Origin of the sequence: Klebsiella sp. C239 (assembly GCF_048822715.1) — a bacterium.
GTDB classification, from domain to species: domain Bacteria; phylum Pseudomonadota; class Gammaproteobacteria; order Enterobacterales; family Enterobacteriaceae; genus Klebsiella; species Klebsiella quasipneumoniae.
The window spans coordinates 1-56895 of the sequence record NZ_JBMEZK010000014.1 but is presented as its reverse complement, the minus strand read 5'-3'; the positions used below and the strand labels follow the sequence as shown (position 1 = coordinate 56895).

The window sequence follows — 56895 nt, the reverse complement described above, 5'->3', positions numbered from 1 at the left end:
ACCCCACATGATGCGGTATTTAAAACTTTTCTGTCGCGGGCTGAGACAGCGCGCGATTTTATCGAGATCCACCTGCCACCGTCGTTTACAGCGATCTGCAAACTGGATACCCTGCGTCTGGAATCCGGCAGCTTTCTTGAAGACGATCTCAGGCCCTACTACAGCGATATTCTCTATTCGCTGGAAACCACCCGCGGTAAAGGGTATGTCCATGTTCTGATCGAGCACCAGAGCGCCCCCGATAAACTGATGGCCTTTCGCTTAATGCGCTATGCCGTCGCCGCCATGCAGCGCCATCTGGAGAGCGGCCATAAAACGCTGCCTCTGGTTATTCCGGTCCTCTTCTATCAGGGACGACGCAGCCCCTATCCCTGGTCTATGAGCTGGCTGGATAATTTCGCCGATCCCGAGACCGCCCGCCAGCTCTATAGCGGGGCGTTTCCGCTGGTCGATATCACGGTGATCCCCGACGACGACATTATGCAGCACCGCAGCATGGCGGCCCTGACGCTGGTGCAAAAACACATCCGCCAGCGCGATATGGCGCAATTGCTGGATAAGTTGACCCAACTCTTAATGCTGGAGCAGATGAGCGGACAACAAATCACCGTATTGGTAAACTATATGGCTCAGGCAGGGGATGCCGAGGATACTCGGGCACTCTTATACGGGCTGGCACAGCGCGTGCCGCAGCATGGAGGATTACTGATGACGCTGGCGGAAACATGGCTCGCAGAAGGTATGGAAAAAGGCATCAGGAAAGGCGTACAGCAAGGTATAAAGGAAGGCAAACATCAGGCCTTGCTGCAGGTTGCCGAAGCGATGCGCAAACGCGGGATTGATGACGAAGCGATTATGGAAATGACCGGTCTGTCTGAAGACGAGCTGCAGCGGCTTCGCTATTGACACTTTCTCCACCCGGATATAGCCGGGTGGAGCATCGCGCCAGGTTAACGCGAGATAATCAGGTGGATGCCGAAGCCCGCAAACAGCGTGCCGGCGATACCGTCGATCCACTTCGCCATCCGCTGATAGCCGCGGCGCATCCCCGGCAGGGCGAACAGGCTGGCAACCACCAAAAACCAGGCCAGCGTCTCCATGATAATTAGCAGAAAAATGCCCCAGCGCGCGCCGGCGCCAACGCTGTCACCGACGAACAGCGAGAACACCGATCCGAAGTAGATAATCGCTTTCGGGTTCGCCAGATTGGTCAGCAATCCCTTCAGGAAGCTGCGTCCGCTGCGGGCCAGTTCAACCTGCGGTTCTGCCGGGGACACCGCCTCTTTTTTCAACGCGCCGCGCAACATCTGATAGCCCATCCAGCACAGGTACAAGCCACCGCCGATCATAATGATGTTGTGCAGCCATGCCATTCTGGCGAGGATCAGGTTCAGGCCGAGCAGCGCAACCCCCGCCCAGATCATCACGCCGCAGGTGATCCCCAGTACGCCCATCATCGCCTCTCTGCGCGAGCGGCTGATGGCCGTTTGTGAGACAAAGAAAAAATCCGGCCCCGGACTCATTAGCGCAATGATATGCACCAGCGCCACGGTGAGGAAAAGCATCAGCATAGTTAACTCGCAGGAAAATAATGAAGAGGATAACTATTCTGGCACTTTTATAGCCAGCTGACTACTCATCGTCGCCATCGACATGCGACCGGATCAGCGCCATAAACGGCTTGCCGAAACGCTCGAGTTTACGTGTCCCTACGCCGTTGACGCTGAGCATTTCGCCAGCGGTTAGCGGCGACTGCTCCGCCATCTCAATCAGCGTCGCGTCGTTGAAGACCACGTACGGGGGAATGTTTTCTTCATCGGCAATCGCTTTACGTAACTTGCGCAGCTTGGCAAACAGCTTACGATCGTAATTACCGCCGAAGGATTTCTGCATCGCCTTCGGCTTCAGCGCCACGATACGCGGTACGGCAAGCTGCAGCGGAACGTCGCCGCGCAGCACCGGGCGTGCGGCTTCGGTCAGCTGCAGCGCGGAGTGCTGGGCGATATTCTGCGTCACCAGCCCAAGGTGAATCAGTTGGCGGATCACGCTCACCCAGTGCTCGTGACTCTGTTCCCGGCCGATACCGTATACCGGGAGCTTATCGTGGCCCATCTCGCGGATGCGCTGATTGTTGGCGCCACGCAGGACTTCCACCACGTAACCCATCCCGAAGCGCTGATTAACCCGATAAATAGTGGAGAGCGCCTTGCGGGCGTCCATTAAGCCATCGTACTGCTTCGGCGGATCAAGACAGATATCGCAGTTACCGCACGGCTCCTGGCGTCCTTCGCCAAAGTAGTTCAGCAGCACCAGACGACGACAGGTCTGGGCTTCAGCAAACGCCCCCATCGCGTTCAGCTTATGCCGTTCGATATCCTGCAGCGGTCCGGCGGGCTTCTCTTCCAGACAGCGGCGCAGCCACGCCATGTCCGCCGGATCGTAAAACAGCATCGCTTCCGCCGGCAGGCCGTCACGCCCGGCGCGGCCGGTCTCCTGATAGTAGGATTCAATATTGCGCGGGATATCAAAATGCACCACAAAGCGGACGTTCGGCTTGTTGATGCCCATCCCAAAGGCCACTGTCGCCACCACAATCTGCAGATCGTCGCGCTGGAATTTCTCCTGCACGTCGGCGCGCACGTCGTTTTCCAGGCCGGCATGGTAAGCCGCCGCGCTGATGCCGCGGCTCTGCAGACGCGCGGCGGTATCTTCCACTTTCGAACGGCTGTTGCAGTAGATAATGCCCGATTTGCCTCGCTGATCCTGGACGTAGCGCATCAGCTGGTCGAGCGGCTTGAATTTCTCCATCAGCATATAGCGGATGTTCGGCCGGTCGAAGCTGCTGACCTGAATCAGCGGATCGTTAAGTCCCAGCAGACGGACGATATCGCGGCGGGTGGTGTCATCGGCGGTGGCGGTCAACGCCATAAACGGGATCTGCGGCATCCGCTGACGCAGCTGGCCCAGCGCGGCATATTCCGGGCGGAAGTCATGGCCCCACTGAGAGATGCAGTGCGCTTCGTCCACCGCCAGCATCGCCAGATTCCAGTTCGCCAGATGCTCAAGGAAGTTGTCGAGCATCAACCGTTCCGGGGCGATATACAGCAGACGAACCTGCCCGCTGCGGCAGCCGGCCATCACGTCCTGCTGCTGTTCGCGGCTCTGCGTCGAGTTCAGACAGGCCGCCGCCACGCCGTTGGCCAGCAGCTGATCGACCTGATCTTTCATCAGCGAGATCAGCGGCGAGACCACGACCGTCAGGCCGCCCATGACCAGCGCCGGTACCTGATAACACAGCGACTTGCCGCCACCGGTCGGCATAACCACCAGGCAGTCACGGCCCTCGAGCGCCGTCTCGATAATCGTCTCCTGGCCAGGACGGAACTGCTGGTAGCCGAAGGTCTCTTGTAAAACCTGCTTAGCCAGCGATTCCTGATTTAATACTTCCGCCTGTGCCACGTTGACCCCATTTGCCTGAAAAGAAAACAGGCGCTATTTTCAGCGCCTGCGAGCCAGAGTGCAACGATTAAAACAGATCGTTAAGCATTAGCCCGACGCCGACGCGCGTTTGATTAAAGTTGTAGTCGATAAGCGATTCGCCGTAGCCGCTGTAGATCTGGGTGTAAGCGCGAACATGTTTGGTGATGGGATAGCTCACCCCAAGTTCCGCCCCGCCGTAGCCAGTATTCCAGTTGTATTGCCCCTGCGCGCTAAGGATCGCCTCGCCCAGCTGGTAACCCACCTTCAGGCGGTAATAGCCCATATATTTGGTGATATCCGGGTTATCATCGGTGCTGCCCACCACATACCAGGGTTTCACTTCCACCAGCCAGTTGCCATTTTGCGCCATCAGGCGGGCATAAAGCCGGTTCCAGCTGCGCGAGGTGGGATCGGAACGGCCATTCGAGTCGTGGTTATATCCCATTTCGATATCGCGCAACGTCCAGCCGGCAAACTGATAGTCGGTCGCAAAACCAAGAAACAGCTGGGGTTCGTAGTTGGTTTCGCGAAACGGCGCCGACTCTTTGCTGTTGGAGAGCTGCCACCAGGATTTCTGGGTATAGGACGCGCCGAGCAGCGAATTATCCCCCAGGATGCCGCGCCACAGCGGGAAGGCGAGGCTCAGCTGAAACTTCACTTCATCTTTACGGGCATTTTCGGCCCAGTCATAGCTGCGAATCGCCTCTTTATTGAGATCGCTGGTCCACGTGTAGAGCAGATAGTTGCTTTCATAAGGGTAGAGCAGAAAAGGATTATCATGATCCTGTAGCAGGTTGGCGATAATACTGCCGCGCACTGCTGGTTTGTCGTGTACCGACGCATCCTGCGCCATAGCACCAGCCGGTAGCGCGCACAGCGCCGCCAGGCAGGCCAAAGAGATACGCATGCTGGTCTCCTGATAAATAGTTTTTATTTTTGTTTAACCTGAAGACATTCTACCTGTTTATTAATCCCCTGCCCCCTAATCCACTCCGAAAGTGGAAATCAATATTTTAGAAGCATAAAATCAACATTTTATTAACGAATGGAACCGGTGTTATGTCCGAACTTACTGCCGAAGCAGCTCTGAAACTGGTGGGGGAGATTTTCGTCTATCACATGCCGTTTAACCGCGCCCTCGGCCTCGAACTGGAGCGCTATGAAAAAGCGTTTGCCCAGCTCAGCTTTAATAATCAGCCGATGATGGTCGGCAACTGGGCGCAAAGCATTCTGCATGGCGGAGTGATCGCCTCCGCGCTGGACGTCGCCGCAGGGCTGGTCTGCGTTGGCAGCACCCTTACCCGCCATGACACTATCAACGAAGAAGAGCTGCGCCAGCGGCTTTCCCGCATGGGAACCATCGACCTGCGCGTGGACTACCTGCGTCCGGGCCGCGGCGAACGTTTTACCGCGACCAGCACCCTGCTGCGCGCCGGCAATAAAGTGGCGGTAGCCCGTGTGGAACTGCATAACGAAGCGCAGGTATATATTGCCAGCGCAACAGCGACCTATATGGTGGGTTGATTGGCCAAAATCGAGTAACATCACTCTCTTTGGCAATGGATTTTACCGATGGATGCGAAACAGACGCGGTTGGGGATTATTCTGGCCCTCGCCGCCTACTTTATCTGGGGTATCGCGCCGGCGTACTTCAAACTTATCTACTATGTTCCCGCCGATGAAATTCTGACCCATCGCGTGATCTGGTCTTTCTTCTTCATGGTGGCGCTCATCAGCGTCAGCCGCCAGTGGCCGCAGGTGAAAAAGCTGCTGAAGACGCCGCGCAAGATCTTCCTGCTGGCGCTCTCTGCGGTGCTGGTCGGCGGCAACTGGCTGCTGTTCATCTGGGCGGTGAATAACCACCATATGCTGGAAGCCAGTCTCGGCTACTTTATCAACCCGCTGGTGAACATTCTGTTAGGGATGATTTTCCTTGGCGAACGTTTCCGTCGCCTGCAGTGGCTGGCGATGATCCTCGCCTTTTGCGGCGTGCTGGTACAGCTCTGGACCTTTGGTTCGCTGCCGATTATCGGCCTTGGGCTGGCCTTCAGCTTTGCCTTTTATGGCCTGGTGCGCAAGAAAATCGCTGTCGATGCGCAGACCGGCATGCTGGTGGAAACGCTGTGGCTGTTGCCGGTGGCGGCGATTTGGCTGTTCGGCATCACCGACAGCCCCACCAGCCATATGGGGCAGAACCCCTGGTCGCTCAATCTGCTGCTGATGGCGGCGGGCGTGGTGACCACCATCCCTCTGCTGTGCTTCACCGGGGCGGCAACGCGTCTGCGGCTCTCCACGCTGGGCTTTTTCCAGTACATCGGCCCAACGCTGATGTTCCTGCTGGCGGTGACGTTCTACGGCGAAGTGCCGGGCAAGGATAAAATGGTCACCTTTGGCTTTATCTGGGTGGCGCTGGCGATATTCGTGATGGATGCGGTGTATACGCAAAGACGGGGGCGTCGGAGCCAGTAGATTGCCGGATAGCGTCTATGCCCTATCCGGCTTACAAAAGTCCAGCACCCAGGCCGGATAAGCGAAGCGCATCCGGCACAACAACTACAGCCAGTTTTTACGCTTGAAGTAGAGATACGGCGCCAGGCCGGCCAGCATCATAAAGACGATCGCCCCCGGGTAGCCGAAGCTCCAGTGCAGCTCCGGCATAAATTCAAAGTTCATTCCGTAGCTGGAGGCCACCAGAGTTGGCGGCAGGAACACCACCGACACCACCGAGAAGATCTTAATGATGCGGTTCTGTTCGATATTGATAAAGCCCATCGCCGCCTGCATCAGGAAGTTCACCTTCTGGAACAGCGATTCGTTGTGCGGCAGCAGGGATTCGATATCGCGCAGGATCTCCCGCGCCTGCTCCAGCTGGCCCGCGGGCAGGCGCGCCTTACGCACGAGGAAGTTCAGCGCGCGCTGGGTATCCATCAAACAGAGGCGGACCTTCCAGCCGATATCTTCCAGTTCCGCCAGCGTCGACAGCGCTTCGTCGTACTCATCGCCCTGGTGGCCTTCCATAATCACGCGGCTCAGCTTTTCCAGGTCGCTGTAGATGTTTTCTATCTCATCCGCCAGCTGTTCGATTTTGGTCTCGAACAGATCTAACAACAGCTCGTAAGCGTTGCCGTCCACCAGCGTCTGGTTACGCACGCGCATGCGGTAGAGGCGAAAAGCCGGCAGTTCACGCTCGCGCAGCGTAAACAGGCGCCCTTCGCGGATAGTAAACGCCACGGTAGAGTTACCCGCGTGATCGTCGGCATCTTCGAAAAAGAAGAAGGAGTGGATATGTAACCCGTCTTCATCTTCAAAGAAACGTGCGGAGGCTTCGATATCTTCCAGTTCCGGGCGCGTCGCCAGGTTCTGACCCAGTTCCGTCTGCACGCGGCTTCGCTCGTCATCGTCAGGCTCGACCAGATCGACCCACACCGAGCTGGCGAGGTGCTTGATCTCATCGGCTTCCAGGCGCGTTAAACGATTGTTTTCCAGTTGAAATGCGCTCAGCATGACCGGGACTCCCAATGCAAAAAAATTATCGGACAGTTCGGTGGGCACACAGAAACAAATTGGGTTTCAGACCATTAAGCCTGACTCAGCGCGACGGGAATGGGGCAGGTCGCTGACAACCGCTAAGGCTATCAGCATAAGAGGATAGCCTTAGGAGTTGTTCCTGAATGACAGGAAGTTGAGCCAGCATCTACTGGGTGTGTCCAAGGCGAATGTCCTCTTAGCGTAATCGTGCGCGCATGTTACGCCAGCGCAAAATCGGCGTCAACACGCAACGGAACGCGAAAGCGCAAATCAGGCGCCTTAACGTATAAAGGTAGCAGAATATTACAAAATAATGATATTTTTCTTAAAGTTACACTTCCTCGAGCCGGGCGTAAGCCGCTACCAGCCATTTGATCCCCTGACCCTGAAAAGCCACCTGCAGCCGGCTGTGCTCGCCGCTGCCTTCGAGGTTGACGATGGTGCCTTCGCCAAACTTCGGATGTCGTACGCGCTGGCCTAATTTGTAGCCGGTATCGCTCTCGGCAATCGGCGCGCCCAGTCGCTGATGGTTTACCGGGCGGCTTACCGTGGCCCGCAGACGCACCTCTTCTACGCACTCCTGCGGCAGTTCTCCAATAAAGCGCGACGGGCGATGGTAAACCTCTTTGCCGTACAGACGGCGGGTTTCCGCGTAGGTCAGCGTCAGCTTCTGCATGGCGCGCGTCACGCCAACGTAGGCCAGACGACGCTCTTCTTCCAGGCGGCCGCCTTCATCAAGGGCCATCTGGCTCGGGAACATCCCCTCTTCGACGCCGACGATGAACACCTGCGGGAACTCCAGCCCTTTCGCCGAGTGCAGGGTCATCAGTTGAACCGCATCCTGCCAGGTGTCCGCCTGCCCTTCGCCCGCTTCCAGCGCGGCGTGGGAGAGGAACGCCTGCAGCGGCATCAGATCTTCATCTTCTTCGTTGTAGCTGAACTGGCGCGTCGCCGTCACCAGCTCCTCTAAGTTTTCAATACGGGTCTGGCCCTTCTCGCCTTTCTCCTGCTCGTACATCGCGCGCAGCCCGGAGTCTTTAATCACCCGATCGGTCTGGACGTGCAGCGGCATATCGGTGGTCTCCTGCGCCAGCGCGTCAATCAGCTCCATAAAGCGCTGCAAGGCGCTGGCGGCGCGACCGGCCAGCGCTTTATCTTTCAGCAGCTCGCGGCTGGCCTGCCACAGCGTCAGCTGACGATCGCGCGACGTCTGGCGCACCACGTCCAGCGTGCGGTCGCCGATGCCGCGGGTCGGCGTATTGACTACGCGCTCAAACGCCGCATCGTCGTTACGGTTGGCGATCAGACGCAGGTACGAGAGCGCATCTTTGATTTCCTGGCGCTCGAAGAAGCGCATGCCGCCATAGATGCGGTACGGCATGCTGGCCTGCAGAAGCGCCTCTTCCAGCACGCGCGACTGGGCGTTGCTGCGATAAAGGATGGCGCACTGCTCCAGCGCCCCGCCGTTCTCCTGCCAGGTTTTTATCCGGTTCACCACGAAGCGTGCTTCGTCGAGATCGTTGAAAGCGCAGTACAGCGAGATCGGCTCGCCGTCGGCGCCGTCGGTCCAAAGCTTCTTGCCCAGGCGACCGTTGTTGTTTTCAATCAGGGCGTTGGCGGCGCTGAGGATGTTGCTGGTCGAGCGATAGTTCTGCTCAAGGCGGATGGTTTCCGCACCGGGAAAATCGTTAAGGAAGCGCTGAATGTTCTCGACCTGCGCGCCGCGCCAGCCGTAAATCGACTGATCGTCATCGCCGACGATCATCACCTTGCCGGTATCGCCCGCCAGCAGGCGGATCCAGGCGTATTGAATGTTGTTGGTATCCTGGAATTCGTCGACGAGGATATTGGTGAAACGCTCGCGGTAGTGCTGGAGGATATGCGGCTTATTCAGCCACAGCTCGTGGGCGCGCAGCAGCAGTTCGGCGAAGTCCACCAGCCCGGCGCGATCGCAGGCTTCCTGATAGGCCTGATAGACCTTCTGCCAGGTCTGCTCGACCGGGTTGCCGTAGCTCTGAATATGATGCGGACGCAGCCCTTCATCTTTCTGGCTGTTGATGTACCACATCGCCTGACGCGGCGGCCACTGCTTCTCATCGAGGTTCATCGCTTTAATCAGACGCTTCAGCAGGCGCAACTGGTCTTCGCTATCAAGGATTTGGAAATCCTGCGGCAGGTTGGCGTCCAGATGGTGCGCGCGCAGCAGGCGGTGGGCCAGGCCGTGGAAGGTGCCCACCCACATGCCGCCCTGGGTGGTGCCCATCAGCTGGCCGATACGATGGCGCATCTCTGCCGCCGCTTTGTTGGTAAAGGTCACCGCCATAATAGAATACGGCGAGCAGTTCTCCACGCTCAGCAGCCAGGCGATACGGTGCACCAGAACGCGCGTCTTACCACTGCCCGCCCCTGCCAGCACCAGCATGTTGGTGCGCGAGGCCGCTACGGCTTCACGCTGTTTGTCATTGAGGCTGTCGAGCAGGTAAGAAACATCCATTGGCACCGCCGGAAGAGAAGGGGTTCCACGAACCCCTGTTAATATATACAGAGTGACTGGTGATTATATCAGCGAGGTCAGAGATGCCAACCGTGAAATTTCAATATGCGGCAGCAGGCGGCTGTCCGCGGTGTGCATCAGGTCCGCGCCTTGCGGTTTGATCCAGCATGCCTGCATGCCACAGCGCAGCGATCCGGCGACGTCAGTGGTCAGGTCATCGCCGACGTGCAGAATATGCCCGAGCGGTAAGTTCAGGCGCTCCGCCGCCAGATGGTACATGTCGGCAAACGGCTTGGAGCGGCCATCCGGCCCGGCGCGCAGCACAAAGCGGAAATAGTCGCTCAGGCCGAACAGCTCTGGTCGGGCGTTGCCGTTGGTAATCGCCACCAGCGGCCACTTCTCCGCCAGCTTCGCCAGCGTATCGTGGGTCTCCTGCGGGACATCGACGCGGCTACGCCAGTGGGCGAAGTGTTCCATCGCCGCATCGGCCCCCGCTTTCGCCGCGTCGGCGGAGAGGCCGGCGTTACGCATGCCTAACTCCAGCGCACGGTGGCGCCAGACGGTCACGTCGTGATAGATCTCAGGCTCGGATGCCAGCAGCGTCTGGCGCAGCTGATTAAGCTCATGGGCGTCGAACTGGCTGAGCGACGGATGGTAGCTGCGCACAAAAGCCAGCGACTCGTGCATCGTCCGGTCAATTACCGGGCGGTTATCATAAAGGGTATCGTCCAGGTCAAACGTCAGCGCGGAAATCTGGCCCAGAGGTCGGTAAAAACGCATTATTTCCCCCGTTTTGCGCGCGGATGCGCGGCATCGTACACCGAGGCAAGGTGTTGAAAGTCGAGATGGGTATAAATTTGGGTGGTGGAGAGGTTAGCATGACCCAACAGCTCCTGCACACCGCGCAGATCGCCGCTGGACTCCAGCATATGAGTGGCAAAGGAGTGGCGAAGCTTGTGCGGATGCACATGGCTGTTCAGCCCCTGCTTAATGCCCCACTCGGCGAACCGCTTCTGTACGTTGCGCGCCGAAATGCGCTTGCCCAGTTTCGACAAAAACAGCGCGTCGTCGTCGGTACCGAACAGGCCGCGTAAATCCAGCCAGTGCTCAATCCACATCACGGCGTTGCGACCGATCGGCAAACGGCGCTCTTTGCTGCCTTTGCCCATCACCCAGACCTCGCCGCTTTCGAGATCGAGATGTTTGATATCAAGGTTGACCAGCTCGGACAAACGCAGCCCCGCGCCGTACATCACCTCCAGCATCGCCCGGTCGCGCACCGCCAGCGGATCGTTGAGATCGATATCCAGCAGCCGATTGACGTCATCGACATCGATATTTTTCGGCAGGTGACGGGGAATTTTCGGCGCGGCGATCCCTTTCGCCGGGTTGGCGCTGAGCTCGCCCTGGCCGACCAGCCAGTCGAAGAAACTGCGCAGCGCCGACAGGCGAAGCGCCAGGCTCGCCGGGCCTAACCCCGCGCGGCGACTGCGCACCGCAAAGCTTCGCACCTGAGCGGCATCGCACTGCGACCAGCTTTTCAGACCCGCCTCATCCGCCAGGGCGATCAGCGCGTCCAGCTGTCGCTGGTAATTCAGTAACGTGATCGGGCTGAGCTGGCGTTCAACGCCCAGGTGGCGCAGAAAGCGGGAGACGGCGGAGAAGAGAGGAGAATCGGTCATACGCGTTCAATCCAGCGCTCCAGCAGGCCGGGCAGCATCTGGGCAATCTCCTGCAGCAGCTGCGTCCCCTGTCCTGGCTGATAATGCTGCGCATCGCGGCTGCTAAAGAGCATCACGCCGGGGGCATTATCGCCGCCCAGCAGCGACATCGCCACTGACCCAATGGCTTTCGCCTCCGGCAGCACCACCAGCAGCTCTGGACCGTTGAGCGGCCCAAGGTAGTGGCGCGCCTGGCCCAGACGTTGAATACGGATCGGCTCAAACGCCTGCCGGCTTAACGCCAGATGGGTAAACTTCGAAGGCGCGCCGAGGCGCCAGCTGTCAGGGAACAGGCGCACCGTGGCGCCCGCCAGCCCCAGCTCGCGCGCCCAGCGGTGAAGGCGGTTGAGCATATCGTCGAGGCTCTCCGCCGCCGCCAGCCGCGTTTGCAGCTGCAGCAGGCGCTGGAACAGGCTTTCATTGGCGACCGCCTGCTCCATCAGCAGCGACATATTCTCTTCCAGCACATGAATATGGTTACGCGCCCGCATCATATGCCACTCCACCAGCGAAATCGTACCGCGTACCGGATGCGGGACGCGGAGGTGTTCAACCTGGGCGGCATTACGAATAAAAAATTCAGGATGTTGCAACAGATAGTCCACCACGGCGCGATCGTTCAATGCGCTGGCGACCTCCTGTTGTTCTTCCCCGATTGGTTTCATAAATGAATAAATCCATCATAGACATGGGCCGCCGGGCCGGTCATAAACAGCGGCTGGCCCGGGCCTTTCCAGGCGATATCAAGACGACCGCCGGGTAATTCCACACGTACCGTTTCAGCGAGCAGCCCCTGCTGGATCCCCACCGCCACCGCGGCGCAGGCGCCGCTGCCGCAGGCCTGAGTTTCCCCGGCGCCGCGTTCGTAGACGCGCAGACGGATATGGGACCGGCCGACCACCTGCATAAAGCCGATATTGGCGCGTTCCGGGAAACGCTCATGGCTTTCCATTACCGGGCCGAGGGTTTCCACCGCCGCCGTATCCACATCATCCACCTGGATAACGCAGTGCGGGTTCCCCATGGATACCACGCCACACAATACTGTCTGTTCGGCGGCACGCATGATATAGGTCTTTTCCACTTTGTTGGCGCGGAACGGCACCTGGGAGGGCTCGAAGTTGGGCTCGCCCATGTTCACCCGCACCAGATCGTCTTCCGTTACGCTTAATACCATACGGCCGTTGGCCGTACTCACGCGGATGTCACGTTTATTGGTCAGGCCTTTCAGCCGGACGAAGCGTGCGAAACAGCGCGCGCCGTTGCCGCACTGCGACACTTCGCTGCCGTCGGCATTAAAGATCCGGTAATGGAAATCCAGATCCGGATCGTAGGGCGGCTCCACCACTAACAGCTGATCGAACCCGACGCCATGGTGGCGATCCGCCAGGCGGCGAATCAGCTCCGGCGAGAAAAAAACATTCTGCGTTACCGCGTCAACGACCATAAAATCGTTGCCAAGGCCATGCATTTTAGAGAACTGCATCATCTACTCCAGTTGCGCGGAACAGAACGTTATCGTTAGTAATTGACCTGGCTCGGACCACCGGTATCGCCACGATCGTTACGATCCGGCGTTGAGCTCTGAATGCCCGGGTTAACCGGTTTGGTCGGCGGCGGCGCAGTTTTGTCAGCCGGCGGGAAATAGAGAGGCCCTTTCAGACCGCAGCCGGTCAGGCTGAAGATCGCAAACAAAACGGCAAGCGTAGGAAAAACGTTTTTCATTGATAGTTGCCCGTGATTCATTCTTTCTGCTTTCTATCATCGCAGGAGAAGGCGTAAAAGCAAGCCTTTAGCATCTGACTGCGCGCGCTTTTGTTTCGCGCTATACTGCCGCCAATCTCAAAAATGCGGGACAGAATCATGAATGACAGTGAATTTCATCGCCTTGCCGACAGCCTGTGGATGACCATCGAAGAACGCCTGGACGACTGGGACGGCGATAGCGACATCGACTGCGAAATCAACGGCGGCGTGCTGACCATCAGCTTCGAAAACGGCAGCAAAATCATTATTAACCGTCAGGAGCCGCTGCACCAGGTATGGCTGGCCACCAAACAGGGCGGCTACCATTTCGATCTCAAAGGCGACGAGTGGATCTGCGATCGCAGCGGCGAGACCTTCTGGGATCTGCTGGAGCAGGCGGCAAGTCAGCAGGCCGGTGAGACGGTGAGATTCCGTTAATGACGCGTTTCCCGGATGGCGGCGCATCGCGCCTTATCCGGGCTACCCGACGGCTCAGGTAGTCCCCAGGCCCGTACCGCCGGACGACGAACGCAGGCACGGAGCCGCGACGCCTGACCCGGCCTGGGAAAGCGCGCCCCGATAAGCGTTACGAGTAGCGCTGCTGCAGCACCGGCGAGGCGGTAACGTCCTGGCTGGTGGGTATCGCGGCGGCAATCGCCTGAGTGCGGAAAGGGATCACCTGGGTGCGCCCGTCCACCTCGACAATCTGATAGAACTGCGGCAGGTTGAAGTTGATAAAGCTGGAGCCGTAGGTAAAACGATCGTGCGATGACGAATAGAAGCGGCTGACGTCGCGCACCAGCTCCTCTTTGCTGCCCTCGCAGTGGTGATACACCTCAGCGCGGTTGCTCTCATCGAGAATATAGATGTTAAAGCCGCTGTCGTTGTTATCCGCGTCTTCAAAGAAGAACTGAATAATCCCTTCGCTGGCGAAGCCGTCCACCACCGCAGGCAGCTTAACGTGATTGGTTTCCACCTGCACCGACAGGCCGTGGAGCTTGTTGTGCGAGATAGCGCCGTAGAATTCAATGGCGTTTTCCAGCTTCTGCACCGAAACATTGAGACGCTCGAAGAACAGCCCCCAGGTCTGGCCGGAGACGCGCAGCGCTTTAAAGCGCCCGGTATCCTGGCGGGTACTGGAGAGACGCAGTTCGATGCACTCGGAGATCATCTGCTGTACGCGGGTACGGATCAGGCCGCGCAGATGTTGGCTATAGCAGAACACCTCCACGCTGTCCGGCGGCGCGGCGTCCTGATGCATTTTACCGAGGATCGTTTTCAGCGCTTCGATCATCGCCTGCTCGCCGTTGAAATGCAGGGTACGCACTTCGTTCCACGAGTTGCGATACAGCAGGTCGACGCTGCCGATCAGGCATTTTTGCTCTTCGCCGAAGCTGAAAACATCAAGCTTACGGAAATCAAAGTGCACAACCTGATTGCGGAAGGCCGCCGTCGGGTCATATTCGAGGTTGACGATAATCGCCAGGTGGCGAATTTCGCATGGGCTGTATAGCGCTTTTGGCGTCGGCGCCGGCAGGCGCAGCGGGAAGTGGTGCGACACGTCGGCCACCATCTCCTGCAGCTTCGCCAGATCGACGATGCCGTTGCCCTTAATAAACAGGCGGGTGCGTGAGGTCAGCAGGCCGTTAAACCAGGCCCAGGCCACCAGCTTATTAAGATAACGGTTATATTCCAGCGGCTGATGGCTGATGATCGATTCCATATCCGGCGCGCGGTTGTACAGATACCAACCGGTACGGTTGGCGCGACCCGGCGGCACGTGGATAAAGGTCAGATTCGGTTCCGACAGGTCCGGCGAAATTTGCGGGTTCACCAGCGTCACTTTGCCCGGCAGCGCTTCAAAAGCCGCATACAGCTTACGCGTCAGCACGCCAATATCCTGCGGACTGGCGGAGACGCTGAGGTTATTGCGCCGCGCGAAGCGGATCAGATTACGATAGCTCTGCATCATCGCATCGAGCAGTTCGTTGTGCGCCTTGCGCACTTCATCAATTTTCCAGTTCGCGCGGTTGTCGAGCATCATCAGACGCTTTTCATCCCAGCCCCACGCGTTGACCAGCTGGCTGACGACTTCGCGACGCCAGCCGACGCAGGCGCGTTCGCGGCTGAGTTTTTCACACACTTTCAGATAGAAGCAGCGGCGCACCAGGTCGAGACGGGTTTCATCTTCGATGGCCTGCAGGTAGGTGGTGACGCGCTCCAGCATCATGCAGTACGGGTCGAGGCCGAAGGAGACGATCTCGCCATCGTGCAGGCGCTGTTTGATATCTTTCGCCAGCAGGCGGTTATTGGGGTATTCCCAGGAATAGGCTTCCAGCAGCAGCGTTTTCAGCACCGCTTTATAGGGGGAGTCGATACTCTTATACAGCTGCCACAGGCTGGCGCCGAAGTACTCTTCCGCCGACAGCGAACTGAGGCCGCCGAGATCGAGCCACTCGTTTGGCGTCAGCACGCCCTGGGCATACAGCCCCATGACGTAATCGTCGTAATGCTCTTCTTCATCGCACGGCACCATATTCCACAGAATACGCTTGCCGGCGAGACGGACCGCGGTGCGGTAGAACTCATCGAGCAGTAAAATATGCTGGGTCGAACCGCAGTCTTCGCCGCCGAGGCTGCCGCTTTCGTTATGGCGGAAACGGTTTTCGTCGATCAGGAAGAAGCTGACTTCCACACCGAGCGAGGCCGCCCAGCTCTCAAGCAGGCTGCATTTTCGCTGCAGTAGCTGGCGCTCTTCGCTATCCAGCCAGGCCTGGTGACATACCCAGATGTCCAGATCGGAAGAACAGCTCTGGCCGACGGAGGAGGTACTGCCCATCGAGTAGACGCCGGTGATCGGCAGCTCGCCTTTCGGCGGCTCCTGGGTCTGCATGCCGCGATGCAGTTCCAGTTCTTCAAGATAGTGGCGTTGGGTTTCATCAGGCGTGTAGAGGCAAATGCCACGGGGAACGTTACCGTCAAGGTAACCCGGCATCAGCGGGTGATGATAATGTAATAACGTTGGCAGTAGACTGTAAACCTGCTGGAAAGCGGGTCCCATGGCAGCAAGCGCGCGATCCACGCGCAGTTGGTTGATGGCATCCAGTCTCTGTTTCAGTGTCTCAATATAGAGGTACAAGACATATCGCCTGATGTTCAAAAACCCGAGGTACAATAGTACGGAGGATTTCAGTATTTCAACAAAAACCGTCACCATTCGTCGTCGGTGTGGTTGTGAAGAGCAGCGGACAGACAAATGGTTTAAAACGTGATCAATTTAACACCTTGCTCATTGACCGTAAAGAAAGATGCGCTACATACAAGTGTAGCACCGTTTATTACCTGTAAATTCCTCACTACGCCTCCGGCAACCGCCACGCGCATGAAAGGTTAAAAAAGAGTGGGCCGGAGCTATCTCCCACATAAACCGTGAAAACTAACATCCGTAAGACAACAATGTTAGGATGGTTAGTGGTCGACAATGACGGTAACAAGCATGTTAGACAAAGTTTTGAAAATTGCCACACGGCAAAGCCCGCTTGCGCTATGGCAGGCGCAATATGTTAAAGCGCGCCTGGAACAAGCGCATCCCGGACTGAAGGTCGAGCTGGTGCCGATGGTCACTCGCGGGGATGTCATCCTTGATACTCCCCTGGCAAAGGTGGGTGGCAAGGGCTTATTTGTGAAAGAGTTAGAGCTTGCCATGCTCGAAGGGCGCGCCGATATCGCCGTTCATTCGATGAAAGATGTGCCGGTGGAATTCCCGGAGGGGCTGGGGCTGGTGACTATCTGCGAGCGCGACGATCCGCGCGACGCGTTTGTCTCCAATCGCTATGCCTCGATTGATGAACTCCCGGCCGGCAGCGTCGTTGGCACGTCAAGTTTACGCCGTCAGTGCCAGCTGGCCGCCACCCGTCCGGATCTGGTGATCCGCTCTCTGCGCGGTAACGTCGGTACCCGACTGAGTAAGCTGGATAACGGCGAGTATGACGCCATCATCCTCGCCGCCGCCGGCCTGAAGCGCCTGCAGCTCGAGGCGCGAATTCGCCAGCCGCTGTCGCCTGAGCAATCTCTGCCGGCGGTCGGCCAGGGCGCGGTGGGCATCGAATGCCGTCTCGACGATGCATGGACCCAGGGGCTGTTAGCGCCTCTCAACCATACGGAAACGGCAGTGCGCGTTCGCGCCGAGCGGGCGATGAACACGCGTCTCGAAGGCGGCTGTCAGGTGCCGATTGGTAGCTATGCGGAACTGAAAGACGGTGAACTGTGGCTGCGGGCGCTGGTTGGCGCCCCGGATGGTTCGCAGATGGTACGCGGTGAACGGCGCGGGCCAGCAGAGCAGGCCGAAGCGCTTGGCATCTCGCTGGCGGAAGAGCTCCTGGATAACGGCGCCCGCGATATTCTCGCGGCAGTTTATGATGGAGAAGCCCCACGATGAGCATCCTGGTCACTCGTCCACTACCGCAAGGAGAAGCGCTGGTCAGCCGTCTGCGGGCCATGGGACGCGTGGCCTGGAGCTTTCCGCTGATAGAATTTACGCCCGGCCGGGAGCTTCCCGCGCTGGGCGACGCGCTTGCCCGCCTGGGGCCTGACGATCTGCTGTTCGCGCTGTCCCAGCATGCGGTGGAGTTCGCCCATGCCCGTCTGCAGCAACAGGGTATGCCCTGGCCCACTTCCCCGCGTTATTTTGCCATTGGCCGCACGACGGCGCTGGCCATGCATACGGTCAGCGGGCAGCACATCCATTACCCGTTAGATCGGGAAATTAGCGAAGTCTTGCTACAATTACCTGAATTACAAAACATTGCCGGGAAGAATGCGCTGATCTTACGCGGCAATGGTGGGCGGGAACTCTTAGGCGCGACGCTGACCGAGCGCGGCGCCAGGGTCACATTTTGTGAATGTTATCAACGTAGTGCAAAGCATTACGATGGCGCAGAAGAAGCGATGCGCTGGCAATCTCGCGGGGTCACCACGCTGGTGGTCACCAGCGGCGAGATGCTGCAGCAGCTATGGTCGTTAATACCGCAATGGTATCGCGAACGGTGGCTCCTGCACTGCCGCGTTGTCGTTGTCAGCGAACGTCTGGCCCTTCAGGCCCGGGAGCTGGGCTGGCAGGAGATTCAGGTTGCCGATAGCGCCGACAACGATGCGCTGCTACGCGCATTACAATAACTCTCAACATTGGAAGCCATAATGACGGAACAACAAAATCAATCCGCCGTGGTTGAAGAGACCAGGGAGGCCGTGGAGACCACACCACAGCCAGAGAACACTGATAAGAAGAAGGCTGGCAACAAAACCAGCCTGGCGCTCAGCGCGATCGCTATCGCCATTGCGATAGCCGCCGGTATCGGCCTGTATGGCCTGAACAAACAGCAGGCCTCGCGTCAAAACGAAACCACCTCTGAATTATCAAGCCAGGTCGCGGCGCTGCAAAAAGCGCAGGAAAGCCAAAAAAGCGAACTGGAAGGCATTATCAAACAGCAGGCCGACCAGCTAAACGAAGCCAAACATCAGCAGGAGACGCTGGCCAAACAGCTGGACGAAGTCCAGCAAAAAGTGGCGATCATTTCCGGTAGCGACGCCAAAACCTGGCTGCTGGCCCAGGCCGACTTCCTCGTCAAGCTGGCGGGACGTAAGCTGTGGAGCGATCAGGATGTCACCACCGCCGCCGCGCTGCTGAAAAGCGCCGACGCCAGCCTCGCCGACATGAATGACCCAAGCCTGATCGGCGCCCGCCGGGCGATCACCGACGATATCGCCACCCTCTCCGCGGTGAACCAGGTCGACTACGACGGCATGATCCTCAAGGTTAATCAGCTGGCGAACCAAATCGATAACCTGCGGCTGGCGGATAATAACGATGACGATTCGCCGATGGATTCTGATAGCGATGAGCTCTCCAGCTCCATCAGCGAATGGCGCGTCAATCTGCAGAAAAGCTGGCAGAATTTTATGGACAGTTTTATCACCGTGCGCCGCCGCGATGAAACGGCGGTCCCGCTGCTGGCGCCGAATCAGGATATCTATCTGCGGGAAAATATTCGCTCTCGCCTGCTGGTCGCCGCGCAGGCAGTGCCGCGCCATCAGGAAGAGACCTGGAAACAGTCGCTGGATAACGTCTCGACCTGGGTACGCGCCTATTACGATACCGATGACGCCACCACTAAAGCCTTCCTTGAAGAGGTGGATAAGCTCAGTCAGCAAAGCATTACTATGACGGTGCCGGAAACGCTGCAGAGCCAGGCGTTGCTGGAAAAACTGATGCAGACCCGGGTGCGTAATCTGATGGCGCAGCCTGCCGTTTCCGCAGGCGGCGCGCCCTCGCCTGCACCTGCAGCACCGGCCGCCCCCGCTGCGCCGCAAGGAGAGTAACGCATGCTGAAAATTCTTTTACTCTTCGCATTGTTGATCGCCGGGATCGTGCTTGGCCCGATGATCGCCGGGCATCAGGGCTACGTCCTGATCCAGACCGATAATTACAATATCGAGACCAGCGTGACCGGGCTGGTGATCATCCTGATCCTCGCCATGGTGGTGCTGTTCGCCATTGAATGGCTGCTGCGCCGTATTTTCCGCACCGGGGCGCATACGCGCGGCTGGTTTGTCGGCCGTAAACGCCGTCGCGCGCGTAAGCAAACCGAGCAGGCGCTGCTTAAGCTGGCGGAAGGTGATTACCAGCAGGTTGAGAAGCTGATGGCGAAAAACGCCGATCACGCCGAACAGCCGGTGGTGAACTATCTGCTGGCGGCGGAAGCGGCCCAGCAGCGCGGCGATGAAGCGCGGGCTAACCAGCATCTGGAGCGCGCCACCGACCTGGCGGGCGATGACCTGATCCCGGTGGAAATCACCCGCGTTCGCCTGCAGCTGGCGCGCAATGAAAATCACGCCGCGCGCCATGGCATCGATAAGCTACTGGAAATCACCCCGCGTCATCCGGAAGTGCTGCGCCTCGCCGAACAGGCTTATACCCGTACCGGTGCCTGGCAGTCGCTGCTGGATATCATTCCGTCGATGGCGAAAGCTAACGTCGGCGATGAAGAGCACCGCGCCGCGCTGGAACAGCTGGCATGGGTTGGCCTGATGGACAAAGCGCTGGCCGACGGCGGCAGCGAGGGGCTGCGCGAATGGTGGCGCAACCAGAGCCGTAAAACGCGGGCGCTGGTGCCGCTGCAGGTGGCGATGGCCGAGCGCCTCATCGAGAGCGACGATCACGATACCGCGCAGCAAATTATTATTGATGGTCTGAAGAAACAGTATGACGACCGTCTGGTGATGCCGATCCCGCGCCTGAAGACCAATAACCCGGAACAGCTGGAGAAAGTACTGCGCCAGCAGATCAAAGCCGTTGGCGATCGTCCGCTGCTGTGGAGCACCCTGGGCCAGTCGCTGATGCGGCACGGCGAATGGCAGGAGGCCAGCATCGCCTTCCGCGCCGCGCTTAAGCAGCGTCCGGATGCCTTTGATTACGCCTGGCTGGCGGATGCTCTGGATCGTCTCCATCAACCGGAGGAAGCGGCTACCATGCGCCGCGATGGTCTGCTGCTGACGCTGCAGAATAACCCTCAGCAATAACCTCACCTGGCTGTCGCCTCCTGCGGGGCGATAGCCCTTCTCCCCCGCCTTCCCGTTGACGCTCCCCCTGAAAGAAAAAAACGCCTGCGCTGAAATCAGGGCAGGCGTTAAAACAGGTCTGTTTGACAACAAATTGGGTGCTTCACTCAACGTAATGTCCATGGTGTTTGATGAGGCATAAATGCGACATCTGTCAGTGGACGATAAGCACCGTAAGAACGGCTCTGCATCATTCCGGAGTTTATGAGGCACAAAGGCGAACATAAGAGATGGAATGAGCATCTACCCGATTATTATCGCACAGGATCCAGGGAAATTGCATCTACCACAGTGATGAATTGAGAGTTTTCCTGACGCGTATTCTTAAGCAAAGAGAAGATTTTTTATCAGCAAGATCAGGGGAATAAGTCATGGCAGGAAGTCACAGAAAACAAAAAACCCCGCCGAAGCGGGGTTCAAAATTGGTCGGCGAGAGAGGATTCGAACCTCCGACCCACTGGTCCCAAACCAGTTGCGCTACCAAGCTGCGCTACTCGCCGAAATACTGCTTTTTGAATTTTTAGTTCAATTCGTTAAAGTCGTGGTGCGAGGGGGGGGACTTGAACCCCCACGTCCGTAAGAACACTAACACCTGAAGCTAGCGCGTCTACCAATTCCGCCACCTTCGCAAATTCACAACTCTATCAAATAATGGGGTGGCTAATGGGATTCGAACCCACGACAACTGGAATCACAATCCAGGGCTCTACCAACTGAGCTATAGCCACCACTGCAAACCTTTTACGCGGTATTAAAACCACCGCAGCTCCAGCACCGGGTTAATGGTGCGCCCGACAGGATTCGAACCTGAGACCTCTGCCTCCGGAGGGCAGCGCTCTATCCAGCTGAGCTACGGGCGCTTAGCGCCGTTGCGGGGTCGGATAATACGGACTTCCTCCCCCGCTGTCTAGTGCCTTTTAAAAGAAAATTATCGTTTGCTCATGCTTTGTTCGTTTTGGCGCTTATTCAGCCGTATTATTGACTTGCCCCTGCCTTCCAAGGCCAAACACCTTATAAATCAGGGTAACGGCAGCAAGGAAAATAATGCCGACAAAGAGCGACATCCGGGTTTCATCATTCAGCCCCATCCCGATCAGCACGCAGATCAGGAAAGCCATGGTGAAATAGTTGGCCCACGGAAACAGCAGCGAACGGAACGGATGGCTGGCTATCGCTGCCCGATGTACGCGACGGAAACGCAGCTGACTAATCAGGATCACAAACCAGGGCACCATCCCCGGCAGGACGCTGGCGCTATAGACATAGACAAACACCCGCTGCGGATTAGGAATGATGTAATTCAGGCAGGAGCCTACCAGCAGGATCAGAATAGACAGCGCCACGCCGACGGCCGGAACGCCGTTGCGCGATACCTTACCGATCGCCGCCGGCAGCTGACGGTTCTTCGCCAGGGCGTACAGCATACGTCCGCAGCTGTACATCCCGCTGTTGCAGCCGGAAAGCGCCGCCGTCAGCACCACAAAGTTGATAATCCCCGCCGCGGCGGTAATACCGATTTTGGCAAACGTCAGTACGAACGGGCTGCCGTTGGAGCCGATTTGATCCCATGGGAAGATGGTGACGATAACGAAAATCGCGCCGACGTAGAAAATCAGGATCCGCCACAGCACTTTGCCCACCGCGCTGCGCAGTGTGACCTGCGGATTTTTCGCTTCACCAGCGGTAATGCCGATGAGCTCCACGCCCTGATAGGACGCGACCACGATACACAGCGCCGTCAGGAAGCCCTTCCAGCCGCCGGCAAAGAAGCCGCCATGTTCGGTCAGGTTGCCAAAACCGATGGAGTGGCCGCCGTTGCCAAAGCCGAAGAAAATGACGCCCAGGCCCACGACGATCATCACGATAATGGTGGTCACTTTAATCATGGCGAACCAGAACTCGATTTCACCGTACAGCCGGACCGCCGCGAGGTTAGCCAGCGCCACCAGCCCCACGGCAATTAACGCCGGGATCCACTGCGCCATCTCCGGGAACCAGAACTGCACATAGACGCCGATGGCGGTAATCTCAGAGATGCCCACCGCCATCCACATAAACCAGTACGACCAGGCGGTCAGGTAGCCGAAGAAGGGGCTCATATAGCGATGCGCATACACTGCGAAGGAGCCGGTGACGGGCTCAAGGAACAGCATTTCGCCCATTGAGCGCATAATGAAAAAGACGAACAGGCCAGCGATAATGTACGCCAGCAGCACGGAAGGCCCAGCCCACTTCAGGGTACTGGCCGCCCCCATAAACAACCCCACGCCAATCGTCCCCCCAAGGGCGATCAGTTCAATATGCCGGGCCTCCAGTCCACGCTGGAGCTCCGCTTTTTTCTCAGTCATATATCCTCTTGTGTTTGCCGTATTCCGGGTACTCCCGGTTATTGTTATTAACTGAACTCATAGCCTTGCCGACGCGCAGGTCTCCCCCCGCGCGTATGAAGCCTGCGAATGGTTAATGAATTTTATGGAAATGGCAAATAAAGTATCAGGCGAGTAAAGACATTAAACAGAAAATGGACACAAACTCGCCAGAATGCAGAGGAATATTAGAGTTTATTGGTGTAATGCCAACGTAAATATCGTAGCAGCCGGGCCTGCCTTTTAATCCGGCTCGGCTGGGAAACCAGGCGGTAAAACCACTCCAGCCCCAGATCCTGCCAGAACTTCGGCGCCCGATGAACGTGCCCGGTGAAAACATCGTAAGTGCCGCCGACGCCCATATACAGCGCGTGCGGGTACAGGCGCCGACAGTCGCGCATAAAGATCTCCTGACGCGGGGACCCCATGGCGACGGTGACGATTTTCGCCCCGCTGTCGCGAATGCGTTCGAACAATGCCTGCCGTTGCTCAGGCGCAAAATAGCCGTCCTGGCTGCCGACGATATTCACCTGCCAGCGCTGGCGCAGGCTGGACGCCGTCTGCGCCAGGACTTCAGGTTTACCGCCGACCAAAAACACCGGAGTGCCTTCAGCGCCGGCGCGCTGCATTAACGCTTCCCAGAGATCGGCTCCCGCCACGCGGGACACCTGGGCCTGCGGATATTTTTTACGCAGCGAACGTACCACGCTGATGCCATCCGCATATTTAAACTCCGCCGCCTCAATCAGCGCCCGCACCTCGGGGTTATCCTCTACGGCCAGCATTTTCTCGGCATTAATCGCCACCAGCGTCCCCTCCCGGAGAACGCCATCGGCATACAAATAATCCAGAGCGTGCTGCATATCGCGCCAGCCTATGAGCTGCAGCCCTCTTAACAGGTACAACGGCGCGGAAATGGTCCCAGTCATGTCCATCCTTCTCAGACTTGCGGTTGCGAAAGCGGTTTTACGCGCTTATGAATCAGTCCCACGCTATCCAGGAACCAGTACAGCAGTTTCGCCGCCAGCAAGCAGATACCAAAGATCACGAGGAAAAACACCACGCGGGAGCCGAACGAATCCAGCCCCTCGCGCGCCAGCACTATCATGTTGAAGATAGCGCCGAAACAGAAACTATTCAGGATTGCCGCTTTATAGCGATTGCTCTCCCGGTTGCCGAGCTCGTACAGCCAGTCGAACCATTTAATAATTAACCCGACCGCCACAGCGCCCAGCGGCACAAACCAGACGCCGCCCATCACCACCAGCGAGCCAATCAGCGTCGGCGAAATCGCCAGCCCCGAATGGTTGTTTAACACTTCCCAGGTGAAGTAGTTGGCGGTATTGAGCACCATCGTCGGACGACCGTGCCACATCCAGCTGGGGATAAAGACGTAGAAGTCGCGGATCATCGGCGCCAGCCCCTGGAAATCGATCTTGTCATAGTTTTGCAGCAGCAGCGCCAGGTTCTCCCACGGTGAGAAGGTATCGCGTGTGAGATAGAGGAAGGTATAAAACGCTTCGTCGCCGCTGACGTTCATCCCGTAGCGCTTCAGCGCCAGCCAGAACATGCCGACGATGCCCAGCACGCCCGCCGCAGCCAGCATCCACAAGCTGATCCAGCCGCGAATAATGCCGATAAACAGGAAGATGGCAAAGGCGATGATGATATTGGCGCGAGTCCCGCCGACGATAGCGTAGGTCAGCAGACCAAAGGCCACGGTGCTGACGAGGAAGAAAATCCACGCCTTATAATCCTGGCGCAGGAAATAGACCACCAGCATCGCCGGGATAAAGAAGTAGAAGAAGCGCTTCAACGCCACGCCGGAGACTTCAGCAGAGAAAATCTGGCTGTAGGAGTTGAGCTTAAACAGCAGGAAACCGTTGTGGGCGAAGAAGATGCCGACGCACAGCAGCGCCAGCCCCATCAGTATGCCCCACGCCAGATGGGTTTCCACCCGGTTCATGGTAAACAGCGGCCGACGCGTAACCTCACGCGATGCCGGACGCAGCCGTGTTTTATAGGTCACGTAGTAAATCGCGTAGAAGCACACCGCGATCAGCAGCGTCTGCAGCAAAATCTCCGGCGGCGCCACGCTGACGTCAAAGCGGAACACCAGAATACAGGTCAGCGGGAAACCGAAGAAAAAGGTCAGCAGAAACAGCAACGAGAAAAAGACGTTGAAGTTGAAACGTACCCGACGGAACTCAAACCAGGTGGCGGTGGCGATAAACAGCATCGACAGCAGCCAGACCACCAGCAGCCCGCTAAATTGCATTAACGTCATGCCTGCCCCTCCGCCGCTAACCGTAGCGCCCGCTGCCAGCCCGTCAGATAGTTCGGCCGGAAGAAAGCGATACCCGACTTATCCACGCTCGCCAGCTGGCGCTGCGCTTCGCGCACCACGCTGACGTCCAGCGCATCGCTGGTGAACAGCACCGGCACATGCTGCTCGGTCATATCCTGCCAGAACGGGTTTTCGCGGTTGAGCACGCAGGGAATGCCCGCCTGAATCAACAGGCACAGGGTGCCGATCCCCTGCTGACGCGCAAACAGGAAATAGCCCAGATCGCAGCGGCGCAGCAGCGCCAGATAATCATGAAACTCAAGCTTCTCGCTGAGGATCTGCAGATGCTCGCGACTAAACAGCGCCGCCCCCGCCTCACGAACCTCATTGATATAGGCCTCGTTATTCGCCGGATAGCCCATCGGCACGATGACGTTTACCGTATCGCCAAACTGCTGATGGATAACCTTCAGCGCGGCAATATGTTCATTGCTGCGATCCCCGGAGTTGCCCACCAGAATGGTCAGCGTGTCGCCGCGCGGCGCGTTTTCGGCCAGTGTATTCAGCGCCGGATCCATACGGGTCGGGAAGTAGAGTAGTTCGCCCGGAACGCGCGGATGGCGGTTAGCGAACCAGCTAAGATCGCCGCGGGTGGCGAAAACGCGCCCCACCCGCCCCTGCGCCAGGCGGCGCAGCGGATAGAACAGGCGGAACTTCAGGCTGGTCGCGTTTTCATACAGATCCGCCCCCCAGATATGCCAGTTAAACTGCGATGGGCGGATACCGCCGCTCAACAGCGCCAGCCACAGGCCGGTATTGAACTGGCCGTGGAAGAAAAAGCGCTGCTGACGGTTGGCTTTGGCTTGCGCAATCACCGCCTGCGCCAGCGACTTCTTCCCCGGATAGCAGGTGATGTCCAGCGCCGGATACCCATCACGCACGCTGGCCTCATCACCGACGACCATAAATCTCCTGGCCTGCGGATCGGCGGCCAGTTCGTCGTTAAAGAACCGCAGTACGGTCTGGTTATGATGCGGGATATCCGATCCCAGTACATGTATCAGTGCTGTCATGCCCGTTTACGCCAGAGTAAAAACACGCCACTACAAAGGGCGAAATAAACAATATAAGTGGCCATATACGCCTGCGCCGCGCCAACCGCGCCGTGCGCCGGTATAAGCCAGTGTGAGAATGCGGTCAGCAGCGTGAACTGGCTGATTTCCGTCAGAATATAAAAACGCAGCGACGCTTTAGCGATCACCAGATAGCCATAGACGTAGGCGCCTACTTTTAAAACGTCGCCCACCAGCTGCCAGGCGAACAGGTCACGCATCGCGGTAAAGCGATCGGAAAACAGCAGCCAGATGGCAAAATCGCGCAGCAGCCAGACCGTCAGGCTCGCCGCCGCCACTGCCGGCAGGACGAATTTCAGCGACTTGACTATCTCGCGGGTGATATCCGTTTTGGCGCTCAGCCGCGACAGCGTCGGCAGGAGATAGACGCTGAACGAGGCGGTAATAAACTGCAGATAGGCATCGGAGATACTGCTCACCCCCTGCCAGATACCGACCGCCTCCCAGCCATAATGCGCCGCCAGCAGATTACGCATCATCACATAAGCCACCGGCAGGGTCACTGAGGTTATCAGCGCCATCAGGGTAAATTTCGATAGCTGTCCCGCCAGACCGTTATCCCAGCGCGGACGCAGGGCGCTCAGCGGAATATTACCCCGCCGCCAGAGCATGATGCCCGCCGGGATCACCACCAGCGCCGGCACTAACGCCAACCCCAGCAGCGCCCCCTGGTAACCACCGAAGTAGTAACAGGCATAATAGGCCGCCACGCCAATCAGGCTGCCGGCAATCAGCGAGAAGGCGTTTCCCGCCGCATCGCGAAAGCCTTTCATCAGCGCCAGCAGGAAGTTCGCCCAGGCGATCCCCATCTGCACCAGCGCCACCAGCCGTACCAGATTCTGATAATGAGTATGACCGAACAGCCCCTGGCTTATCGGCGCCGCCGCCAGTAAAAACACCAGCGCCAGCAGCGTGGAAAAGCCAAGCACCATCGCCGACGAGGTGCCCACCACCTGCTTCAGGCGCGGGGGATCGTCGTGATGCTGAGCCACCAGCTTCGTGACGCCGTTAAATATCCCGGCCCCGGCCAGCACGCCGAGCACGGTGACCAGTTGCCGGAAGTTACCGGCCTGGCCAACGCCCGCGGGCCCAAACGAGACGGCCAGCAGCTTGACGACCAACAGCCCGGCGCCGATTTTGACCAGCGTCGAGGCCGCCGTCCACAATGAGGCTTTTGCTAACGACATATCAGGAGAAGTAGCTCAGCAGCGAGTTAATCACCGTCCGCTGGTTCACCACAGACAGATTGTAAAACAGCGGCAGGCGCACCAGGCGCTCGCTCTCCTGGGTGGTATAGCGGTCTTCACCGTGGAATTCGCCGAAGTGTTCGCCTGCCGGACAGCTGTGCAGCGGAATGTAATGGAATACCGCGAGGATCTCCGCCTCTTTCAGCCAGGCGATAAGCCTGCTGCGATCCTCGATATCGCGCAGCTTAATGTAGAACATGTGCGCGTTTTGCCCGCAGTCAGCCGGGACCGTCGGCAGTTCAATACGTCCCGCGCGGGCCAGCGGCAGCAGCGCGTCATAGTAATTCTGCCACAGCGCCAGACGCTGCTGGTTGATGCGCTCCGCTGCTTCCAGCTGCGCCCACAGATAGGCGGCCTGCAGGTCGGACATCAGATAGCTGGAGCCAATGTCCCGCCAGGTATATTTATCCACCAGGCCACGAAAGAACTGGCTGCGGTTGGTGCCTTTTTCGCGAATGATCTCCGCACGTTCCACCAGCGTGCGATCGTTGATCAGCGTCGCCCCGCCCTCACCGCCGGCGGTGTAGTTTTTAGTTTCATGGAAGCTGAAGCAGCCGATATGGCCGATGGTGCCCAGCGCGCGCCCCTTGTAGGTGGACATCACCCCCTGCGCGGCGTCTTCCACCACGAACAGGTTGTACTTGTCGGCGATGGCCATGATGGTATCCATCTCGCAGGCTACGCCGGCATAGTGCACCGGGACGATCGCCCGGGTTTTATCGGTGATAGCGGCTTCGATTAACGTTTCATCGATATTCATCGTATCGCGACGGATATCGACGAAGACGATTTTCGCCCCGCGCAGCACAAAGGCATTGGCGGTGGAGACAAAGGTATAGCTGGGCATAATCACTTCGTCGCCCGGCTGGATATCCAGCAGCAGCGCGGCCATCTCCAGCGAAGCCGTGCAGGAAGGGGTTAGCAGGGCTTTTGCCGTGCCAAAACGCTGCTCCATCCACTGCTGGCAGCGGCGCGTAAAGCCGCCGTCGCCGCACAGCTTGCCGCTGTTCATCGCAGACTGCATGTAATCAAGCTCGGTTCCAACCACCGGCGGCGCGTTAAATGGGATCATGGGGTCACCTGTATAGCCAGTAGGCGGTGCTTTCCACATTAGCACCGCTGAGAATATAACGTTTAAGCGCGGCGGTGTTGCCCATCTGGGTCGCCACCCGCAGTGTAGAAAGTCCGCGCGAAGCGGCCCAGTACCGCGCCGCCTGCATCAGCTGCGCCCCGGCGCCGCGTCCGGCCAGCAGGCCGATACGCGCCTCGGTGGCATTGAGCTGGCGCAGAGAGACAAAGGCGCGAATATCGCCCTCTGGATGGCGGTAAATCAGGCACTGATGATCGAAGGTGCCGCGCACCGCATTTTCAATCCACTGGGCATAGAAGCGGCCGCTGGCGTCGGCAGCATACCAGGGCGCGCGAAAGCGGCTCATCGCAAAGGCCTGCGCCGCCTGCTCGCGCAGTGGCGCAATATCCGCCTCCACGGCGACGTCGGCGCCCGCATCCGCAGGGTTGCCCACCGGTAGCGCCAGATCGACCTCGCCTTCCACCAGCTGAAAACCCAGCTGCTGCAGCGCGTCGAGCCGGACGGTGTCGCTGGCGGCTACCTTCGCCTGCACTCGCGACCACCCCGCCAGCGCCTCAGGCGTCAGCCGCGGCGCATGCTCGTCAAAGTGAACGACGGCGCTGTTAACGGCAAAGAAGCGGTTCTCCCACTCCAGGGGATCAATACTGGCGCGGACGGGCACGGAGCAGATCCAGGAGATATTGGCCGTAGCCGGTTTTTTCCAACCGCTTCGCCGCGTGTTTGACGCCGTCGTCGTCCAGCCAGCCGTTGCGCCAGCCGATCTCTTCCAGACAGGCGATTTTGAAGCCCTGACGCTTCTCGACGGTCTGCACGAACATGCTGGCCTCGATCAGGCTATCGTGGGTGCCGGTATCCAGCCACGCAAAGCCGCGTCCAAGCAGTTCGACGGTCAGTGCGCCATCTTCAAGGTACATCTGGTTGATGGAGGTGATTTCCAGTTCGCCGCGCTCGGATGGCTTGACCCGTTTGGCGTACTCCGCCACCTTGCCATCGTAGAAATAGAGACCGGTGACCGCCCAGTTCGACTTCGGCTGCTTCGGCTTCTCTTCCAGCGACAGCGCGCGAAAGTTGTCATCAAACTCCACCACGCCAAAGCGCTCAGGATCCATCACCTGATAGCCAAAAATCGTCGCCCCTTCCGTGCGGGCAGCCACGCTGCGCAGCTTGGGGCTGAAGCTCTGGCCGAAGAAGATATTGTCGCCTAACACCAGGCACGCCGGTTCGCCGTTAAGAAAGGCTTCGCCGATGATAAACGCCTGGGCTAAACCATCCGGCGTCGGCTGTACGGCATAGTGCAGCGCAATGCCAAACTCTGAGCCATCGCCGAGCAGGCGCTGGAAATCGCGCAGATCGTCCGGCGTGGTGATGATCAGGATCTCACGGATCCCGGCCAGCATTAATACCGACAGCGGGTAATAGATCATCGGCTTATCGTAGATCGGCAACAGCTGCTTCGACACGCCGCGGGTGATGGGATGCAGTCGCGTTCCGGAACCCCCCGCCAGAATAATACCTTTCATCATTCCCCCCAGAGATGATTAGCCTTGCAGTCCAAGACGCTCGCCCTGATAGCTTCCGTCCTGAACCTGGCGCCACCATGTCTCGTTCGCCAGATACCACGCCACGGTCTTACGCATACCGGAAGTGAAGGTCTCAGCCGGCGTCCAGCCCAGCTCACGGGCGATCTTCGAGGCATCAATGGCATAGCGCAGATCGTGGCCCGGGCGGTCGGCAACAAAGGCGATCAGGTCGCGATAGTGCGCCACGCCCTGCGGCTTATGCGGCGCCAGCGCTTCGAGCAATTCGCAAATGGTTTCCACCACCTCGATGTTTTTACGCTCGTTATGACCGCCGATATTGTAAGTCTCGCCCGGTTCGCCGCGGGTCGCCACCAGATACAGCGCTCTGGCGTGATCTTCCACGTACAGCCAGTCGCGGATCTGCTGTCCATTGCCATACACCGGCAGCGGCTTGCCTGCCAGCGCGTTGAGGATGGTCAGCGGGATCAGCTTCTCGGGGAAGTGATATGGGCCGTAGTTATTCGAGCAGTTGGTGATAAGCGTCGGCAGGCCATAGGTCCGCAGCCAGGCACGCACCAGGTGGTCGCTGCTGGCTTTCGAGGCCGAATAGGGGCTGCTTGGCGCATAGGGCGTGGTCTCGGTAAAGAAATCATCGCTGCCGTGCAGATCGCCATACACTTCATCGGTGGAGATGTGATGGAAGCGAAACGCCGATTTTTGCGCCGTAGCCAGCGTATTCCACCAGCTACGGGCCGCCTCCAGCAGCGTATAGGTGCCCACGATATTGGTTTCAATAAATGCCGCCGGGCCGTCAATCGACCGATCGACATGGCTTTCCGCCGCCAGGTGCATCACTGTATCCGGTTGATACTGCAAGAAAATACGGTCCAGCTCGCCGCGGTCGCAGATATCCACCTGTTCAAAGGCGAAACGCGCATCCTGCGCCACCGGCGCCAGCGACATTAAATTGCCGGCGTAGGTCAGTTTATCCACTACCACCACGCGATCGGCGGTGTGCTGGATAATCTCCCGCACTACCGCCGAACCAATGAAGCCCGCGCCGCCGGTGACCAGAATGGTTCTCACCGCCACACTCCTTTGGTGTCGATGATATACGCCTGGGTGACGCTGTCGCCGCTAACGGCTTTAAATTCATGGTGATCGACCAGCATCACCAGCACGTCGGCGCTGGCCAGCGCCGCATCGAGGGTCGCCAGCGTACACAGACCGTCGAGTTTCTTCGGCAGCGCGTGAATGTTGGGCTCAACTACCTGCGTCGTGCCGCTGTGCCAGCGGGCAATCTGCGCGGCAATTTCCATTGCCGGGCTTTCGCGCAGGTCGTCAATATTCGGCTTAAAGGCGAGGCCAAAACAGGCAATGGTCAGCTCGCTGGCCCGTTTGTTGGTGGCATTCAGGCAGTCAGCTACCTGCGCCTTCACCTGTTCGATAACCCATTCCGGCTTGTGGTCGTTGACCTCACGAGCCGTGCGGATCAGACGCGCCTGCTGCGGGTTTTGCGCCACGATAAACCACGGGTCGACGGCGATACAGTGGCCGCCGACGCCCGGTCCCGGCTGCAGGATATTCACTCGCGGATGGCGGTTCGCCAGGCGGATCAGTTCCCAGACGTTAATGGCCTGATCGGCGCAAATCAGCGACAGCTCGTTGGCAAAAGCGATGTTGACGTCGCGGAAGCTGTTTTCCGTCAGCTTGCACATCTCGGCGGTACGCGAGTTGGTCACCACACATTCGCCTTCGAGGAAGATTTTATACAGCTCGCTGGCGCGAGCGGAGCAGACCGGCGACATGCCGCCGATAACGCGGTCGTTTTTAATCAGCTCGACCATCACCTGGCCGGGCAATACCCGCTCCGGGCAGTAGGCGATATTCACGTCCGCCGCTTCACCCACCTGCTGGGGAAAGCTGAGGTCCGGGCGCATCTCCGCCAGCCACTCAGCCATCTGTTCGGTCGACCCGACCGGCGAGGTAGACTCAAGGATCACCAGCGAGCCTTTCTTTAACGTCGGCGCAATGGATTTAGCCGCCGACTCGACAAACACCATATCCGGCTCGTGGCGATCTTTAAACGGCGTCGGCACGGCAATCAGGTAGGCATCCGCTGCCACCGGGGTGGTGGTGGCGCTTAAATATCCCTGCTCGACCGCGGTCTTCACCACGCTCGCCAGATCCGGCTCCACGATATGAATCTCTCCACGGTTAATGGTCTCCACGGCATGTTGATTGACATCAACGCCGACCACCCGCTTCTGCCGGGAGGCGAACGCGGCAGCGGTTGGCAGCCCGATATAGCCAAGGCCAATCACTGAAATGGTAGAAAAACTCATAGCGTTACCTGATTATTTTTAAGTGCAGACAAAATTCGACGACATGCTTCGCCATCGCCATAAGGATTATGCGCGCGGCTCATCGCCTGGTATGCGGCATCATCCTCCAGCAGTCGCGTGACTTCCGCCACGATGCGCTGGCTGTCGGTGCCCACCAGACAGACGGTACCGGCGGCCACCGCTTCCGGACGTTCGGTCATATCGCGCATGACCAGCACCGGTTTCCCCAGGGAAGGCGCCTCTTCCTGAATACCACCGGAATCGGTCAGGATGAGCCAGGCCCGATCCATCAACCAGACGAACGGCAGGTAGTCCTGCGGTTCAATCAACATCACGTTGTCGATATGGCCGAGAATACGGTTCACCGGTTCGCTGACGTTAGGATTCAGGTGAACCGGATAGACAATCTGCACCTCAGGGTGGGTATGGGCTATCTCCGCCAGCGCCTGGCAGATCTGCTCAAAGCCGAGCCCAAAGCTTTCCCGCCGATGGCCGGTAACCAGAATCATTTTTTTACCGTGGCTAATGAAAGGATAGCGCTGCAGCAGGGTCTCCCGTAGCGCTTCATCGCCCAGAACGCGATCGCGCACCCAGAATAGGGCATCGATGACCGTATTCCCGGTCACCGTGATGCGACTGTCGGCAATGTTTTCCCGCAGCAGATTCTGCCGCGAGGTTTCCGTAGGGGCGAAATGGTACGTCGCCAGATGCCCGGTCAGCGTACGGTTGCCCTCTTCCGGCCACGGCGAACTTAAATCGCCGGTCCGCAGACCCGCCTCTACATGGCCCACCGGTATGCGCTGGTAAAACGCCGCCAGGCTCGCCGCCATCGTGGTGGTGGTATCGCCATGCACCAGCACCACGTCGGGTTTAAACGACTCCAGAACCGGCTTCAGCCCCTCAAGAATACGGCAGGTGATCTCGGTGAGCCCCTGCCCCGGCTTCATGATGTTGAGATCGTAGTCCGGGGTGATGGAGAATAGTTTCAACACCTGATCGAGCATCTCCCGATGCTGCGCAGTCACGCATACTTTCGCCTCAAAATGAGGATCCTTTGCCAGCGCATGGACCAGAGGAGCCATTTTGATGGCTTCCGGCCTCGTGCCAAATACAGTTAGTACTTTCACATCGATTCTCTTCGATTAGGCGATGAAGGTCATTTGCCCTTCACCACAGGCCGCAATCACAGGACACGACGACGCGATAACGCCACGCCTGCGCCGATGAGCGCACCCACAATCCCCCACATCACCATCAGAAATACACGGCGCGGGCTATCGCGTTTTACAGGTTCTTCCGGCGTTCGCAAATACCGGTAAGTCTGAAAACGCGGATCCAACGTTGGACCGACGTTCAACGTGCTCAGCATGGCGCGATTCTGGTCGTAATCGAGGTCATATTCCGGTCCGACGGCCTGCAGGTTTTCCAGTCTGGCCTGCAGCATCGGCCTGCCCAATAAAAATAGCTCTGAATCCGGCAACTGATCGGCAGGAACATCCGTTTCGCTGCGCGAGATATTATGCTGCTGAGCGACCTTCAGCGCTTGCTCCACGCTGTGGGTCCGGCGGTTGAAAATAGCCTCGGCCACCTCTTCCTGGCGCTTCACCTGCGCCTTCATTTGTACCGTCCGCGCCGCCCAGGCGCCTTTGAGCTCGTCGTTAAGATGGCCGGCCGCCCGCTGGCTGGCGAAAGCCACATACTGGCGCAGCAAATTATTGGCATCCTGCCCGGTCTCGGCGGTCAGTTTGACGCTGTCGTTGACGCTCTTGGCCGCATCGCCTGGCATAAACTGGATATTGTTAATTAAATCATCCAGCATCGCCGCATCGGCGCGAGCATTACCCGACTGTCGCTGCTTGTAGTAGTCCGTTTGCAGCCAGAAATCACGCCGGGTATCCCAGGAGGCCAACTGCATGATGAACTCTTTATACGCTTCATCCATGGCGGAAGGCTGATCCACCGAGGCCAGGTTGGCTTTGATATCCAGATTGCGTAAGAACTGCTGCTGGGAATAGTACCCCCCCAACATGTTGACAGTAGGCCGATCGGTGATCGCCGTGGCGCTCCACTCCTGGCGAGCAAAGAAGGTGTACACCAACACGATAGCGGCGAAGAGTACAGCACCGCCGACTATCCAGCCTTTTCCTGCCCATAAAGCGCGAAACAGCCCGCGAATATCCAGCTCGTTCTCAACGTTCACTGATTGTGCTCCCGGTAATGGTTGAGTCATCACATCCCCAGCTTTACTTGGTTAGTTTCGGATTATTGCCGCTGTGTCGCCGAATTCTGCGTCTGATGCGCTTAACCAGACGCGCCACTTTCCAGGCGCGCTTAATACAGTAGCCATAAAGGAAGAAGGCCACCAAAAAGAGAATTAACATCACCCATTCCGGCACAATGCGGGTATATTCCGCCGCGACGCCAACCAGCGCCAGCAGGGCAGCGGCCAGGGTGATCAGGACGAACGCCTGGCGGGAAGTAAACCCGGCGCGCATGATCAAATGATGAATATGCTGCCGGTCCGGTGAGAAAGGACTCATGCCTTTACGCAGGCGGCGATACATAATCGCCACCATATCCATCAACGGGATAGCGATAATCCACAGCGCGGTGACCGGGCTGATGGGATGCGTTTTACCTTGTGTGGTTTCCAGCAGGATCCAGATGATGGTGAAGCCAATCATGGTGCTGCCGGCGTCACCCATAAAAACTTTATAGCGGCGGCCGAGGGCGCCAAGATTAAGAAGAATATAGGGCAGAATGGCGGCGATCATCGCAAAACACCACATCGCCAGGCTGTACTGACCGTCAAACCAGAGGATGATCCCGGTCGCCGCAAAGGAGACGGATGACAGGCCGCCGAGCAGGCCGTCAATCCCATCGACCATATTAAACGCGTTGATGGCGGCCCAGACGGCAAACAGAGTGAGGAAGAAGCCGAAAGGCCCCAGTACCAGCTCCCACGAGCCAAAAATAAAGCCCAGACTACTCAGATGCAGATTCCCTGCCATCATCATAATCACGGCGATCGCGGCCTGAATGACCGCGCGAATTTTCACGCTGATGTCGAAGCGATCGTCCAGCGCGCCAACCAGCACCAATACCCCCGCACAGGCCAGATACAGCGAGGCGTGAGGAATATAATAATCGGCGATGGCGAAGGTGAAACAGATGCCTGCATAAACTGAGATACCACCGACCAACGGAATCAACCCCTGATGCCGTTTGCGATAGTTTGGTTTATCCACTAACCCAATCTTTTTTGCCACTTTCCGCGCGACAAAAATAAAGAGGGTCGTGAATAAGAAAATACTGATTAATTCAGTAATAGCAGTGAGTAAATTCACAACGCATGTGCTCTCAGCATAGTTAATCCGGGAAGTATAGCGATGATGCCCCAACTCCAGAAGGGGAAAAGCAGAACATTACAAATTTATTGTATAGATTTTAGTCTGTTAAAGCTGTCTCCGCCTGCTGTCCGGCGCCATTATACGACAACTTTCGTCCCGCTTTCTCTGTCTCTGGATCATACAAATCCCAAAATGAAAACGCCACGCAAAGGCGTGGCGTTTTTGGCTTTTTTTACCTTACGAGCGCTTCATCATATCGAAGAAGTCATCATTCGTCTTAGTCATTGCCAGTTTATTAATGAGGAACTCCATCGCGTCGATCTCACCCATCGGATGGATAATTTTGCGCAGGATCCACATTTTCTGCAGCTCTTCCTGAGTGGTGAGCAGCTCTTCTTTACGCGTACCGGAACGGTTGTAATCGATAGCCGGGAAGACGCGTTTTTCGGCAATCTTACGAGAGAGGTGAAGCTCCATGTTACCGGTGCCTTTAAACTCTTCGTAGATAACTTCATCCATTTTGGAGCCGGTGTCGATCAGCGCCGTGGCGATGATGGTCAGGCTGCCGCCCTCTTCGACGTTGCGCGCCGCACCGAAGAAACGCTTCGGACGGTGCAGGGCGTTGGCGTCCACACCACCGGTCAGCACTTTACCGGAAGCCGGGACCACGGTGTTGTAGGCGCGCGCCAGACGGGTAATGGAGTCAAGCAGGATGATAACGTCTTTCTTGTGTTCAACCAGACGTTTCGCTTTCTCGATAACCATCTCAGCAACCTGAACGTGACGGGATGCCGGTTCGTCGAAGGTGGAAGCAACCACTTCACCTTTCACCAGACGCTGCATCTCGGTCACTTCTTCCGGACGTTCGTCGATCAGCAGCACCATCAGCACGCAGTCCGGATGGTTGTAAGCGATGCTCTGCGCGATGTTCTGCAGCAGCATGGTTTTACCGGCTTTCGGCGGCGCGACGATCAGACCACGCTGGCCGCGGCCAATCGGGGAAGCCAGATCCAGTACGCGAGCGGTTAAGTCTTCGGTAGAACCGTTACCACGCTCCATACGCAGACGAGAATTCGCGTGCAGCGGCGTTAAGTTCTCGAACAGGATCTTGTTACGGGCGTTTTCCGGCTTGTCGTAGTTAACTTCGTTAACTTTCAGCAGCGCAAAGTAACGCTCACCCTCTTTCGGAGGACGAATCTTACCGGAAATGGTGTCACCAGTGCGGAGGTTGAAACGGCGGATTTGGCTGGGGGATACGTAGATGTCGTCAGGGCCGGCGAGGTAGGAGCTGTCTGCGGAGCGGAGGAATCCAAATCCATCCTGCAGTATCTCCAGTACGCCGTCGCCAAAGATATCTTCGCCACTCTTCGAATGCTGCTTGAGGATGGCAAAAATAATATCCTGCTTACGCATACGAGCCAGGTTTTCCAGCCCCATATTTTCGCCGAGAGTAATCAGCTCAGAAACCGGCGTATTCTTTAATTCGGTAAGATTCATAGTGGTGTGGGTTCTTAAACTCGGGGTAAATCTCGAACTTAATGTTGTGAATGGTATGGCAGGAACTTCCATGCCTGTTAACGGCCTTCATCTCGTGTCTGTACGTCGCCTGGTCACAGGAAAGAACGCAGAACTGAAACGACTAGACGGAATGAGTGAAAAGCCCGGAATTAATAGCTTCACGCGCATTTTTTGCGGGATGCTTCGGGTAAAACAAGATTCAAACAAGGTATGTTTAAAACGAAGTCTGTGGATTAACTTAGCACGACTCCAGCCGGGCGTCCAGAGTTCCGCAAAAAATAGGAATCTGGACGCCGGAACAGCAATTCGCTTACGCCAGGTTGGCGTCGAGGAACTCTTTCAGCTGACCCTTGGACAGTGCGCCGACTTTGGTGGCCGCCACTTCGCCGTTTTTGAACAGCAGCAGGGTTGGGATGCCGCGAATGCCGTACTTCGGCGCGGTGCCCGGGTTCTGGTCGATGTTCAGCTTAGCTACGGTCAGTTTGCCCTGATACTCTTCAGCGATCTCATCCAGAATCGGGGCGATCATTTTGCACGGACCACACCACTCTGCCCAGAAATCGACGAGGGTCAGCCCGTCAGCCTTGAGTACGTCCGTGTCAAAACTGTCGTCAGTCAGGTGAATAATTTTATCGCTCATATTTAACTCCACAGGAATAAGCCTGGTGTGTTGGTGTCGTAGCCATCAACGACGCGCTGCGGCTACGTTATGCACGCTATTCTTCAGGATACCTCAATTCTCTGGTCTGCCAACTGGCGCGATCCCTCATGGACCCACCCTTTGACGCCAGGGTCACCTGAACGCGCACTGCATATTGCAGATTTATCGCTCCCGGCTCGCTTAGTGGTCTAAGCTATCCTGGATTCGTTCAGTTACCGTAGACGTACCTTGAATAATTTCGTACACCGCCAACGAAAGGTTGACGTTATTTCACCGGATACGCTTTCTTAATGCAATAGTTAGCTGATATTCTACCACACTATGAGCAAAACACATTTAACAGAACAGAAGTTTTCCGACTTCGCCCTGCACCCGGCAGTCATTGAAGCCCTTGAAAAGAAAGGGTTTCATAATTGCACACCTATTCAGGCCCTCGCCCTTCCGCTGACGCTGGAAGGCCGCGATGTCGCCGGGCAGGCGCAAACCGGTACCGGTAAAACGATGGCGTTCCTGACGTCGACGTTTCATTATCTTCTCTCTCACCCGGCTATCGCCGATCGCCAGGTTAACCAGCCGCGCGCGCTGATTATGGCGCCGACGCGCGAACTGGCGGTACAGATCCACGCGGACGCTGAACCGCTGGCGCAGGCCACCGGTCTGAAGCTGGGTCTGGCTTACGGCGGCGACGGCTACGATAAGCAGCTGAAAGTGCTGGAAAGCGGCGTCGATATTCTGATCGGTACCACCGGTCGTCTGATCGATTACGCGAAGCAAAACCACATTAACCTCGGCGCCATTCAGGTCGTCGTGCTGGACGAAGCCGATCGCATGTACGATCTCGGCTTTATTAAAGATATCCGCTGGCTGTTCCGCCGCATGCCGCCGGCCACTCAGCGTCTGAACATGCTGTTCTCCGCGACGCTTTCTTATCGCGTACGCGAACTGGCGTTCGAACAAATGAACAACGCCGAGTACGTTGAAGTCGAGCCGGAACAGAAAACGGGCCACCGTATTAAAGAAGAGCTCTTCTACCCGTCCAACGAAGAAAAAATGCGCCTGCTGCAGACGCTGCTGGAAGAAGAGTGGCCCGATCGCGCCATCGTCTTCGCTAATACCAAGCATCGTTGTGAAGATATCTGGGGCCATCTCGCCGCCGACGGCCATCGCGTAGGTTTGCTGACCGGCGACGTGGCGCAGAAAAAACGTCTGCGGATTCTCGAAGAATTTACCCGCGGCGACCTTGATATTCTGGTCGCGACTGACGTTGCCGCTCGTGGCTTGCACATTCCGGCCGTGACCCACGTCTTTAACTACGATCTGCCGGACGACTGCGAAGATTACGTTCACCGCATTGGCCGTACCGGTCGCGCTGGCGCCAGCGGTCACTCCATCAGCCTCGCCTGCGAAGAGTATGCGCTGAACCTGCCGGCTATCGAAACCTATATTGGTCACTCAATTCCGGTCAGCAAGTACAACCCGGACGCGCTGATGACCGACCTGCCTAAGCCGCTGCGCCTGACCCGTGCGCGTCCAGGCAACGGCCCGCGCCGCAGCGGTCCACCGCGCAATCGTCGTCGTTCAGGTTAAGAACTCTATGCTATACGCTCAATCATTCAGAATCTGCCAGGGCGCGTTTCCCCGGCAACCCGCTCAGTTACACGGATTGGGCACAAGCGCCCCGTCGACGAGGGAGCCTTCTGAACGATGAAGAGCATGAGCTCCACCTCGCTGTATGCCGCCATTGATTTGGGCTCCAACAGTTTCCATATGTTGGTGGTGCGCGAGGTGGCTGGCAGTATCCAAACGCTGAGCCGCATTAAGCGCAAAGTTCGTCTGGCCGCCGGCCTGAATAGCGACAACACGCTATCCGCAGAAGCGATGGAACGCGGCTGGCAGTGCTTACGCCTGTTTGCCGAACGCCTGCAGGATATTCCGCCGGCGCAAATCCGCGTCGTGGCCACCGCCACGCTGCGTCTTGCCGTCAATGCCGGCGAATTTCTGGCGAAAGCGCAGGAGATCCTCGGCAGTCCGGTACAGGTCATTAGCGGTGAAGAAGAAGCGCGCCTGATTTATCAGGGTGTCGCCCACACCACCGGCGGCGCCGATCAGCGTCTGGTGGTCGATATCGGCGGCGCCAGCACCGAACTGGTGACCGGCACCGGCGCGCAAACGACCTCGCTATTTAGCCTGTCGATGGGCTGTGTGACCTGGCTTGAACGCTATTTCGCCGACCGCAGCCTGACGAAAGAGAATTTCGATCTTGCCGAGGCGGCCGCGCGTGAGGTGCTACTGCCCATCGCCGATGTGCTGCGCTATCACGGATGGAAAGTGTGCGTTGGCGCCTCCGGCACCGTTCAGGCTCTGCAGGAAATTATGATGGCGCAGGGGATGGATGAGCGGATCACCCTGACCAAACTCCAGCAGCTTAAACAGCGCGCCATCCAGTGCGGACGCCTGGAAGAGCTGGAGATCGAAGGCTTAACCCTTGAGCGAGCGCTGGTGTTTCCGAGCGGGCTGGCGATCCTTATCGCTATCTTCAGCGAACTGAATATTCAGTGTATGACCCTCGCGGGCGGCGCATTACGGGAAGGGCTGGTGTATGGCATGCTGCATCTCTCCGTTGAACAGGACATCCGCAGCCGCACTCTGCGTAATATTCAGCGTCGTTTTATGATCGACACCGAACAGGCCCAGCGCGTCGCTGGTCTCGCCAGCCACCTGCTCAGCCAGCTGGACGGCTGCTGGGAACTGGATCCGCTGAGCCGCGATTTGCTCCTCAGCGCCTGTGCGTTGCATGAGATTGGCCTGAGCGTGGATTTTAAGCGCGCGCCGCAGCACGCGGCCTATCTGGTCAATAATCTCGACCTGCCCGGCTTTACCCCAGCGCAGAAGAAGCTGATTGCGACGCTGCTGCTTAACCAGACTAACGCCATCGACCTCTCATCGCTTCATCAGCAGAACGCCGTCCCGCCGCGGGTTGCCGAACATCTTTGTCGCCTGCTGCGACTGGCGATCCTCTTTGCCAGCCGGCGGCGTGACGATTTGCTGCCCGCCATCAATCTGGTGGCCGATGATGAAAAACTGTCCCTGACGCTGCCGGAAAACTGGCTGGATAATCACCCGCTTGGGGCTGAGCTGATCGAACAGGAATGCCAGTGGCAAAGCTATGTGCACTGGATGCTTGAGGTGAAGTAATACGCTGAACATTGCCGGGCGGCGGCTTCGCCTTACCCGGCCTGCTTATCGCTATCCTTTCTCTTTAGCTTTTGCCAGCATGGCGCGAATGTTCGCCACGTTAGCCTGTCCTTTATGCATTCGCTCTTCAGCGGTAATCACTTTGCGCGCCTGCTCCCAAATCAGATCGTCCTGGGGTAGCTCGAGCAGGAAACGGCTCGGTTCCGGGCGCACCACCTCACCATACTGCCGGCGCTCCTTACAGAGCGTAAAGGTCAGCTCTTTCTGCGCACGGGTGATGCCCACGTAGGCTAACCGGCGCTCTTCATCGACGTTATCTTCATCAATGCTGCTCTGGTGCGGGAGCAATCCCTCCTCCATGCCCACCAGGTAAACATACGGGAACTCCAGCCCTTTTGAGGCATGGAGGGTCATCAGCTGCACCTGATCCAGCTCTTCATCCGATTCGCCGCGCTCCATCATGTCGCGCAGCGTAAAGCGGGTGACCACCTGCGTCAGGGTCATCGGCTCATCGATTTCGCTGCCTTCCAGCATCTCGGTCATCCAGGTGAACAGCTGGTTGACGTTTTTCATGCGCATTTCCGCGGCTTTCGGGCTGGGCGAGGTTTCATACAACCAGGATTCGTAATCAATCCCGCGGATCAAGTCGCGCACGGCGTTGACCGGCTCGCGTTCGGCCAGTTGCTGGATCTCGCGCAGCCAGTGGGTGAAGCGGGTGAGTGATTCATAGCCGCGCCCGGTCAGCGTCTGGCTAAGACCCATATCAAAGCTGGCGGTGAACAATCCTTTGTTGCGGCCCATCGCCCACTCACCGAGCTTTTGCAGCGTCGCGGGGCCGATCTCGCGCTTCGGCGTGTTGACGATACGCAGGAAGGCGCTGTCGTCGTCCGGGTTGGTCAGCACGCGCAGATAGGCCAGCAGATCTTTAATTTCCGGGCGCGAGAAGAACGACGTGCCGCCGGAGATTTTGTACGGGATGCGATTCTGCATCAGCATCTTTTCAAAGACCCGCGACTGGTGATTGCCGCGATAAAGGATCGCGTAGTCTTTGTAATTGGTTTTATTAATAAAGTGGTGGGCGATCAGTTCCCCGGCCACGCGCTCCGCTTCATGATCTTCATTGTTGGCGGAGAGCACTTTCAGCTCAGCGCCGTATCCCAGTTCGGAGAACAGACGCTTTTCAAAAACGTGCGGGTTGTTGGCGATCAGAATGTTAGCGGCTTTCAGAATACGCCCGGAGGAGCGATAGTTCTGCTCAAGCTTGATAACCTGCAGCGCCGGGAAGTCCTGGCTGAGCAGCACCAGGTTCTGTGGCCGCGCGCCGCGCCACGAATAGATCGACTGGTCATCGTCGCCTACCACGGTAAAACGCGCCCGCTGGCCCACCAGCAGCTTCACCAGCTCATACTGGCTGGTGTTGGTATCCTGATACTCATCCACCAGCAGGTAGCGGATCTTATTCTGCCAGCGTTCGCGCACCTCCTCATTGCGCTGCAGCAGCAGCGTCGGCAGTAGGATCAGATCGTCAAAATCGAGGACATTGCAGGCCTTCATATGCGCATCGTACAGCCCATAGCAGTGGGCGAAGATGCGGTCCCGTTCGCCTTTCGCACCCGCGGCGGCCTGGGCCGGGGTTTTCAGATCGTTTTTCCAGTTGGAGATCGTCGAGATCAACTGCTGGAGCACCACTTTGTCATCTTCGATCAACCCTTCGGTCAGCTCTTTGAGCAACGCCACCTGGTCGGTATCGTCGAATAAGGAGAAGTTAGACTTCATGCCCAGCGCGGCGTATTCCCGCTTGATGATATCCAGCCCCAGGGTGTGGAAGGTGGAAATCATCAGCCCGCGCGCCTCTTTGCGCCCCAGCGTTTGCCCAACGCGCTCTTTCATCTCGCGCGCGGCTTTGTTGGTAAAGGTCACGGCCGCGATATGGCGCGCCTGATAGCCGCAGCCGCGGATCAGGTGGGCGATTTTATTGGTGATCACGCGGGTCTTACCGGAGCCGGCGCCCGCCAGCACCAGGCACGGTCCGGTTACAAATTCGACGGCTTGTTGTTGGCCAGGGTTTAAACGCATGGGAGTCTTGCTCAATCTTCGAACGGGGTGGGGATTGTAGCAGAAAGCGGAGCCGAGATTTACCGACTGATGGTAAAGTGAAGAAATCGCGATTAACCCATAGGGCAGAACCATGAAAAAGACCGCAGCAGCCCTGCATATCCTGGTCAAAGAAGAAAAACTGGCCCAGGAGATCCTCGCCAAACTGGAGCGGGGCGTCAGCTTCGATCATCTGGCGAAGCGCTATTCCCAATGTCCGTCGGGGCGCAACGGCGGCGACCTGGGCGAGTTTCAGCAAGGCGCGATGGTCGGCCCATTCGATCAGGCGGTCTTTAGCTGCCCGCTTCTCAAGCCCTACGGTCCGGTAAAAACCAAGTTTGGCTACCATATCATTAAGGTGCTTTATCGCCGCTGACGCGTGGTATATTGCGCCCCGATTTATCTCAACCTATTCAAGGCACGATCATGGCAAAAACAGCAGCAGCACTGCATATTCTTGTTAAAGAAGAGAAACTGGCTCTGGATCTTCTGGAGCAGATTAAAAACGGCGCCGACTTCGGTAAGCTGGCAAAGAAACACTCTATTTGCCCATCAGGTAAACGCGGCGGTGATTTAGGTGAATTCCGCCAGGGCCAGATGGTCCCGGCGTTCGATAAAGTGGTCTTCTCCTGCCCGGTGCTGGAGCCAACCGGACCGCTGCATACCCAGTTCGGCTACCACATCATCAAAGTCCTGTACCGGAAATAATAAAAAAACCCGGGGATCTTAATCTCCGGGTTTTTGCCTGATGGCGCTTCGCTTATCAGGCCTACTAAACAAATTCATTCCTCTATGGATTTCAGCTTGCCGGAAGGCGGCCAGGAAGTACACCCCCAGGAACATAGATAACTATGTGACTGGGGTGTACGTACCGTAGCCAACGCATCGGCCAGTCGAAAGACGACGAGGAATTAGCCGGCAACCGCAATACGCTTCATATCGGTCATATAGCCACGCAGTTTGTGACCCACTTTCTCGATCTGGTGGCTGCGGATGGCTTCGTTGACATCACGCAGCTGGGCGTTGTCTACCGCGCCTTCGGCAATCGCCGTACCCAAGTCGCCAGTCTGCAGGGTGGTCATGAACTCTTTCAGCAGCGGTACGCAAGCGTAAGAGAACAGGTAGTTACCATATTCAGCGGTATCGGAGATAACCACGTTCATCTCGTACAGACGCTTACGGGCGATGGTGTTGGCGATCAGCGGCAGCTCGTGCAGTGATTCGTAGTAAGCGGACTCTTCGATGATGCCGGAATCGACCATGGTTTCGAACGCCAGCTCAACGCCTGCTTTCACCATCGCGATCATCAGAACGCCTTTATCGAAGTACTCCTGCTCGCCGATTTTACCTTCATACTGCGGCGCGGTTTCGAACGCGGTTTTACCCGTCTCTTCACGCCAGGTCAGCAGTTTCTTATCGTCGTTCGCCCAGTCCGCCATCATACCGGAGGAGAATTCGCCGGAAATGATGTCGTCCATGTGTTTCTGGAACAGCGGCGCCATAATCTCTTTCAGCTGCTCGGAGAGCGCATAAGCGCGCAGTTTCGCCGGGTTAGAGAGGCGATCCATCATCAGGGTGATGCCGCCCTGCTTCAGCGCTTCGGTGATGGTTTCCCAGCCGAACTGAATCAGTTTTTCTGCATACGCCGGGTCGGTACCTTCCGCCACCAGCTTGTCGAAGCACAGCAGAGAACCCGCCTGCAGCATACCGCAGAGGATGGTCTGCTCGCCCATCAGGTCAGATTTCACTTCTGCCACGAAGGAAGACTCCAGGACGCCCGCACGGTGGCCGCCGGTCGCCGCTGCCCATGCTTTCGCAATGGCCATGCCTTCGCCTTTCGGGTCATTTTCCGGGTGTACCGCGATAAGCGTCGGTACGCCGAAACCGCGTTTGTACTCTTCACGCACTTCGGTACCCGGGCACTTCGGCGCCACCATCACCACGGTGATGTCTTTACGGATCTGCTCGCCCACTTCCACGATGTTGAAGCCGTGGGAGTAGCCCAGCGCCGCGCCGTCTTTCATCAGCGGCTGTACGGAGCGCACAACGTCAGAGTGCTGTTTGTCCGGGGTCAGGTTAACCACCAGGTCCGCCTGTGGGATCAGCTCTTCATAAGTGCCGACTTTAAAACCGTTTTCGGTCGCTTTACGCCAGGAGGCGCGCTTCTCGGCGATCGCTTCTTTGCGCAGCGCATAGGAGATATCCAGGCCGGAGTCACGCATGTTCAGACCCTGGTTCAGACCCTGCGCGCCGCAGCCGACGATGACCACTTTTTTACCCTGAAGGTAGCTGGCGCCATCGGCGAATTCGTCGCGCGCCATAAAGCGGCATTTGCCCAGCTGTGCCAGCTGCTGGCGCAGGTTCAGTGTATTAAAGTAGTTAGCCATGTCTGTAACTCCGTGATGTTGTGTCGTGCTTATTGTTCGGTTCGCTTTTGCGAGAATGAACTTACTATATGACAGGAATTTTATTGCGGAAATTGATATATTCACAACGTCACGTTGCATTTTATGAAATACAAAACCGGGGAGTACGCGCCGTGGATTTACGCGATCTGAAAACCTTTCTGCATCTGGCGGAAAGCCGCCATTTTGGCCGCAGCGCGCGGGCCATGCACGTCAGCCCGTCGACGCTTTCGCGCCAGATCCAGCGCCTGGAAGAGGACCTCGGCCAGCCGCTGTTCGTGCGAGATAATCGCACGGTGACCCTGACCGAAGCAGGGGAAGAGTTACGCACCTTTGCCCAGCAGACTTTACTGCAGTATCAGCAGCTTCGCCACGCCATCGATCAGCAGGGCCCTTCGCTCTCCGGCGAGCTTCACATCTTCTGCTCTGTCACCGCCGCCTATAGCCATCTGCCGCCGATCCTCGACCGCTTTCGCGCCGCGCATCCCTCGGTAGAGATCAAGCTGTCGACCGGCGACGCCGCCGACGCCATGGAGAAGGTGGTCACCGGCGAAGCCGACCTGGCGATTGCCGGTAAACCGGAGACCCTGCCAGGGTCGGTGGCGTTTTCGATGCTGGAGAACCTCGCCGTGGTGTTAATTGCCCCGGCCCTTCCCTGCCCGGTGCGCAACCAGGTGACCGTCGAGCGTCCGGACTGGTCGACAGTGCCGTTTATCATGGCTGACCAGGGGCCGGTACGTCGGCGTATCGAGCTGTGGTTTCGGCGGCATAAAATCAGCAATCCGTCGATCTACGCCACCGTCGGGGGCCACGAAGCGATGGTGTCGATGGTCGCCCTGGGATGCGGCGTGGCGCTGCTGCCGGAGGTGGTGCTGGAGAACAGCCCGGAGCCGGTACGCAACAGGGTGATGATTCTGGAGCGCAGCGATGAGCAAACCCCGTTCGAGCTCGGCGTTTGCGCACAAAAAAAGCGGCTGCATGAGCCGCTTATTGATGCTTTCTGGAAAATCCTGCCGAACCACTAGCCCGCGAGGAAAAAGCGGAATGCCGGGTTATGGGTCTCATCGTGACACTCATAGCCCAGCTCATTGAGCCGAGTTTCAAAGTCCGGCTCGTGCTCGCCCAGCTCGAAGGCCGCCAAAACCCGACCATAGTCGGTACCGTGGCTACGGTAGTGGAACAGCGAAATATTCCAGTGGGTGCCAAGGGTGTGCAGGAACTTCAGCAGCGCCCCCGGGGACTCCGGAAATTCGAAGCTGAACAGCCGCTCCTGCAGCGCTTTGGACGGTCGGCCGCCAACCATATAGCGCACATGGAGCTTGGCCATTTCGTCATCGGAAAGGTCAACGACGCTGTAGCCGCCATCGTTCAGTAACTGGAGGATCTCTTTCCGCTCCTCCAGCCCACGACTTAGACGCACCCCCACAAAGATGCAGGCGTCTTTGGCATCGGCAAAGCGGTAGTTGAACTCGGTCACCGAACGCCCCCCCAGCAACTGGCAAAACTTCAGAAAGCTGCCTTTCTCTTCCGGGATCGTCACCGCCAGCAGCGCTTCGCGCTGTTCCCCGAGCTCGCAGCGTTCAGACACGTAGCGCAGACCGTGGAAGTTGACGTTGGCCCCGGACAGAATGTGAGCCAGTCGCTCGCCGCGAATATTGTGCTGGGCGACATATTTCTTCATCCCCGCCAGCGCCAGGGCGCCGGAAGGCTCTGCCACCGCCCGCACATCTTCGAACAAATCCTTCATCGCCGCGCAAATAGCGTCGCTGTCGACGGTGATGATGTCGTCCAGATACTCCTGGCACAGACGGAAGGTTTCATCGCCGATGCGTTTGACCGCCACGCCTTCGGCAAACAAGCCGACGCGCGGCAGATCCACCGGATGACCGGCGTCCAGCGCCGCCTTCAGGCAGGCCGAATCTTCCGCTTCCACCGCTATCACTTTAATCTGCGGCATCAGTTGCTTGATCAACACCGCCACGCCTGCCGCCAGGCCGCCGCCGCCCACCGGGACGAACACGCGGTCGATGTGGGCATCCTGCTGCAGCAGCTCCAGCGCCAGGGTTCCCTGACCGGCGATGACCATCGGGTGATCGAACGGCGGCACCCAGGTAAAGCCCTGCTGCTGCGCCAGCTCGATCGCTCTCGCCTTCGCTTCGTCAAAATTGGCGCCATGCAGCAGCACTTCGCCGCCAAAGCCGCGAACGGCATCCACTTTGATGTCGGCGGTCGCTACCGGCATCACGATCAGCGCCTTAACGCCCAGCCGCGATGCGGAGAACGCCACGCCCTGGGCATGATTGCCCGCCGAGGCGGTGATCACCCCGTGGGATTTCTGTTCCGCGGTCAGGCTGGACATCATCGCGTAGGCGCCGCGCAGCTTAAAGCTGTGTACCGGTTGGCGATCTTCGCGCTTCACCAGAATAACGTTATCCAGGCGAGAAGAGAGTTTGTCCATTTTTTGCAGCGGCGTTTTCTGCACCGCTTCATAAACCGGCGCGCGCAGCACTGCTCTCAGGTATTCGGCGCCCTCGGGGGCGCCGGAGAGGGGTTGTGAATCCGCCATGATTAGCCACCCAGTTTCGATTTATCGCGAACCGCGCCTTTGTCAGCGCTGGTCGCCAGGCTGGCGTAGGCGCGAAGGGCAAAGGAGACCTGACGCTGGCGATGCTTCGGCGTCCACGCCTGGTCGCCACGCGCTTCCTGGGCTTCACGACGCGCCGCAATTTCCGCATCGCTCAGCTGCAGCTGGATACTGCGGTTTGGAATATCAATCGCGATCATGTCGCCATCTTCAATGAGCGCAATGTTGCCGCCGCTCGCCGCTTCCGGTGAGACGTGACCGATAGAGAGCCCTGAGGTGCCGCCGGAGAAACGGCCATCGGTGATCAGCGCGCAGGCTTTGCCCAGCCCCATCGACTTCAGGAAGCTGGTGGGGTAAAGCATCTCCTGCATCCCCGGCCCGCCTTTCGGCCCTTCGTAGCGGATCACGACGACGTCGCCTTCAACGACTTTACCGCCGAGGATGGCCTCTACCGCATCGTCCTGGCTCTCATATACTTTCGCCGGACCGGTAAATTTCAGGATGCTGTCGTCCACGCCGGCGGTTTTCACGATACAACCGTTTTCCGCGAAATTGCCGTACAGCACCGCCAGGCCGCCGTCCTTGCTGTAAGCATGTTCCAGAGAACGGATACAGCCTTCGGCGCGATCGTCATCCAGCGTATCCCAGCGGCAGTCTTGCGAGAACGCCTGGGTGGTACGGATGCCCGCCGGGCCGGCGCGGAACATCTTTTTCACCGCATCGTCCTGGGTCACCATCACATCGTACTGTTCCAGGGTCTGCGGCAGCGTCAGGCCGAGGACGTTTTTAACCTCGCGATTCAGCAGCCCGGCGCGGTCCAGCTCGCCCAGAATGCCCAGCACGCCGCCGGCGCGATGCACATCTTCCATATGGTATTTCTGCGTGCTCGGCGCCACCTTACACAGCTGCGGCACTTTGCGGGAGAGCTTATCGATATCGCTCATGGTGAAATCGATTTCAGCTTCCTGCGCCGCCGCCAGCAGGTGCAGAACGGTGTTGGTGGAACCGCCCATGGCGATATCCAGCGTCATGGCGTTCTCAAAGGCCGCCTTGCTGGCGATATTGCGCGGCAGCGCGGAAGCGTCATCCTGCTCGTAATAGCGTTTGGTCAGCTCAACGATACGTTTCCCGGCGTTAAGGAACAGCTCCTTACGATCGGCGTGGGTCGCCAGCAGAGAGCCGTTACCCGGCTGCGACAGGCCCAGCGCTTCGGTCAGGCAGTTCATGGAGTTGGCGGTAAACATCCCGGAACAGGAGCCGCAGGTCGGACAGGCGGAGCGTTCCACCTGATTACTCTGCTCGTCGGACACTTTCGGATCCGCCCCCTGGATCATCGCATCCACCAGGTCGAGCTTGATGATTTTATCTGACAGCTTGGTTTTCCCGGCTTCCATTGGGCCGCCGGACACAAAGATCACCGGAATGTTCAGGCGCAGGGAAGCCATCAACATCCCCGGGGTGATTTTGTCGCAGTTGGAGATACAGACCATCGCATCCGCACAGTGGGCGTTAACCATGTACTCCACCGAGTCGGCGATCAGCTCGCGGGATGGCAGTGAATAGAGCATACCCCCGTGGCCCATGGCGATCCCATCATCCACTGCGATGGTGTTGAATTCTTTGGCCACGCCACCGGCGGCTTCAATCTGCTCGGCAACCAGTTTGCCGAGATCGCGCAGGTGCACGTGCCCGGGAACAAACTGGGTAAAGGAGTTAACGACGGCGATAATCGGTTTGCCGAAATCGGCATCGGTCATCCCGGTTGCGCGCCACAACGCGCGGGCGCCCGCCATATTGCGGCCATGTGTGGTGGTGGCGGAACGGTACTTAGGCATGCTCTTTTTACTCCCATCTGTGTTTATTAAATGGGACGGTGCGTGCCGTCCCATTTTTAATTACTTACTTACCGGATCCAACCAGCTCCATTTGTCTTCTGTTTCACCGGTGAAGAGGCCAAAGAAGGCTTCCTGAATGCGTTTGGTAACCGGACCGCGACGGCCTGCGCCGACCTGGATGCCATCCACGCTGCGTACCGGGGTGATTTCCGCCGCGGTGCCGGACATGAAGACTTCATCCGCCAGGTACAGGGATTCACGGGACAATACCTGCTCGCGGACTTCAATACCGAGATCTTTCGCCAGCTTGATGATGGCGTCGCGGGTAATGCCCGGCAGCGCGGAAGAGGTAAACGGCGGGGTGAACAGCACGCCGTCCTTCACTTCAAACAGGTTTTCGCCTGCGCCTTCCGAGATATAGCCGTTAACATCGAGGGCGATACCCTCCTGGTAGCCATGGCGACGCGCTTCGCTGCCAACCAGCAGCGAGGAGAGATAGTTGCCGCCGGCTTTCGCCGCCGTCGGGATGGTGTTCGGCGCCGCGCGGTTCCAGGAAGAGACCATTGCATCGATCCCCTGCTCCAGCGCTTCTGCGCCGAGGTAGGCTCCCCACGGGAACGCCGCGATGATCACGTCAGTGTTGTAACCCGGAGGCGGGTTTACCCCCATGCCGACATCGCCAACAAACACCAGCGGGCGGATATAAGCGCTGGTCAGATTATTGGTGCGAATGACTTCACGGCAGGCTTCCATTAGTTCGTCGACGCTCTGGGAGACCGGGAAACGATAAATTTTGGCTGAATCATGCAGACGCTGCATATGTTCGCGATGACGGAACACCACCGGGCCTTTGTGCGAGTCATAGCAACGGATGCCTTCGAATACCGAGGTGCCATAGTGCAGCGCATGGGACATCACATGAACTTTCGCTTCGCCCCACGGAACCATCTCGCCATTGAACCAGATGTAATCAGCTTTTTTCGTCGTCATTTTTCTTCCTTTGCGCTCAGGCGCGGATTTGTTGTGATGTGGGTTGCTGGATCTCGACGCAGGCAACGTCGACCAGTTTGCTTAATTGACTAAACAGTAATTCGACGGGCCGCGGGCTGGCAACGGTCAATTCGATATTTATGTTCTGTGCGTCCGCCGCGGTTTCCATGTTCATTGCGCAGATTTGGAAACCACGGTGGCGGACAACGCGCAGCACGCGCTCTAAGGTTTCCGGGTTGAAACGTGCCTGTAAAGCGACCTGATGTTGCATCATGATAATTTCTCCAGCATTTCAGAGTTACTGGCGCCGGGCGGCACCAACGGCCAGACATTCTCAAGTTCGTCGATTGAGACATGAAGCAGGTATGGCCCCTGGCTCGAAAGCATGGTGTCGAGTGCCGCTTCAACCTGGTCTTTACGGGTGATGTGTTGGCCAGGAATACCGAAGGCGCTGGCCAGCGTGAGGAAATCAGGGTTATCAGTCAGAGTGGTTTCGCTATAACGTTCCTGGAAAAACAGCTGCTGCCATTGTCGAACCATCCCTAACCGCTGGTTGTCGAGTAATACGATCTTAAGCGGTAACTGCTTGCGTTTAACGGTGCCCAGCTCCTGCACATTCATCATGAAGGAGCCGTCACCGGAGATACAGATCACTGTATCGTTAGGGCGCGCCACCTGGGCGCCAACGGCGGCCGGCAGGCCAAAGCCCATGGTGCCTAAGCCGCTGGAGGTGATGAAGTTTTCCGGGCGGGTATAGGTCATATGCTGAGCCGACCACATCTGATGCTGACCAACGTCGGTTGTCACCACGCTGTCCGCCGGCTTGCGGTCGGAAAGCTGTTTCAGCAACAGCGGCGCGTAGATTGCCTCACCGGGATGATCGTAACGCCAGGCGTGATCGGCACGCAGCGCGGCACTCCGCTCGCGCCAGCCATCAATCGCTAACGGCTGCTGCAGCGCCGGCAGCAAGCGGTTCAGGTCGCCGGTCAGACCGATGTGCGCCTGGCGCAGCTTGTTCAGCTCCGCCGGATCGATGTCCATATGGATCACTTTGGCATGCGGCGCGAAGGTGTTGAGCTTGCCGGTCACGCGATCGTCAAAGCGCGCGCCGACGGCAATCAGCAGATCGCACTCCTGTACCGCCAGGTTGGCCGCCCTGGTGCCGTGCATTCCCAGCATGCCGAGATAATACGGGTAATCGGCGTCCACCACGCCCAGCCCTTTCAGAGTGCAGGTCGCCGGCATCCGGGTTACGGCGAGGAATTCACGCAGCGCCGGTACCGCCTGCGCCATGCCGACCCCGCCGCCAACATACAGCATCGGTTGCTGCGATTGAGCCAGCATCTGCAGAGCCTGAGCCACTTCCGCCTGCGGAAATGCCATCTCATCGGCGACCGTAGAGAAATGGGGATCGAGATCGCCCTGCGCCATCTGAATATCCTTAGGGATATCAACCAGCACCGGGCCTGGACGGCCTGAGTTTGCCACCTGGAAAGCTTCAGCAATGACCCGCGGCAGCTCGTCCAGAGACTGCACGAGGAAACTGTGCTTAGTACAGGCCAGTGACAAACCGAGAACGTCTACTTCCTGAAACGCATCCGTGCCGATGAAGGGCGCGGCCACCTGGCCGGTGATGGCGACAATGGGGATGGAGTCAAGCAAAGCGTCCGCCAGGCCGGTGATCAGATTGGTCGCGCCCGGGCCGGAGGTGGCGATACACACTCCGGTTTTACCGGTTGCTCGCGCATAACCAATGGCCGCCATGGCTGCCCCTTGCTCATGCCGGCACAGCAGGTGCTCCACGCCGCCGTCATACAGTGCATCGTAAACCGGCATAATTGCGCCACCCGGATAGCCAAAAACGGTGTCGACCCCCTGTGTCCGCAAAGCATGTACCACCCACTGCGCGCCATTCATAGTTAGTTCCCCGTCATAAATCGGGAGAAACAGAATTTTATGCTAAAAGTCATCATCTGCTCCTCGCTTAGGTTATTTCAGTTATAAAAAAACCCCCGGACCTTTCGGTGCGGGGGTCTTAGTTCGTTAAGGCTTGATTCTTAAGCCTTTCCTCGTCCAAGTGCAGCCCCGCACGGTGGGATAATAATCACCACCACGCTAATCACGACCAGGCTAATCACTCGTAGAAGGGCTGTCATTTTCTGTACTTTCTGGCTTCTTGTTCGAAGGAATACCTAAAGAGGTACCACAGACATCACATAAAACACAAGATTTTTTTATATCTCCGTTGCTGAGCAGCCTAACAGTTTCAGCAAAAATAATTGTTTTATATGAAAAAAATCAGAAATGAAAAAAATTCAGTTTTCTCTCGCCTGGCGCGCGCTTTTGCGCGTGCCTTTCCCATGCCACTCTCTTTTGCGAGCGAAATTCCATTTTCGGCTAAATGTAACGATATAGCGCGAAAAGTATGGATTTATGGTCCTAAATTCTCACTATTACCGCTCCCGTTTTACCACAGATCAGCCATAATCCTGCCTGGTCCAGGAGGTTTTATGTCGCTCGCCATCGTCTATACTCGCGCGGCGCTCGGTATCGAAGCGCCATTGATTACTGTCGAGGTTCATCTCAGCAACGGTCTGCCCGGCCTGACTATGGTCGGACTGCCGGAGACGACCGTGAAAGAGGCCCGTGACCGGGTCCGTAGCGCCCTGATCAACAGCGGCTACGCTTTCCCTGCGAAGAAAATAACCATTAACCTGGCGCCAGCGGATCTGCCTAAAGAGGGCGGACGATACGATCTGCCTATCGCTCTCGCGCTTCTCGTCGCCTCAGAGCAGCTCAATACGACGCGACTGAATCACTATGAGTTTGTGGGCGAACTCGCCCTCACAGGTGGGTTACGCGGCGTTCCAGGGGCGATCCCCAGCGCAATGGAGGCCATCAAAGCCGGCCGGCGTATCGTCGTCTCCGCTGATAATGCGGCTGAGGTCGGCCTGATCGGCGGCAGCGATTGCCTGGTCGCCGACCATCTGCAGGAGGTGTGCGCTTTTCTCGCGGGGCAGACATCGCTTTCACCGCCTCTTGCCGAGGCACCTATTGTTGATGAACGCGACGAAGATTTGCGCGATGTTATCGGCCAGCAGCAGGGAAAACGAGCGCTGGAGATTGTGGCCGCCGGGGGTCACAACCTGCTCCTGATAGGCCCGCCCGGCACCGGGAAAACCATGCTTGCCAGCCGGCTACCCGGTCTCCTGCCGCCATTAAGCAATCAGGAAGCACTGGAGAGCACCGCCATTCAGAGCCTGGTCAATCTGCATACCGCGAAGACCCGGTGGCGTCAGAGGCCGTTTCGCGCGCCTCACCATAGCGCCTCGCTGGCAGCGATGGTGGGCGGCGGTTCAATACCGGTCCCCGGTGAGATTTCCCTGGCCCATAATGGCGTGCTGTTTCTTGATGAACTGCCTGAGTTTGAGCGGCGTGTACTGGATGCGCTGCGCGAACCCATTGAGTCAGGCAAGATCCACATATCACGCTCGCGCGCCAAAATTGACTATCCGGCGCGCTTTCAGCTTATCGCGGCGATGAACCCAAGCCCGACAGGGCATTATCAGGGCAAACATAATCGTACATCGCCTGAGCAGACATTACGTTATCTGGGACGTCTGTCAGGCCCCTTCCTTGACCGCTTCGATCTCTCCTTAGAGATCCCGCTGCCGCCGCCAGGGATACTGAGCCAGGGCACGCAGGGCGAAGAGTCTAGCGCAACGGTCCGGCAGCGGGTGCTGGCGGCGCGCGAACGGCAAATGCTCAGGCAAAATAAGCTCAATGCTCATCTTGAGAATCGTGAAATGAAGAGCTGCTGCCACTTACGGCGGGAGGACGCTGTCTGGCTGGAACAGACACTAACGCAGTTGGGGCTCTCTATTCGAGCCTGGCAGCGTCTGTTAAAGGTGGCGAGAACCATTGCCGATCTGGCAGAGGCTGAAGAGATTGAACGCCGTCATTTGCAGGAGGCGCTCAGCTATCGGGCGATAGACCGGATGCTAAACCATCTGCAGAAAATGATGGCGTAAAAAAAGGGCTTACGCCCTTTTTTCTTAGTCATCGCTTTCGGTGTAATCGTCAGCGCCTTCCATCTGCGGTTTGCCGCCGGAAAGGGTATGGAAACGCTTCGGCCGCTTGATGCGCGCCATATACTTAATCCATACGCGTTCTGCTTCCGTTACCGGCTCACGCTCACCACGGCACACCGAGACAAACTGTTTTTCATCATCGGTAACAGGTTCGCGTTTACCCAGTTCCAGTTCGTTAAAGGCATAACCATGACGTTCCAGCAGTTGCGCCTCTTTGATGGTGAAATCACCGTGACGGGAGAACCCGCGTGGATAATTTTTATTGTCGAAAAAACGATTAGTCGTCGTAAAGCTTTCCGCCATCCTACACGCTCCTGATTCTTTGGCCGAGCTATTTATGGCGCGGAGTATTAGTTACGCTTGACAGAGCGTCAAACAAAACATTTAAATCATCACGACAAATAATTTTGTGGAGAACGGTGTGGATACGGAATTGCTCAAGACTTTCCTGGAAGTGAGCAGAACTCGTCACTTTGGGCGAGCAGCAGAGGCGCTTTACCTGACGCAGTCAGCGGTCAGCTTTCGTATTCGTCAGCTGGAAAATCAACTTGGTGTGAACCTGTTCACCCGACATCGTAATAACATTCGCCTGACGACGGCCGGAGAAAAGCTCCTGCCTTACGCCGAAACGTTAATGAATACCTGGCAGGCTGCGCGCAAGGAGGTCGCACACTCTTCGCGACATAATGAATTCTCCATCGGAGCCAGCGCCTCGCTGTGGGAATGCATGCTTAACGGCTGGCTCGGCACCCTCTACAGCGCACCTTACAATCTCCAGTTTGAAGCGCGTATCGCACAGCGGCAGTCGCTGGTTAAACAGCTTCACGAACGCCAGTTGGATCTGCTGATCACCACCGAATCGCCGAAGATGGATGAATTAAGCAGCCAGCTGTTGGGTAATTTTACCCTTGCCTTGTATTGCGCATCCCCTGCAAAAAACAGAAATGAATTGAATTACTTGCGCCTTGAATGGGGGCCTGATTTTCAGCAAAACGAAGTGGGTCTGATAGGAAGCGATGATGTTCCGCTGCTCACTACCTCTTCAGCTGAATTGATCTACCAGCAATTATCACGCCTGAACGGCTGCTGTTGGCTACCTGTTCGCTGGGCCAAAGAGAAGCATGGGTTACATACGGTCATGGACAGCGCTACGCTTTCCCGCCCACTCTATGCGATCTGGTTACAAAATAGCGATAAGCAGGGGCAGATCCACGAGATCCTGAAAAGCCCTATCCTGGAATAAGCGGTACTCTCCATGGACGGAGAGAAGCAAGGTATTTTGAACAGGGATATTGCAGATGGAGAGTAGAGATAAAAAAAAATCCTTTGCCTGAGCAAAGGATTCTTATAAATGGCAGGGGCGGAGAGACTCGAACTCCCAACACCCGGTTTTGGAGACCGGTGCTCTACCAATTGAACTACGCCCCTAAAGCTTTCTTACCACTAAGCCTGCTATCTGAGCAGGCTTAATGTTAAATAAGTGGCGGAACGGACGGGACTCGAACCCGCGACCCCCTGCGTGACAGGCAGGTATTCTAACCGACTGAACTACCGCTCCACCGAATTTTTTCGCTTTATTACCACCGGTTGTCACCCCG

The 56895-nt window shown here is 57.6% G+C and carries 52 protein-coding genes and 6 tRNA genes (1 of these 58 only partly in view); 15 read left to right on the top strand and 43 right to left on the bottom strand.

The window, feature by feature from the left end:
- A protein-coding gene (locus ACOI6Z_RS24850) for an Rpn family recombination-promoting nuclease/putative transposase (RefSeq protein WP_420687543.1) crosses the window boundary here: on the top strand, nt 1-906 show its 3' portion. 15 nt of this gene lie to the left of the window's left edge; the window shows 906 of its 921 coding nt (coding positions 16-921); the start codon falls outside the window, past its left edge; it ends in the stop codon at nt 904-906.
- Between the two features lie 44 nt (nt 907-950).
- On the opposite strand, the gene rhtC is transcribed toward ACOI6Z_RS24850, so the two are convergent.
- The 3 genes from rhtC to pldA form a co-directional block, all read right to left on the bottom strand.
- Nucleotides 951-1571 (bottom strand): threonine export protein RhtC, encoded by a 621-nt coding sequence (rhtC, locus tag ACOI6Z_RS24845; protein WP_048336567.1) that lies wholly within the window; start codon nt 1569-1571, stop codon nt 951-953.
- A 61-nt stretch (nt 1572-1632) separates the two neighbouring features.
- Nucleotides 1633-3459: an ATP-dependent DNA helicase RecQ gene (gene recQ / locus ACOI6Z_RS24840; RefSeq protein ID WP_032454515.1), complete on the bottom strand. Its 1827-nt coding sequence runs from the start codon at nt 3457-3459 to the stop codon at nt 1633-1635.
- A 67-nt stretch (nt 3460-3526) separates the two neighbouring features.
- Entirely contained in the window at nt 3527-4387 is an 861-nt protein-coding gene (gene pldA / locus ACOI6Z_RS24835; RefSeq protein ID WP_044521760.1) for a phospholipase A, read from the bottom strand.
- A 152-nt stretch (nt 4388-4539) separates the two neighbouring features.
- Between pldA and yigI the strand changes: the two genes are divergently transcribed.
- Nucleotides 4540-5004: an acyl-CoA thioesterase YigI gene (yigI, locus tag ACOI6Z_RS24830; RefSeq protein ID WP_002883404.1), complete on the top strand. Its 465-nt coding sequence runs from the start codon at nt 4540-4542 to the stop codon at nt 5002-5004.
- Nucleotides 5005-5052: 48 nt separating this feature from the next.
- Entirely contained in the window at nt 5053-5949 is an 897-nt protein-coding gene (gene rarD / locus ACOI6Z_RS24825) for an EamA family transporter RarD (protein WP_023291570.1), read from the top strand.
- Between the two features lie 84 nt (nt 5950-6033).
- Here the strand turns inward: rarD and corA are convergent, their stop codons facing one another.
- The 8 genes from corA to lptM all read right to left on the bottom strand — a co-directional run bounded on the left by corA (nt 6034) and on the right by lptM (nt 12948).
- Complete coding sequence (corA, locus tag ACOI6Z_RS24820; protein ID WP_002883400.1) at nt 6034-6984, bottom strand: magnesium/cobalt transporter CorA; 951 nt, start codon at nt 6982-6984, stop codon at nt 6034-6036.
- A 150-nt stretch (nt 6985-7134) separates the two neighbouring features.
- Entirely contained in the window at nt 7135-7191 is a 57-nt protein-coding gene (gene ysgD / locus ACOI6Z_RS24815) for a YsgD/CorL family protein (RefSeq protein WP_349815745.1), read from the bottom strand.
- 148 nt (nt 7192-7339) lie between these two features.
- On the bottom strand, nt 7340-9502 hold the full coding sequence (gene uvrD, locus ACOI6Z_RS24810) for a DNA helicase II (protein ID WP_004886784.1): 2163 nt from the start codon (nt 9500-9502) through the stop codon (nt 7340-7342).
- A gap of 63 nt (nt 9503-9565) precedes the next feature.
- The gene (yigB, locus tag ACOI6Z_RS24805; protein ID WP_023291569.1) at nt 9566-10282 is read right to left on the bottom strand and encodes a 5-amino-6-(5-phospho-D-ribitylamino)uracil phosphatase YigB; all 717 of its coding nucleotides are present in this window, start codon (nt 10280-10282) and stop codon (nt 9566-9568) included.
- Nucleotides 10282-11184 (bottom strand): tyrosine recombinase XerC, encoded by a 903-nt coding sequence (gene xerC / locus ACOI6Z_RS24800; RefSeq protein ID WP_044521758.1) that lies wholly within the window; start codon nt 11182-11184, stop codon nt 10282-10284. Before xerC ends, yigB begins: the two co-directional genes overlap by 1 nt.
- Nucleotides 11181-11888: a DUF484 domain-containing protein gene (locus ACOI6Z_RS24795; protein WP_420687541.1), complete on the bottom strand. Its 708-nt coding sequence runs from the start codon at nt 11886-11888 to the stop codon at nt 11181-11183. Before ACOI6Z_RS24795 ends, xerC begins: the two co-directional genes overlap by 4 nt.
- Nucleotides 11885-12709, bottom strand: coding sequence for a diaminopimelate epimerase (gene dapF / locus ACOI6Z_RS24790; RefSeq protein ID WP_420687540.1), 825 nt, complete (start codon nt 12707-12709; stop codon nt 11885-11887). The genes ACOI6Z_RS24795 and dapF overlap by 4 nt, the downstream gene beginning before the upstream one ends.
- A gap of 35 nt (nt 12710-12744) precedes the next feature.
- Complete coding sequence (gene lptM, locus ACOI6Z_RS24785) at nt 12745-12948, bottom strand: LPS translocon maturation chaperone LptM (RefSeq protein WP_004886794.1); 204 nt, start codon at nt 12946-12948, stop codon at nt 12745-12747.
- A 138-nt stretch (nt 12949-13086) separates the two neighbouring features.
- Here lptM and cyaY point away from each other — a divergent pair, with 138 nt between their 5' ends.
- A complete protein-coding gene (cyaY, locus tag ACOI6Z_RS24780) occupies nt 13087-13407 on the top strand; it encodes an iron donor protein CyaY (protein ID WP_004886799.1) in 321 nt (106 codons plus the stop codon).
- A gap of 148 nt (nt 13408-13555) precedes the next feature.
- Here cyaY and cyaA read toward each other — a convergent pair whose 3' ends face one another.
- Nucleotides 13556-16108 (bottom strand): class I adenylate cyclase, encoded by a 2553-nt coding sequence (cyaA, locus tag ACOI6Z_RS24775; protein ID WP_002883383.1) that lies wholly within the window; start codon nt 16106-16108, stop codon nt 13556-13558.
- Nucleotides 16109-16465: 357 nt separating this feature from the next.
- Here cyaA and hemC point away from each other — a divergent pair, with 357 nt between their 5' ends.
- The 4 genes from hemC to hemY are packed head-to-tail and all read left to right on the top strand — an operon-like array spanning nt 16466 to nt 20547.
- Nucleotides 16466-17407, top strand: a complete 942-nt coding sequence (gene hemC / locus ACOI6Z_RS24770; RefSeq protein WP_032454513.1) for a hydroxymethylbilane synthase — start codon at nt 16466-16468, stop codon at nt 17405-17407.
- A complete protein-coding gene (gene hemD / locus ACOI6Z_RS24765; protein WP_101976472.1) occupies nt 17404-18144 on the top strand; it encodes a uroporphyrinogen-III synthase in 741 nt (246 codons plus the stop codon). The genes hemC and hemD overlap by 4 nt, the downstream gene beginning before the upstream one ends.
- A 21-nt stretch (nt 18145-18165) precedes the next feature.
- Nucleotides 18166-19347 carry a uroporphyrinogen-III C-methyltransferase gene (hemX, locus tag ACOI6Z_RS24760; protein WP_080901785.1) on the top strand — a complete coding sequence of 394 codons (1182 nt, stop codon included), beginning with the start codon at nt 18166-18168 and terminating at the stop codon, nt 19345-19347.
- Between the two features lie 3 nt (nt 19348-19350).
- Nucleotides 19351-20547 carry a protoheme IX biogenesis protein HemY gene (gene hemY, locus ACOI6Z_RS24755; RefSeq protein ID WP_023291562.1) on the top strand — a complete coding sequence of 399 codons (1197 nt, stop codon included), beginning with the start codon at nt 19351-19353 and terminating at the stop codon, nt 20545-20547.
- Nucleotides 20548-21009: 462 nt separating this feature from the next.
- Here hemY and ACOI6Z_RS24750 read toward each other — a convergent pair.
- From ACOI6Z_RS24750 to trxA, 19 genes are all read right to left on the bottom strand, one after another.
- A tRNA-Pro gene (locus ACOI6Z_RS24750) sits at nt 21010-21086 on the bottom strand.
- Between the two features lie 42 nt (nt 21087-21128).
- Nucleotides 21129-21215: transfer RNA gene (locus ACOI6Z_RS24745), tRNA-Leu, on the bottom strand.
- Between the two features lie 23 nt (nt 21216-21238).
- Nucleotides 21239-21314, bottom strand: a tRNA-His gene (locus ACOI6Z_RS24740).
- 55 nt (nt 21315-21369) lie between these two features.
- Nucleotides 21370-21446 (bottom strand) — tRNA-Arg (locus ACOI6Z_RS24735).
- Between the two features lie 102 nt (nt 21447-21548).
- Entirely contained in the window at nt 21549-22934 is a 1386-nt protein-coding gene (gene thrP / locus ACOI6Z_RS24730) for a bifunctional threonine/serine APC transporter ThrP (RefSeq protein WP_032454511.1), read from the bottom strand.
- A gap of 206 nt (nt 22935-23140) precedes the next feature.
- Entirely contained in the window at nt 23141-23881 is a 741-nt protein-coding gene (gene wecG, locus ACOI6Z_RS24725; RefSeq protein WP_023291561.1) for a lipopolysaccharide N-acetylmannosaminouronosyltransferase, read from the bottom strand.
- A gap of 11 nt (nt 23882-23892) precedes the next feature.
- On the bottom strand, nt 23893-25239 hold the full coding sequence (gene wzyE / locus ACOI6Z_RS24720) for an ECA oligosaccharide polymerase (RefSeq protein WP_420687538.1): 1347 nt from the start codon (nt 25237-25239) through the stop codon (nt 23893-23895).
- Entirely contained in the window at nt 25236-26312 is a 1077-nt protein-coding gene (locus ACOI6Z_RS24715) for a TDP-N-acetylfucosamine:lipid II N-acetylfucosaminyltransferase (RefSeq protein WP_101995824.1), read from the bottom strand. Before ACOI6Z_RS24715 ends, wzyE begins: the two co-directional genes overlap by 4 nt.
- Complete coding sequence (gene wzxE, locus ACOI6Z_RS24710; protein WP_032454508.1) at nt 26309-27559, bottom strand: lipid III flippase WzxE; 1251 nt, start codon at nt 27557-27559, stop codon at nt 26309-26311. Before wzxE ends, ACOI6Z_RS24715 begins: the two co-directional genes overlap by 4 nt.
- A gap of 1 nt (nt 27560) precedes the next feature.
- On the bottom strand, nt 27561-28691 hold the full coding sequence (gene rffA, locus ACOI6Z_RS24705) for a dTDP-4-amino-4,6-dideoxygalactose transaminase (RefSeq protein WP_044521751.1): 1131 nt from the start codon (nt 28689-28691) through the stop codon (nt 27561-27563).
- 4 nt (nt 28692-28695) lie between these two features.
- Complete coding sequence (gene rffC / locus ACOI6Z_RS24700) at nt 28696-29370, bottom strand: dTDP-4-amino-4,6-dideoxy-D-galactose acyltransferase (RefSeq protein WP_023291556.1); 675 nt, start codon at nt 29368-29370, stop codon at nt 28696-28698.
- Nucleotides 29348-30229, bottom strand: a complete 882-nt coding sequence (gene rfbA, locus ACOI6Z_RS24695) for a glucose-1-phosphate thymidylyltransferase RfbA (protein ID WP_023291555.1) — start codon at nt 30227-30229, stop codon at nt 29348-29350. The genes rffC and rfbA overlap by 23 nt, the downstream gene beginning before the upstream one ends.
- Nucleotides 30230-30247: 18 nt before the next feature.
- Entirely contained in the window at nt 30248-31315 is a 1068-nt protein-coding gene (gene rffG, locus ACOI6Z_RS24690; RefSeq protein WP_048296400.1) for a dTDP-glucose 4,6-dehydratase, read from the bottom strand.
- Nucleotides 31312-32574: a UDP-N-acetyl-D-mannosamine dehydrogenase gene (gene wecC / locus ACOI6Z_RS24685; protein ID WP_023291553.1), complete on the bottom strand. Its 1263-nt coding sequence runs from the start codon at nt 32572-32574 to the stop codon at nt 31312-31314. The genes rffG and wecC overlap by 4 nt, the downstream gene beginning before the upstream one ends.
- Nucleotides 32571-33701: a non-hydrolyzing UDP-N-acetylglucosamine 2-epimerase gene (wecB, locus tag ACOI6Z_RS24680; protein ID WP_071997580.1), complete on the bottom strand. Its 1131-nt coding sequence runs from the start codon at nt 33699-33701 to the stop codon at nt 32571-32573. Before wecB ends, wecC begins: the two co-directional genes overlap by 4 nt.
- 56 nt (nt 33702-33757) lie before the next feature.
- A complete protein-coding gene (wzzE, locus tag ACOI6Z_RS24675) occupies nt 33758-34804 on the bottom strand; it encodes an ECA polysaccharide chain length modulation protein (protein WP_420687537.1) in 1047 nt (348 codons plus the stop codon).
- Nucleotides 34805-34817: 13 nt separating this feature from the next.
- A complete protein-coding gene (gene wecA / locus ACOI6Z_RS24670) occupies nt 34818-35921 on the bottom strand; it encodes a UDP-N-acetylglucosamine--undecaprenyl-phosphate N-acetylglucosaminephosphotransferase (protein ID WP_004886849.1) in 1104 nt (367 codons plus the stop codon).
- Between the two features lie 240 nt (nt 35922-36161).
- Nucleotides 36162-37421, bottom strand: coding sequence for a transcription termination factor Rho (gene rho, locus ACOI6Z_RS24665; RefSeq protein WP_002883293.1), 1260 nt, complete (start codon nt 37419-37421; stop codon nt 36162-36164).
- Between the two features lie 331 nt (nt 37422-37752).
- Entirely contained in the window at nt 37753-38082 is a 330-nt protein-coding gene (gene trxA / locus ACOI6Z_RS24660) for a thioredoxin TrxA (protein WP_002883224.1), read from the bottom strand.
- 342 nt (nt 38083-38424) lie between these two features.
- Between trxA and rhlB the strand changes: the two genes are divergently transcribed.
- Both rhlB and gppA read left to right on the top strand, forming a co-directional pair.
- Nucleotides 38425-39690 (top strand): ATP-dependent RNA helicase RhlB, encoded by a 1266-nt coding sequence (gene rhlB, locus ACOI6Z_RS24655; RefSeq protein ID WP_023291550.1) that lies wholly within the window; start codon nt 38425-38427, stop codon nt 39688-39690.
- Between the two features lie 117 nt (nt 39691-39807).
- Nucleotides 39808-41298 (top strand): guanosine-5'-triphosphate,3'-diphosphate diphosphatase, encoded by a 1491-nt coding sequence (gppA, locus tag ACOI6Z_RS24650; protein WP_023291549.1) that lies wholly within the window; start codon nt 39808-39810, stop codon nt 41296-41298.
- 51 nt (nt 41299-41349) lie between these two features.
- Here gppA and rep read toward each other — a convergent pair whose 3' ends face one another.
- Nucleotides 41350-43374 (bottom strand): DNA helicase Rep, encoded by a 2025-nt coding sequence (gene rep, locus ACOI6Z_RS24645; RefSeq protein WP_004886858.1) that lies wholly within the window; start codon nt 43372-43374, stop codon nt 41350-41352.
- Nucleotides 43375-43486: 112 nt separating this feature from the next.
- On the opposite strand from rep, the gene ppiC (ACOI6Z_RS24640) reads away from it, so the two are divergent.
- Both ppiC (ACOI6Z_RS24640) and ppiC (ACOI6Z_RS24635) read left to right on the top strand, forming a co-directional pair.
- Complete coding sequence (ppiC, locus tag ACOI6Z_RS24640; RefSeq protein WP_032454495.1) at nt 43487-43768, top strand: peptidylprolyl isomerase PpiC; 282 nt, start codon at nt 43487-43489, stop codon at nt 43766-43768.
- Between the two features lie 50 nt (nt 43769-43818).
- Complete coding sequence (ppiC, locus tag ACOI6Z_RS24635) at nt 43819-44100, top strand: peptidylprolyl isomerase PpiC (RefSeq protein WP_004886861.1); 282 nt, start codon at nt 43819-43821, stop codon at nt 44098-44100.
- A 203-nt stretch (nt 44101-44303) separates the two neighbouring features.
- Here the strand turns inward: ppiC (ACOI6Z_RS24635) and ilvC are convergent, their stop codons facing one another.
- Nucleotides 44304-45779 carry a ketol-acid reductoisomerase gene (gene ilvC, locus ACOI6Z_RS24630; RefSeq protein WP_023291546.1) on the bottom strand — a complete coding sequence of 492 codons (1476 nt, stop codon included), beginning with the start codon at nt 45777-45779 and terminating at the stop codon, nt 44304-44306.
- A gap of 152 nt (nt 45780-45931) precedes the next feature.
- On the opposite strand from ilvC, the gene ilvY reads away from it, so the two are divergent.
- A complete protein-coding gene (gene ilvY / locus ACOI6Z_RS24625) occupies nt 45932-46822 on the top strand; it encodes an HTH-type transcriptional activator IlvY (protein ID WP_012543253.1) in 891 nt (296 codons plus the stop codon).
- Here ilvY and ilvA read toward each other — a convergent pair.
- The 7 genes from ilvA to ilvL form a co-directional block, all read right to left on the bottom strand.
- Complete coding sequence (gene ilvA, locus ACOI6Z_RS24620; protein ID WP_017899412.1) at nt 46819-48363, bottom strand: threonine ammonia-lyase, biosynthetic; 1545 nt, start codon at nt 48361-48363, stop codon at nt 46819-46821. The genes ilvY and ilvA overlap by 4 nt on opposite strands.
- Nucleotides 48364-48365: 2 nt before the next feature.
- On the bottom strand, nt 48366-50216 hold the full coding sequence (gene ilvD, locus ACOI6Z_RS24615; protein ID WP_023291545.1) for a dihydroxy-acid dehydratase: 1851 nt from the start codon (nt 50214-50216) through the stop codon (nt 48366-48368).
- 60 nt (nt 50217-50276) lie between these two features.
- Nucleotides 50277-51206 carry a branched-chain-amino-acid transaminase gene (gene ilvE, locus ACOI6Z_RS24610; RefSeq protein WP_032430284.1) on the bottom strand — a complete coding sequence of 310 codons (930 nt, stop codon included), beginning with the start codon at nt 51204-51206 and terminating at the stop codon, nt 50277-50279.
- 16 nt (nt 51207-51222) lie between these two features.
- Nucleotides 51223-51480, bottom strand: coding sequence for an acetolactate synthase 2 small subunit (ilvM, locus tag ACOI6Z_RS24605; RefSeq protein WP_004886870.1), 258 nt, complete (start codon nt 51478-51480; stop codon nt 51223-51225).
- Nucleotides 51477-53123 (bottom strand): acetolactate synthase 2 catalytic subunit, encoded by a 1647-nt coding sequence (gene ilvG, locus ACOI6Z_RS24600; RefSeq protein ID WP_049013138.1) that lies wholly within the window; start codon nt 53121-53123, stop codon nt 51477-51479. The genes ilvM and ilvG overlap by 4 nt, the downstream gene beginning before the upstream one ends.
- Before the next feature lie 2 nt (nt 53124-53125).
- Nucleotides 53126-53176, bottom strand: coding sequence for a peptide IlvX (gene ilvX, locus ACOI6Z_RS24595; RefSeq protein ID WP_175426296.1), 51 nt, complete (start codon nt 53174-53176; stop codon nt 53126-53128).
- A gap of 87 nt (nt 53177-53263) precedes the next feature.
- Nucleotides 53264-53362 (bottom strand): ilv operon leader peptide, encoded by a 99-nt coding sequence (gene ilvL, locus ACOI6Z_RS24590; protein ID WP_001311244.1) that lies wholly within the window; start codon nt 53360-53362, stop codon nt 53264-53266.
- Nucleotides 53363-53716: 354 nt separating this feature from the next.
- Here ilvL and ACOI6Z_RS24585 point away from each other — a divergent pair, with 354 nt between their 5' ends.
- Nucleotides 53717-55237 carry a YifB family Mg chelatase-like AAA ATPase gene (locus ACOI6Z_RS24585; protein ID WP_065813049.1) on the top strand — a complete coding sequence of 507 codons (1521 nt, stop codon included), beginning with the start codon at nt 53717-53719 and terminating at the stop codon, nt 55235-55237.
- A gap of 24 nt (nt 55238-55261) precedes the next feature.
- Here the strand turns inward: ACOI6Z_RS24585 and ACOI6Z_RS24580 are convergent, their stop codons facing one another.
- Nucleotides 55262-55600, bottom strand: a complete 339-nt coding sequence (locus ACOI6Z_RS24580) for a DUF413 domain-containing protein (RefSeq protein WP_004886877.1) — start codon at nt 55598-55600, stop codon at nt 55262-55264.
- 118 nt (nt 55601-55718) lie between these two features.
- Here ACOI6Z_RS24580 and hdfR point away from each other — a divergent pair, with 118 nt between their 5' ends.
- Complete coding sequence (hdfR, locus tag ACOI6Z_RS24575; RefSeq protein ID WP_032454492.1) at nt 55719-56540, top strand: HTH-type transcriptional regulator HdfR; 822 nt, start codon at nt 55719-55721, stop codon at nt 56538-56540.
- Between the two features lie 109 nt (nt 56541-56649).
- On the opposite strand, the gene ACOI6Z_RS24570 is transcribed toward hdfR, so the two are convergent.
- Together ACOI6Z_RS24570 and ACOI6Z_RS24565 are read right to left on the bottom strand one after the other, a co-directional pair.
- Nucleotides 56650-56725 (bottom strand) — tRNA-Trp (locus ACOI6Z_RS24570).
- Between the two features lie 53 nt (nt 56726-56778).
- A tRNA-Asp gene (locus ACOI6Z_RS24565) sits at nt 56779-56855 on the bottom strand.
- Nucleotides 56856-56895: the final 40 nt, after the last annotated feature.

What these genes read in the sequence shown, in the direction of transcription:
- rhtC (WP_048336567.1), bottom strand. Translation starts at nt 1,571, where the DNA reads ATGCTGATGCTTTTCCTCACCGTGGCGCTGGTGCATATCATTGCGCTA.
- pldA (WP_044521760.1), bottom strand. Translation starts at nt 4,387, where the DNA reads ATGCGTATCTCTTTGGCCTGCCTGGCGGCGCTGTGCGCGCTACCGGCT.
- yigI (WP_002883404.1), top strand. Translation starts at nt 4,540, where the DNA reads ATGTCCGAACTTACTGCCGAAGCAGCTCTGAAACTGGTGGGGGAGATT.
- rarD (WP_023291570.1), top strand. Translation starts at nt 5,053, where the DNA reads ATGGATGCGAAACAGACGCGGTTGGGGATTATTCTGGCCCTCGCCGCC.
- corA (WP_002883400.1), bottom strand. Translation starts at nt 6,984, where the DNA reads ATGCTGAGCGCATTTCAACTGGAAAACAATCGTTTAACGCGCCTGGAA.
- uvrD (WP_004886784.1), bottom strand. Translation starts at nt 9,502, where the DNA reads ATGGATGTTTCTTACCTGCTCGACAGCCTCAATGACAAACAGCGTGAA.
- yigB (WP_023291569.1), bottom strand. Translation starts at nt 10,282, where the DNA reads ATGCGTTTTTACCGACCTCTGGGCCAGATTTCCGCGCTGACGTTTGAC.
- xerC (WP_044521758.1), bottom strand. Translation starts at nt 11,184, where the DNA reads ATGACCGATTCTCCTCTCTTCTCCGCCGTCTCCCGCTTTCTGCGCCAC.
- ACOI6Z_RS24795 (WP_420687541.1), bottom strand. Translation starts at nt 11,888, where the DNA reads ATGAAACCAATCGGGGAAGAACAACAGGAGGTCGCCAGCGCATTGAAC.
- dapF (WP_420687540.1), bottom strand. Translation starts at nt 12,709, where the DNA reads ATGCAGTTCTCTAAAATGCATGGCCTTGGCAACGATTTTATGGTCGTT.
- lptM (WP_004886794.1), bottom strand. Translation starts at nt 12,948, where the DNA reads ATGAAAAACGTTTTTCCTACGCTTGCCGTTTTGTTTGCGATCTTCAGC.
- cyaY (WP_004886799.1), top strand. Translation starts at nt 13,087, where the DNA reads ATGAATGACAGTGAATTTCATCGCCTTGCCGACAGCCTGTGGATGACC.
- hemC (WP_032454513.1), top strand. Translation starts at nt 16,466, where the DNA reads ATGTTAGACAAAGTTTTGAAAATTGCCACACGGCAAAGCCCGCTTGCG.
- hemD (WP_101976472.1), top strand. Translation starts at nt 17,404, where the DNA reads ATGAGCATCCTGGTCACTCGTCCACTACCGCAAGGAGAAGCGCTGGTC.
- hemX (WP_080901785.1), top strand. Translation starts at nt 18,166, where the DNA reads ATGACGGAACAACAAAATCAATCCGCCGTGGTTGAAGAGACCAGGGAG.
- hemY (WP_023291562.1), top strand. Translation starts at nt 19,351, where the DNA reads ATGCTGAAAATTCTTTTACTCTTCGCATTGTTGATCGCCGGGATCGTG.
- thrP (WP_032454511.1), bottom strand. Translation starts at nt 22,934, where the DNA reads ATGACTGAGAAAAAAGCGGAGCTCCAGCGTGGACTGGAGGCCCGGCAT.
- wecG (WP_023291561.1), bottom strand. Translation starts at nt 23,881, where the DNA reads ATGACTGGGACCATTTCCGCGCCGTTGTACCTGTTAAGAGGGCTGCAG.
- wzyE (WP_420687538.1), bottom strand. Translation starts at nt 25,239, where the DNA reads ATGACGTTAATGCAATTTAGCGGGCTGCTGGTGGTCTGGCTGCTGTCG.
- ACOI6Z_RS24715 (WP_101995824.1), bottom strand. Translation starts at nt 26,312, where the DNA reads ATGACAGCACTGATACATGTACTGGGATCGGATATCCCGCATCATAAC.
- wzxE (WP_032454508.1), bottom strand. Translation starts at nt 27,559, where the DNA reads ATGTCGTTAGCAAAAGCCTCATTGTGGACGGCGGCCTCGACGCTGGTC.
- rffA (WP_044521751.1), bottom strand. Translation starts at nt 28,691, where the DNA reads ATGATCCCATTTAACGCGCCGCCGGTGGTTGGAACCGAGCTTGATTAC.
- rfbA (WP_023291555.1), bottom strand. Translation starts at nt 30,229, where the DNA reads ATGAAAGGTATTATTCTGGCGGGGGGTTCCGGAACGCGACTGCATCCC.
- wecC (WP_023291553.1), bottom strand. Translation starts at nt 32,574, where the DNA reads ATGAGTTTTTCTACCATTTCAGTGATTGGCCTTGGCTATATCGGGCTG.
- wzzE (WP_420687537.1), bottom strand. Translation starts at nt 34,804, where the DNA reads ATGACTCAACCATTACCGGGAGCACAATCAGTGAACGTTGAGAACGAG.
- rho (WP_002883293.1), bottom strand. Translation starts at nt 37,421, where the DNA reads ATGAATCTTACCGAATTAAAGAATACGCCGGTTTCTGAGCTGATTACT.
- trxA (WP_002883224.1), bottom strand. Translation starts at nt 38,082, where the DNA reads ATGAGCGATAAAATTATTCACCTGACTGACGACAGTTTTGACACGGAC.
- rhlB (WP_023291550.1), top strand. Translation starts at nt 38,425, where the DNA reads ATGAGCAAAACACATTTAACAGAACAGAAGTTTTCCGACTTCGCCCTG.
- gppA (WP_023291549.1), top strand. Translation starts at nt 39,808, where the DNA reads ATGAAGAGCATGAGCTCCACCTCGCTGTATGCCGCCATTGATTTGGGC.
- rep (WP_004886858.1), bottom strand. Translation starts at nt 43,374, where the DNA reads ATGCGTTTAAACCCTGGCCAACAACAAGCCGTCGAATTTGTAACCGGA.
- ppiC (WP_032454495.1), top strand. Translation starts at nt 43,487, where the DNA reads ATGAAAAAGACCGCAGCAGCCCTGCATATCCTGGTCAAAGAAGAAAAA.
- ppiC (WP_004886861.1), top strand. Translation starts at nt 43,819, where the DNA reads ATGGCAAAAACAGCAGCAGCACTGCATATTCTTGTTAAAGAAGAGAAA.
- ilvC (WP_023291546.1), bottom strand. Translation starts at nt 45,779, where the DNA reads ATGGCTAACTACTTTAATACACTGAACCTGCGCCAGCAGCTGGCACAG.
- ilvA (WP_017899412.1), bottom strand. Translation starts at nt 48,363, where the DNA reads ATGGCGGATTCACAACCCCTCTCCGGCGCCCCCGAGGGCGCCGAATAC.
- ilvD (WP_023291545.1), bottom strand. Translation starts at nt 50,216, where the DNA reads ATGCCTAAGTACCGTTCCGCCACCACCACACATGGCCGCAATATGGCG.
- ilvE (WP_032430284.1), bottom strand. Translation starts at nt 51,206, where the DNA reads ATGACGACGAAAAAAGCTGATTACATCTGGTTCAATGGCGAGATGGTT.
- ilvM (WP_004886870.1), bottom strand. Translation starts at nt 51,480, where the DNA reads ATGATGCAACATCAGGTCGCTTTACAGGCACGTTTCAACCCGGAAACC.
- ilvG (WP_049013138.1), bottom strand. Translation starts at nt 53,123, where the DNA reads ATGAATGGCGCGCAGTGGGTGGTACATGCTTTGCGGACACAGGGGGTC.
- ilvL (WP_001311244.1), bottom strand. Translation starts at nt 53,362, where the DNA reads ATGACAGCCCTTCTACGAGTGATTAGCCTGGTCGTGATTAGCGTGGTG.
- ACOI6Z_RS24585 (WP_065813049.1), top strand. Translation starts at nt 53,717, where the DNA reads ATGTCGCTCGCCATCGTCTATACTCGCGCGGCGCTCGGTATCGAAGCG.
- ACOI6Z_RS24580 (WP_004886877.1), bottom strand. Translation starts at nt 55,600, where the DNA reads ATGGCGGAAAGCTTTACGACGACTAATCGTTTTTTCGACAATAAAAAT.